This is a genomic window from Chryseobacterium sp. 2VB, assembly GCF_005503635.1.
GTDB lineage: Bacteria > Bacteroidota > Bacteroidia > Flavobacteriales > Weeksellaceae > Chryseobacterium > Chryseobacterium cupriresistens.
Window position 1 is genome coordinate 115,343 of the sequence record NZ_SCNC01000007.1, and the last position, 57,671, is coordinate 173,013.

General features: G+C 36.5%; 49 protein-coding genes and 3 tRNA genes (2 of these 52 running past the window's edge). 37 read left to right on the plus strand and 15 right to left on the minus strand.

From position 1 onward, the window contains the following. A protein-coding gene (locus FFS26_RS09145; RefSeq protein ID WP_137904882.1) for a 5'-nucleotidase C-terminal domain-containing protein crosses the window boundary here: on the minus strand, positions 1-251 show its start. It extends 505 nt beyond the left edge of the window; 251 of the gene's 756 nt are visible here — the first part of the coding sequence; it begins with the start codon at positions 249-251; the stop codon falls past the left edge of the window. A 107-nt stretch (positions 252-358) separates the two neighbouring features. Here FFS26_RS09145 and dapA point away from each other — a divergent pair, with 107 nt between their 5' ends. The 4 genes from dapA (at position 359) to FFS26_RS09165 (ending at position 3,168) form a co-directional block, all read left to right on the plus strand. Further along, the gene (gene dapA / locus FFS26_RS09150; RefSeq protein ID WP_110009548.1) at positions 359-1,231 is read left to right on the plus strand and encodes a 4-hydroxy-tetrahydrodipicolinate synthase; all 873 of its coding nucleotides are present in this window, start codon (positions 359-361) and stop codon (positions 1,229-1,231) included. 119 nt (positions 1,232-1,350) lie between these two features. Then, complete coding sequence (locus tag FFS26_RS09155; RefSeq protein WP_110009547.1) at positions 1,351-1,854, plus strand: GNAT family N-acetyltransferase; 504 nt, start codon at positions 1,351-1,353, stop codon at positions 1,852-1,854. 293 nt (positions 1,855-2,147) lie between these two features. Further along, positions 2,148-2,729, plus strand: coding sequence for a helix-turn-helix domain-containing protein (locus tag FFS26_RS09160; RefSeq protein ID WP_110009546.1), 582 nt, complete (start codon positions 2,148-2,150; stop codon positions 2,727-2,729). After that, complete coding sequence (locus FFS26_RS09165; RefSeq protein ID WP_137904883.1) at positions 2,722-3,168, plus strand: response regulator; 447 nt, start codon at positions 2,722-2,724, stop codon at positions 3,166-3,168. The genes FFS26_RS09160 and FFS26_RS09165 overlap by 8 nt, the downstream gene beginning before the upstream one ends. Before the next feature lie 612 nt (positions 3,169-3,780). Here FFS26_RS09165 and recG read toward each other — a convergent pair. The 7 genes from recG to FFS26_RS09200 all read right to left on the minus strand — a co-directional run bounded on the left by recG (position 3,781) and on the right by FFS26_RS09200 (position 12,722). Next, positions 3,781-5,868 (minus strand): ATP-dependent DNA helicase RecG, encoded by a 2,088-nt coding sequence (recG, locus tag FFS26_RS09170; protein ID WP_137904884.1) that lies wholly within the window; start codon positions 5,866-5,868, stop codon positions 3,781-3,783. A gap of 167 nt (positions 5,869-6,035) precedes the next feature. Further along, positions 6,036-6,569 carry a thioredoxin family protein gene (locus FFS26_RS09175; protein ID WP_137904885.1) on the minus strand — a complete coding sequence of 178 codons (534 nt, stop codon included), beginning with the start codon at positions 6,567-6,569 and terminating at the stop codon, positions 6,036-6,038. 41 nt (positions 6,570-6,610) lie between these two features. Next, positions 6,611-8,122 carry a peptide MFS transporter gene (locus FFS26_RS09180; protein ID WP_137904886.1) on the minus strand — a complete coding sequence of 504 codons (1,512 nt, stop codon included), beginning with the start codon at positions 8,120-8,122 and terminating at the stop codon, positions 6,611-6,613. 144 nt (positions 8,123-8,266) lie between these two features. Beyond that, a complete protein-coding gene (locus FFS26_RS09185) occupies positions 8,267-8,605 on the minus strand; it encodes a DUF1016 N-terminal domain-containing protein (protein ID WP_228449419.1) in 339 nt (112 codons plus the stop codon). 57 nt (positions 8,606-8,662) lie between these two features. Continuing rightward, positions 8,663-10,417, minus strand: coding sequence for a peptide MFS transporter (locus tag FFS26_RS09190; protein WP_110009540.1), 1,755 nt, complete (start codon positions 10,415-10,417; stop codon positions 8,663-8,665). 133 nt (positions 10,418-10,550) lie between these two features. Beyond that, positions 10,551-12,206, minus strand: a complete 1,656-nt coding sequence (locus FFS26_RS09195; RefSeq protein ID WP_137904887.1) for a peptide MFS transporter — start codon at positions 12,204-12,206, stop codon at positions 10,551-10,553. 147 nt (positions 12,207-12,353) lie between these two features. Beyond that, the gene (locus tag FFS26_RS09200; protein WP_317047525.1) at positions 12,354-12,722 is read right to left on the minus strand and encodes a helix-turn-helix domain-containing protein; all 369 of its coding nucleotides are present in this window, start codon (positions 12,720-12,722) and stop codon (positions 12,354-12,356) included. Positions 12,723-12,868: 146 nt separating this feature from the next. Between FFS26_RS09200 and FFS26_RS09205 the strand changes: the two genes are divergently transcribed. From FFS26_RS09205 to FFS26_RS09220, 4 genes are all read left to right on the plus strand, one after another. Beyond that, a complete protein-coding gene (locus FFS26_RS09205; protein WP_137904888.1) occupies positions 12,869-13,072 on the plus strand; it encodes a bacteriocin-like protein in 204 nt (67 codons plus the stop codon). A gap of 172 nt (positions 13,073-13,244) precedes the next feature. Next, positions 13,245-14,069, plus strand: coding sequence for a GLPGLI family protein (locus tag FFS26_RS09210; protein WP_110009538.1), 825 nt, complete (start codon positions 13,245-13,247; stop codon positions 14,067-14,069). Between the two features lie 7 nt (positions 14,070-14,076). Further along, positions 14,077-14,601, plus strand: coding sequence for a thioredoxin domain-containing protein (locus FFS26_RS09215; protein WP_137904889.1), 525 nt, complete (start codon positions 14,077-14,079; stop codon positions 14,599-14,601). Positions 14,602-14,607: 6 nt separating this feature from the next. Beyond that, positions 14,608-15,429 (plus strand): GLPGLI family protein, encoded by an 822-nt coding sequence (locus FFS26_RS09220; protein WP_110009536.1) that lies wholly within the window; start codon positions 14,608-14,610, stop codon positions 15,427-15,429. 56 nt (positions 15,430-15,485) lie between these two features. On the opposite strand, the gene FFS26_RS09225 is transcribed toward FFS26_RS09220, so the two are convergent. Next, on the minus strand, positions 15,486-17,615 hold the full coding sequence (locus FFS26_RS09225; RefSeq protein ID WP_137904890.1) for a S9 family peptidase: 2,130 nt from the start codon (positions 17,613-17,615) through the stop codon (positions 15,486-15,488). A 119-nt stretch (positions 17,616-17,734) separates the two neighbouring features. Here FFS26_RS09225 and FFS26_RS09230 point away from each other — a divergent pair, with 119 nt between their 5' ends. The 5 genes from FFS26_RS09230 (at position 17,735) to FFS26_RS09250 (ending at position 23,183) form a co-directional block, all read left to right on the plus strand. Further along, the gene (locus FFS26_RS09230) at positions 17,735-18,208 is read left to right on the plus strand and encodes a hypothetical protein (protein ID WP_062675487.1); all 474 of its coding nucleotides are present in this window, start codon (positions 17,735-17,737) and stop codon (positions 18,206-18,208) included. Between the two features lie 10 nt (positions 18,209-18,218). Further along, positions 18,219-18,407 (plus strand): DUF6496 domain-containing protein, encoded by a 189-nt coding sequence (locus FFS26_RS09235; RefSeq protein ID WP_110009528.1) that lies wholly within the window; start codon positions 18,219-18,221, stop codon positions 18,405-18,407. Between the two features lie 421 nt (positions 18,408-18,828). Next, positions 18,829-20,424, plus strand: a complete 1,596-nt coding sequence (locus tag FFS26_RS09240) for a sulfatase (protein ID WP_137904891.1) — start codon at positions 18,829-18,831, stop codon at positions 20,422-20,424. 18 nt (positions 20,425-20,442) lie between these two features. Further along, complete coding sequence (locus FFS26_RS09245; RefSeq protein ID WP_137904892.1) at positions 20,443-22,044, plus strand: sulfatase; 1,602 nt, start codon at positions 20,443-20,445, stop codon at positions 22,042-22,044. 41 nt (positions 22,045-22,085) lie between these two features. Beyond that, a complete protein-coding gene (locus FFS26_RS09250; protein ID WP_228406476.1) occupies positions 22,086-23,183 on the plus strand; it encodes a formylglycine-generating enzyme family protein in 1,098 nt (365 codons plus the stop codon). A gap of 2 nt (positions 23,184-23,185) precedes the next feature. On the opposite strand, the gene glgP is transcribed toward FFS26_RS09250, so the two are convergent. Continuing rightward, positions 23,186-24,850 carry an alpha-glucan family phosphorylase gene (glgP, locus tag FFS26_RS09255; RefSeq protein WP_110009523.1) on the minus strand — a complete coding sequence of 555 codons (1,665 nt, stop codon included), beginning with the start codon at positions 24,848-24,850 and terminating at the stop codon, positions 23,186-23,188. A 203-nt stretch (positions 24,851-25,053) separates the two neighbouring features. On the opposite strand from glgP, the gene FFS26_RS09260 reads away from it, so the two are divergent. The 5 genes from FFS26_RS09260 (at position 25,054) to FFS26_RS09280 (ending at position 31,813) form a co-directional block, all read left to right on the plus strand. Further along, positions 25,054-25,851, plus strand: a complete 798-nt coding sequence (locus tag FFS26_RS09260; RefSeq protein WP_110009522.1) for a hypothetical protein — start codon at positions 25,054-25,056, stop codon at positions 25,849-25,851. Between the two features lie 199 nt (positions 25,852-26,050). Further along, positions 26,051-28,153, plus strand: a complete 2,103-nt coding sequence (locus FFS26_RS09265; RefSeq protein WP_110009521.1) for a T9SS type B sorting domain-containing protein — start codon at positions 26,051-26,053, stop codon at positions 28,151-28,153. An 84-nt stretch (positions 28,154-28,237) separates the two neighbouring features. Continuing rightward, a complete protein-coding gene (locus FFS26_RS09270) occupies positions 28,238-28,828 on the plus strand; it encodes a DUF1572 domain-containing protein (RefSeq protein WP_110009520.1) in 591 nt (196 codons plus the stop codon). A gap of 66 nt (positions 28,829-28,894) precedes the next feature. Further along, positions 28,895-30,241, plus strand: a complete 1,347-nt coding sequence (mtaB, locus tag FFS26_RS09275; RefSeq protein ID WP_110009519.1) for a tRNA (N(6)-L-threonylcarbamoyladenosine(37)-C(2))-methylthiotransferase MtaB — start codon at positions 28,895-28,897, stop codon at positions 30,239-30,241. A 54-nt stretch (positions 30,242-30,295) separates the two neighbouring features. Further along, positions 30,296-31,813, plus strand: coding sequence for an FMN-binding glutamate synthase family protein (locus FFS26_RS09280; RefSeq protein WP_110009518.1), 1,518 nt, complete (start codon positions 30,296-30,298; stop codon positions 31,811-31,813). A 63-nt stretch (positions 31,814-31,876) separates the two neighbouring features. Here the strand turns inward: FFS26_RS09280 and FFS26_RS09285 are convergent, their stop codons facing one another. Beyond that, positions 31,877-32,644 (minus strand): hypothetical protein, encoded by a 768-nt coding sequence (locus tag FFS26_RS09285; RefSeq protein WP_110009517.1) that lies wholly within the window; start codon positions 32,642-32,644, stop codon positions 31,877-31,879. 55 nt (positions 32,645-32,699) lie between these two features. On the opposite strand from FFS26_RS09285, the gene FFS26_RS09290 reads away from it, so the two are divergent. Continuing rightward, entirely contained in the window at positions 32,700-33,137 is a 438-nt protein-coding gene (locus FFS26_RS09290; RefSeq protein ID WP_110009516.1) for an RNA-binding S4 domain-containing protein, read from the plus strand. Positions 33,138-33,156: 19 nt separating this feature from the next. Here FFS26_RS09290 and FFS26_RS09295 read toward each other — a convergent pair whose 3' ends face one another. Then, entirely contained in the window at positions 33,157-33,672 is a 516-nt protein-coding gene (locus FFS26_RS09295) for a shikimate kinase (RefSeq protein ID WP_137904893.1), read from the minus strand. Positions 33,673-33,787: 115 nt separating this feature from the next. Between FFS26_RS09295 and FFS26_RS09300 the strand changes: the two genes are divergently transcribed. The 3 genes from FFS26_RS09300 to FFS26_RS09310 all read left to right on the plus strand — a co-directional run bounded on the left by FFS26_RS09300 (position 33,788) and on the right by FFS26_RS09310 (position 34,106). After that, positions 33,788-33,860, plus strand: a tRNA-Lys gene (locus FFS26_RS09300). 35 nt (positions 33,861-33,895) lie between these two features. Further along, positions 33,896-33,978, plus strand: a tRNA-Leu gene (locus FFS26_RS09305). Between the two features lie 55 nt (positions 33,979-34,033). Next, positions 34,034-34,106, plus strand: a tRNA-Lys gene (locus FFS26_RS09310). Between the two features lie 183 nt (positions 34,107-34,289). Here FFS26_RS09310 and panC read toward each other — a convergent pair. Continuing rightward, complete coding sequence (panC, locus tag FFS26_RS09315) at positions 34,290-35,138, minus strand: pantoate--beta-alanine ligase (RefSeq protein WP_110009515.1); 849 nt, start codon at positions 35,136-35,138, stop codon at positions 34,290-34,292. A gap of 170 nt (positions 35,139-35,308) precedes the next feature. Here panC and FFS26_RS09320 point away from each other — a divergent pair, with 170 nt between their 5' ends. The 9 genes from FFS26_RS09320 to FFS26_RS09360 all read left to right on the plus strand — a co-directional run bounded on the left by FFS26_RS09320 (position 35,309) and on the right by FFS26_RS09360 (position 45,986). Next, on the plus strand, positions 35,309-36,079 hold the full coding sequence (locus FFS26_RS09320; RefSeq protein ID WP_110009514.1) for a glycogen/starch synthase: 771 nt from the start codon (positions 35,309-35,311) through the stop codon (positions 36,077-36,079). Positions 36,080-36,093: 14 nt separating this feature from the next. After that, positions 36,094-37,743 (plus strand): DUF4270 family protein, encoded by a 1,650-nt coding sequence (locus FFS26_RS09325; protein WP_110009513.1) that lies wholly within the window; start codon positions 36,094-36,096, stop codon positions 37,741-37,743. A gap of 30 nt (positions 37,744-37,773) precedes the next feature. After that, entirely contained in the window at positions 37,774-39,627 is a 1,854-nt protein-coding gene (gene glmS / locus FFS26_RS09330; RefSeq protein WP_110009512.1) for a glutamine--fructose-6-phosphate transaminase (isomerizing), read from the plus strand. Between the two features lie 108 nt (positions 39,628-39,735). Further along, entirely contained in the window at positions 39,736-41,157 is a 1,422-nt protein-coding gene (gldK, locus tag FFS26_RS09335; protein WP_137904894.1) for a gliding motility lipoprotein GldK, read from the plus strand. A gap of 60 nt (positions 41,158-41,217) precedes the next feature. Beyond that, positions 41,218-41,910: a gliding motility protein GldL gene (gene gldL, locus FFS26_RS09340; protein WP_137904895.1), complete on the plus strand. Its 693-nt coding sequence runs from the start codon at positions 41,218-41,220 to the stop codon at positions 41,908-41,910. A 51-nt stretch (positions 41,911-41,961) separates the two neighbouring features. Then, positions 41,962-43,554 carry a GldM family protein gene (locus FFS26_RS09345; protein WP_110009509.1) on the plus strand — a complete coding sequence of 531 codons (1,593 nt, stop codon included), beginning with the start codon at positions 41,962-41,964 and terminating at the stop codon, positions 43,552-43,554. A 22-nt stretch (positions 43,555-43,576) separates the two neighbouring features. Next, a complete protein-coding gene (gene gldN / locus FFS26_RS09350) occupies positions 43,577-44,515 on the plus strand; it encodes a gliding motility protein GldN (protein ID WP_110009508.1) in 939 nt (312 codons plus the stop codon). Between the two features lie 139 nt (positions 44,516-44,654). Next, entirely contained in the window at positions 44,655-45,689 is a 1,035-nt protein-coding gene (locus FFS26_RS09355) for an NAD(P)/FAD-dependent oxidoreductase (RefSeq protein WP_137904896.1), read from the plus strand. 36 nt (positions 45,690-45,725) lie between these two features. Next, the gene (locus FFS26_RS09360) at positions 45,726-45,986 is read left to right on the plus strand and encodes a SemiSWEET transporter (protein ID WP_110009506.1); all 261 of its coding nucleotides are present in this window, start codon (positions 45,726-45,728) and stop codon (positions 45,984-45,986) included. Between the two features lie 58 nt (positions 45,987-46,044). Here the strand turns inward: FFS26_RS09360 and FFS26_RS09365 are convergent, their stop codons facing one another. Both FFS26_RS09365 and FFS26_RS09370 read right to left on the minus strand, forming a co-directional pair. After that, the gene (locus FFS26_RS09365) at positions 46,045-46,479 is read right to left on the minus strand and encodes an META domain-containing protein (RefSeq protein WP_110009505.1); all 435 of its coding nucleotides are present in this window, start codon (positions 46,477-46,479) and stop codon (positions 46,045-46,047) included. Positions 46,480-46,517: 38 nt separating this feature from the next. Next, positions 46,518-46,910, minus strand: coding sequence for a multicopper oxidase domain-containing protein (locus FFS26_RS09370; RefSeq protein ID WP_110009504.1), 393 nt, complete (start codon positions 46,908-46,910; stop codon positions 46,518-46,520). A 639-nt stretch (positions 46,911-47,549) separates the two neighbouring features. On the opposite strand from FFS26_RS09370, the gene FFS26_RS09375 reads away from it, so the two are divergent. The 6 genes from FFS26_RS09375 to FFS26_RS09400 form a co-directional block, all read left to right on the plus strand. Beyond that, entirely contained in the window at positions 47,550-47,936 is a 387-nt protein-coding gene (locus tag FFS26_RS09375; protein WP_110009503.1) for a hypothetical protein, read from the plus strand. Positions 47,937-48,082: 146 nt separating this feature from the next. After that, the gene (locus FFS26_RS09380) at positions 48,083-49,165 is read left to right on the plus strand and encodes an efflux RND transporter periplasmic adaptor subunit (protein WP_110009650.1); all 1,083 of its coding nucleotides are present in this window, start codon (positions 48,083-48,085) and stop codon (positions 49,163-49,165) included. Positions 49,166-49,186: 21 nt separating this feature from the next. After that, the gene (locus FFS26_RS09385) at positions 49,187-52,378 is read left to right on the plus strand and encodes an efflux RND transporter permease subunit (RefSeq protein ID WP_137904897.1); all 3,192 of its coding nucleotides are present in this window, start codon (positions 49,187-49,189) and stop codon (positions 52,376-52,378) included. After that, entirely contained in the window at positions 52,350-53,807 is a 1,458-nt protein-coding gene (locus FFS26_RS09390; protein ID WP_137904898.1) for a TolC family protein, read from the plus strand. Before FFS26_RS09385 ends, FFS26_RS09390 begins: the two co-directional genes overlap by 29 nt. Positions 53,808-54,065: 258 nt before the next feature. Further along, positions 54,066-55,664, plus strand: coding sequence for a T9SS type A sorting domain-containing protein (locus FFS26_RS09395; RefSeq protein WP_137904899.1), 1,599 nt, complete (start codon positions 54,066-54,068; stop codon positions 55,662-55,664). A gap of 9 nt (positions 55,665-55,673) precedes the next feature. Beyond that, on the plus strand, positions 55,674-57,671 hold the 5' portion of the coding sequence (locus tag FFS26_RS09400) for a hypothetical protein (protein WP_137904900.1). It continues 1,437 nt past the right edge of the window; the window shows 1,998 of its 3,435 coding nt (coding positions 1-1,998); its start codon is at positions 55,674-55,676; the stop codon falls past the right edge of the window.

Consider the following 57,671-nt stretch of genomic DNA (forward strand, 5'->3'; position numbering starts at 1 on the left):
TTACCCAGATTGCTGTTATCGCCCTGTTTGGTAAGATCCACGTTGGTATGTGAAATCTTCTGGTTCATTTCTTGATCCAGTTTCTGCTTATAAGGTTCGATCAATTTTACAAACTCCTCATCATTCTTTAGCTCATTATTAATAGAAATATTTTTCTGGGTCTTTACATTCACAAGCTGCGGCACAGAAGCCGTTTTGCATGCAGTAAGCGACACCAGAGCAATTCCTAATAACAAGAATTTATTTTTCATAATCTCTTTTAGTATATGCAAATATAACTATATGTATAATAAAACATTATTATTTATTACAAATTCTTACCGTAAATGATTAAATTTGGCAAAAATAATTCTAACAGATGAGCATTTTAAAAGGAGTAGGTGTTGCATTGGTAACGCCCTTTAATGAAGATTTATCCGTAGACTTCGACAGTTTAACAAAACTGGTGGAGTACAATATCGAAAACGGAACCAATTATTTGGTAGTATTGGGAACAACGGCAGAAGCCGCAACGCTTTCTGCAGAGGAGAAGAAACAGGTAATTGAGCATATCATTAAGGTGAATAATAAACGTCTTCCATTGGTTTTGGGAATTGGCGGCAACAATACTCTTGAAGTCAAGAAACAGATTGAAGAAGCTGATCTTTCTGCATTTGAAGCAGTACTTTCAGTATCTCCATATTATAATAAACCGAACCAGGAAGGGCTTTATCAGCATTATAAGGCATTAGCTTCCACAGGAAAAAATATTATTATTTATAACGTTCCGTCAAGAACAGGGCAAAATGTAGAAGCAGAGACTACGCTTCGTCTTGCAAAGGAATTCCCGAATTTGTTTTTGATTAAAGAAGCTTCTCCTAACATTCTTCAGTATTTTGATATTCTGAGAAAGAAACCTGAAGGATTTTCTTTAGTTTCAGGAGATGATGAATATACATTACCTGTAACATTAGCCGGTGGAGATGGTGTAATTTCCGTAATCGGACAGGCGTATCCCAAAGAATTCTCTACTATGGTACAGCTTGCTTTCGAAGGTAAAGTAAAAGAAGCTTATGAAATTCATAACAAACTGGTAGATATTACCCGTTTGATTTTTGCTGAAGGTAATCCTTGTGGTATTAAAGTAATCCTGACCGAAAAAGGAATCATCAAAAATTATCTCAGACTTCCTTTGGTAAAAGCTTCTGAAGGTCTTCATGCAAAAATTAAAGCTGAAATGGCTAAGATTTAATAATGATCTGACAAAATGAATTTTAATCATGTTAAAACTCATCAGTATCATTGAACAATATAAAAAGAGTGAAAAGTTTAGGCTTTTCACTTTTTTTAATCATCATAATATAATCAATCATGAAATTACAACAGGCAACAGCTGCAGACATCCCGTTGATTCAGGATCTTGCAAGACGATCATGGGAAAATGCTTATGCAGACATTCTTTCGAAAGAACAAATGGAGTTTATGCTCTCAGAAATGTATTCTGAAAATGAAATTTTACATCATTTCCAAAATCCGAATTATCATTATTATCTTATTCAGGATGAAAATAATAATACTTGTGAAGGCTTTATCGGATATGAGCACAACTATGAAGAGGAAACCACAAAGTTACACAGGATTTATCTGGTTCCTGAGAGTAAAGGAAAAGGATTTGGGAAAGGAGCACTTCAGTTTCTGAATGAGAAAGTTTCTGAAAACGGAAACAACAGAATTATCCTGAATGTCAATAAATACAATTCAGCCAGAAACTTCTACGAATCCCAGGGATATAGAGTGTATGACGAAGGTGTTTTTGATATTGGTAACGGTTTTGTGATGGATGATTTTCTTATGGAATATCTAATTCACAGATAAATGACTTAAAATTTTGTAACTTTATCCTGTAATTCTATAACAAGTGATTTCTTTTTTTGATTCATCTTTGCTTCAGAACCAAATCACTTATACAATACATTCATATGCTTGGTTTTGAGCTGAAAAGCTTTTTATCAGTATATTTTTTTCATCCTTAGTGTTTAAATTCCTGTATTCTAAAATACAGGAGTTTTTTCGTATTTATAGTAAAATATTAAAAATATACACCTATTTCACATTTACTTGAAATAAATTATTATATTTACTCCATAAATTGGCTTATATATACTAGGATGAAAATGTATGTTAAATTTGATTTCAATGCTCTTTGTAAAAAGGTATTGGACGAGAAACTTAAAGAACACGGGCTGAAGTACAGGTTACTGAACTTCGGTGAGGTGGAATTCTATGAGCCCCTTACGCAGGAACAGCACAATCTTTTTAAGAAAAATCTTGAAGATTATGGTATCGAGATCATAGAAAGCCAAAAAAACGCGTTGGTCCAGAAAATCAAAGATGCTATTGTAGAGCTTGTCTTTTCTGATGAAATTATACCTGTAAAAGCATCTATCTATATTTCTGAAAAACTTAATCACAGCTATGGATACCTTTCCAATCTGTTTTCAGAAGTTGCTTTTACCTCTATTGAGAATTTTATTATTCTGCAGAAGATAGAGCATGCGAAGGCTCTTATCATAAGAAACAAACAAAGCCTTACAGAAATTGCCCATAAGCTGAACTATTCCAGTGTGGCGCATTTAAGTACCCAATTTAAAAATACAACAGGAATTACCCCATCCCAGTTTCAAAAAATTATAGGCAGGCGAAGAAGAGTACAAAGCACGGTAATAAACCCTAAAATGCAGTATGAATAAAGAATTTCTAAACGTAATAGTAGCAGATAACGATGAAAACATTTTGATTTTTTTTAAAAAAATTCTGAAAGAGTTGAAAATCTCTATAAAAGTTCAATCTTTCAGTAACGGAAACAGCCTGATGGAATACCTGAATAATGATGATGCCGTAGTTCCGGAACTTGTTTTTATAAATTATAAGATTCCCGGAAAAGAGAGCATGGAATGTCTGGAAGATATCAGTTCGAATTCAAAATTCAACAACATGGTGACAGCCATTTTTTCTGATCCGATTCCGGAAAATGAAGTAGAAGAAATTTTTGTGAAAGGTGCTCACATTTTTATGAAAAAACCGGACTGTTTTGATAAACTCAGAAAGGTTCTTACAGAAGTTATTACCATCAACTGGCAGTATCACACGTCGGGTTTGAATAAAGATAATTTAATCCTGAAAGTATGATGAATAAAGGATTTATTAATTTAATGTTAATAATTTAAAAATCGTATTTATTGCATACTATTCACAAATAGGTGAAAATTTTATAACTAATCATTAAAATAATATAAAAGGCATCTGAATTAATATACGGACATTTGTAAAAGTAAACTCAGACACAAATTTATTATATAGTACAAGATACAGATGAATGAGAAGTAATTGTTTCTAAAGAACAAAATTTATATAAATCACGATGTTAGTTAAACAAAATGGATTATACTAATTTTCCAATTATAAAGCACAGAAGATCTTTAAACAAAACGGTACAATCATGAAAACTCAATAAGTAGTTGGAGATATTTTTATTCGTTTCATTCCCTCATCTCCATCGAAACACAGTTAGTTTTTATAATAAGCAAGTTGGAAAAAATAATTCATTTTGTTTTTTTATAATTTATTTTAATAGTAATGGTTTTAGCTCATTATTATATTGTTATATAAATATTTTCACACCACATCACAAAATATTAAACCTGAACTATTAAAATAAATTTTTTTTGGACACACCAAAAGTAATTTCTTCTAAATAACAGTTTTATAAGGGGGCCGCAGGAAATTTTTTCTGCGGTTTTTTTATGATATTTTACTCCACTTATTTTTTCCTTTGTAGTATCTGATATAATAATTTTTGATGATCAGATTGTCAGGTCTTGAAAGCATAGGATCTGCTTCAAGTATTCTTTCTACCGTATTTTTTGTTGTTTTGATGATCGCCGAGTCATTAATAAGATCCAGTCTTTTAAAATCTACCACACCACTTTGCTGGGTACCCAGTATATCTCCGGGCCCGCGAAGCTGCATATCTACCTCAGAAATTTTAAAACCATCATTGGTTTCAGTCATTGTTTTGATACGTGTTCTGCTTTCTTTTGATAATTTATCGGAAGTCATCAGGATACAGTAACTCTGTTCTGCTCCTCTTCCCACCCGTCCTCTGAGCTGGTGAAGCTGTGATAGCCCGAACCTTTCAGAACTCTCAATCACCATCACAGAAGCATTCGGAACGTTTACCCCAACTTCAATTACTGTGGTTGCAACCATTATTTCAGCCTTTCCTGAAGCAAAATAAGCCATGGCAGCATCTTTTTCATCCGGTTTCATTTTCCCGTGAAGCATAGTGACATTATATTCTGAAAAATAATCCATCACATGCTCCAAACCTTCCATAAGGTTTTTATAATCAAGGGTTTCAGATTCTTCAATCAAAGGATATACAAAATAAATCTGCCTTCCTTTTTTAATTTCATCTTTACAGAAGTTATAGACATACAATCTGTCTTTTTCCCGGCGGTGGGCTGTAATAATAGGCTTTCTTCCCACCGGCATTTCATCAATCACCGAAACATCCAGATCAGAATAAAAACTCATGGCCAGAGTCCTTGGAATTGGTGTGGCTGTCATCACCAGAATATGAGGTGGAATCTTATTTTTAGCCCAGAGTTTAGCCCTTTGAGCAACTCCGAATCTATGCTGCTCGTCAATAATGGCTAATCCCAGATTTTTAAATTTAACTTTATCTTCCAAAACAGCATGGGTTCCCACTAAAATAGAAAGTGTACCATTTTCCAGTTCTTCATGGATAATTCTTCGTTCTGCTGCTTTGGTAGAACCTGTGAGGAGACGGATATTGATCCCTGTTTTTTCCAACAGCTCTTTGATACCATTGTAATGCTGTTGGGCAAGAATCTCCGTTGGAGCCATCAGGCAGCTTTGAAATCCATTGTCCATGGCGATTAGCATGGTAAGAAGAGCAACCATTGTTTTTCCTGATCCTACATCTCCCTGTAAAAGCCTGTTCATTTGGATCGGCCTTTTCATATCCATACGAATTTCCTTTAAAACTCTTTTTTGTGCATTGGTAAGCTCAAAAGGAAGATGGTTTTCATAAAAATCATTGAAATGGTCTCCAATAATCGGGAAAGGATTACCGTGGGATTGTGTTTTATGATGAAGTTTCTTTAAACCATATCCTAACTGAAAGAAAAACGATTCTTCAAATTTCAGTCTGTAATCTGCTTTATCAAAATGTTCCTGATCTTTGGGAAAGTGAACATTCAGAAAGGCATGCTGCCTGGAAATGAATTTAAAGGTTTTCATCAGATATTCCGGAAAGTTTTCTTCAATAAGACTGGGAATCTCTCTGCAGATATTTCTTAAAGCATTCTGGAAAAATCGTTGATTTAATCCTCTTTTGATTAGTTTTTCAGAACTCGGGTAGATGGGTTTAAGGCGGGTGTCGCCTTCTTTTTTCTCTTCCGCTTCAATTTCCGGATGCGGCATAGAAAACTGACGGTTGAAAACATTGATCTTTCCAAAAATATAAACTTCCTTGTTGATGGGAAGCTGTTCTTTCAGCCACTTGGAATACTGAAACCAAACCAGATCCATACTGCCGGTTTCATCATTGAATTTTGCAGATAATCTTTTGGTTTTCCCGGTCTGAATTTCCTGTACCTGAGTAATTTTTCCCTTCAATTGTATTTCCTGGCTGGTCTCTTCTCTAAGCTGAGAAACAGTATAGATTTTACTTTTGTCCAGATAGCGGATAGGGTAGAAATTCAACATATCTTCTACAGTAGATAAGCCCAAGACACTTTTGATGAGTTTGGCTCTTTCCGGACCTATTCCTTTTACATATTCTATGGAGGTTTCGAGATTCATTGTCAGGTTTCAGGATACTGTTTTTCGAACTTTTTGATTCTTATTTCGGATGATAAAAAATAAAGGTCCGAATTTCGGTAAAATAAAAAAGACTTCCAAAAAAATTGGAAGTCTCTATAATGAATTTTTAGCATTGAAACAGAAAATCCATGTTTCAAAGTTCTGAATTAATCTTTGATCTTAGATTTGAATTTTTTCTGATAATCCTCCCATTGTTCTCTGGTCTTAATCTTTTTAAACAGATCTTTGGAAATCAGTTCCAGATAAGGTTCAAGTTCTTTGGCAGACAATTCTCCCTGAAGAATGGTGATGGGATCGCCATGCTCATCCAGAAATACTGTACTTGGAACGGCTCCTACATTCATATATTGGGTAAACTCATGCAGAGAATTTTTTCCCTTTCTATGTTCAGTATTGGGATTGGAAAATATTCTTCCGAAAATTTCAATACTCTTTTTTTCTTCCGCATTAAACTTTACAGGATAATAATTATCATTTAAAACCTGAGCCAGTACAGGGTGGCCGTATGTTTTTTTATCCATGATTTTGCATGGCCCACACCAGTCTGCGTAGAAATCAATCAATATTTTTTTTGGACTTTCTTTTTGAGCTTTTAAAGCTTCCTCTATGGTCATCCACTTTACCTGTGCAAAACTAAAATTTAATAAAAGTAAGAGAACTATGCTTAAAATTTTCTTCATATTGTGATATTTATGTAAAAATAAGCATAATTACTTATTTTTTATTTTACATCCTGCATTAATTTTTTCACGTACGGAGATATCAAAATTAATACCACTCCGGCAATTAATGCATACAATCCCAATTGTTTATATCCATCAGTATAAGTGATCAAAGCATCATAGTTGGTGGAACCTTCTTTTGAAGTAGCAAGACTTGCCCCGATAATCCCGGCTACGTACTGTCCATAGGCTGATGCAAGGAACCACATTCCCATCATCATCCCCTGGAGATTCTTAGTAGAAAGCTTCGTCATAATGGATAATCCGATAGGAGAGAGGCATAATTCTCCAAGTGTAATGATAAGCAGTGCCAAGGTAAAGAAATTCAGTGAAGTGATTCCCTGAAGGTCTGCGAACAGGCGCGTTGCAAATAAAACGTAATATCCTAATCCTAAGAAAATAAATCCTAATCCGAATTTGATAATCGTGTTGGGTTCAATTTTTCTTTTGTTCAGCCAGATCCATAGAAGTCCGATCAATGGGGCAAGGAAAATAATGAAGAAAGCTCCTCCTGAGTTATTCACTCCATTTGGGTCTAATCCAAAAAGATCCTTATTCAGGTTTTTAGCTGCGAAAATGCTCAAAGAACCTCCACTTTGCTCATAGATTCCCCAGAATATGATTGAAAATATGATGAAAACCAAAGCTGCCCAAAGTTTTTTACGCTCTGAAGCTGTCACTTTAGACATTTCATAGAATAAATAGATCAAAGTTAAAGGCCCGATGGTCCACATAAAATAATCTGTATACTCAGTCTTGGCTACCATGGTCATGATGATGGGTACAAAAACCAATGACAAAACATATACTCCGTATTCTTTCCATTTTGGAATTGGAGCTGCTTTTACCTCTGCTAAAGGGTGTCCCGGCTGTAAACCGATAGTTCCTAGTGTTCTCTGTGTAAATACAAAATTAATTAAGCTTACAACCATTACTATTGCGGCAAGACCAAAAGCAATATGCCACCTCATTTCTTCTGCAATAATGTTGCTTAAGAATTCTCCTTTACCAATGGCAATACATAAATAACCCCCTAGCAATGCTCCGAGATTAATTCCTGCATAAAAAAGTGAGAATCCGGCATCTGCTCTTGAATCATTAGGTTTGTAAAGCTGTCCTACCATCGATGAAATATTAGGTTTGAAGAAACCTGTTCCTACTACGGTGAAAGCTATTCCTAAGAAAAAGAATTTATGAGGATCGGTAGCCAGGATTAAACTTCCTACAATCATCAGTAGCCCGCCCCAGAACAAGGATTTTCGGAATCCTAAAATTTTATCAGCAAAAAGACCTCCTACAAAGGTAAAGGCATAGACAAAGGCCTGAGTGGCACCATATTGAAGGTTGGCTTCTTTTTCATGGAAATTAAGCTGTGAGATCATGAAGAAGACCAGCATTCCGCGCATTCCGTAGAAACAGAAACGTTCCCACATTTCAGAGAAAAACAGGCTCCAGATTTGTCTGGGATACTTTCCTTTGAAATTTTGTATTTCATCTAAAGTTAAGCTCATAATGATATATGATTAAGTTCTAATTAAGGGTTTTTATCTTTCTGATCCAGTTCAAAACGGATTCTGTCCTGGTCAATAATTTGCTTTAATTCTTCTTCTTTTGGGAGGTACAGCAGGTATTTGCTGGCAAATAAATTGTTTTTATCATTTTGAGTGGGAAAATGTGTAGTGAGCCCAACTAAATTGTTGACGCAATGCGTAAACAATTGGAAACGCCGTGTAAAACTTCCGCATATTGGATAGATTGGTGTAATCAAACCCTTTTCCAAATTCTAAGGTAAGCTTCTGAGAAAGTTTTTTCAGCATATATTTTCCGTATTCTGTCCGTTCTTTTCCCTGTTGTTCATCTTCAATAATCAATTTTCCAATCTGCCAGTACGTGAGCAGTAGAGTAGAATTCGCTATACGAAACACTTTTTCGCGCGATTGTCTAATGATTTCCTTTACGGATTGGAATAAAGAATCTTCGGAAATTTCCATCATACGAAAATAAAAAAAACCTCTGACTTGGCAGAGGTTTTATGATATTTTGTTGATACATTAGTTTACACCATGCATCATTTTCTTTAAGATAGGTGAAATTAATCCTAAAATTACAGAAGCAATCCCACAAAGTACTACGAATACCATGAAGAATTCAAATAAGTTATGGATTTCGAATCCTACAAAAGTAGGGTTGTGTAATGGTAACTGAGCTTTATCAAAAGCAGCTACCTGATCCGCTGTAAGAGTTACTTTTTTATCCAAAACATCCTGCAGATTTATACCCATTTCTTCAGCTTTCTTGAATTTATCACCTGTTGCAGGGATAAGTGCTCCTAATGAACCTGCCAATGCATAACCAGCAGCGTTAGAAATGAAGAAAACACCATAAAGTAATGAAGCAAATCTTTTCGGAGCCAGTTTACCTACCAATGATAAACCAATCGGAGAAAGACAAAGCTCACCACATGTCTGGATGAAATAGAGTAACATTAACCATTTGATGGCCAATAAACCTGAGTTTCCAAGATCTTTTACATTGTGTGCAATGATGAAATAAGAAAGAGCGATCAATGCTAATCCCATTGCCTGTTTGAACGGAGATACCGGTTCTTTGCCTTTAGCTCTTAATTTATCCCAGATTAAACTGAAAGGAACTGCCAGAATAACAACGAAGATTCCATTAAAGATCTGAACCATTGAAGGAGGCATATTCCATCCGAAAATATTTCTGTCAGTCTGGTTATCTGCAATAAATGTTAATGAAGATCCTGCCTGCTCGAATGCAGCCCAGAAGAAAATAATAAAGAATGATACGATATAAATTACCCAGATTCTCTGTCTTTCAACCTTATTTTCAGCAGAAGACATAATTAAGAAGGCAAGAGAAATACCAGCTGAATAGATGAATGGATAAATGATTCCTTTAATCAATTGCCCCATTTCTACAGAATTGAATCCAAACTCACCTACAAGAAGATATCTGAAAAGGAAGAATAAAACTACAAATATTCCACCAGTGATTCCTAAAGCCTGGCCAGAGAATTTAGCAGTCTGCGTTTCTCCTTCTTCAAAGTCTGCACTTGTGTTATTTTTTGGTAATCCTCCGATAGGTCTTCCTTCCGGAGTTACTACATATTTGTTTTTAAGGATAAAGAATGTTACCGTTCCGATAACCATTGCGATAGAAGCTGCCAGGAATCCCCATTTGAAAGCGAAGATATCTCTTACTCCTGTTGCTGCATCTTTTACGTCTCCTACGTATGGACAGATGAACTGACCAAGGAAAGCCCCGATGTTGATCCCCATGTAGAAAATAGTGAAGGCAGAATCCAGTTTAGACTTTTCCTGTTTTGGATAAAGACTTCCCACCATTGAAGAAATATTCGGTTTGAAGAATCCGTTACCAAAAATGATCACGAATAATGCCAGCCACATGATAAGTTTGGCACTACCAATATCCGCTGAAAAAGTTGAGGCACTGATGAATAATAAGAACTGGCCGATAGCCATTAACGATCCACCAATGATGATCGCATATCTGTTTCCGATATATTTATCAGCAATAAATCCTCCCAAAAGAGGGGTTAAATAACATAAAGCTAGAAATCCACCATAGATGATCGCTGCATCAGCTTCTTTTATCAATAAGGAATTTACCATGAAGAGCGTCAAAAGAGCTCTCATTCCATAAAAGTTGAAACGCTCCCACATTTCTGTTCCGAAAAGAACCCATAATCCTTTAGGATGCCTGGAATTCTTATTCTCTACAAATTCATCCGGTTTCGGACTCAATGCTTCAATATTATCCATTTCTATGTTAATTTTTGTTAAGACTGACAAATATAGTTTATTTTGGGTTTTTGGCAAGGTTTTAATTTTATTTTTAAATAAAAAAGCTGCGGGACTATTCCGCAGCTTAGTTATTTTTATCATATTGAGCATTTTAATGCCCTTTTTCTGTCATAATCTTATTCAGTCTTTTTAACATAGAAAGACCTAAAAGTGTAGCAAATATTAACAAAGCGAAGTTAACAAGGAAATAATTCGTTTTGTTTTCATAATTGTACCATGTACTTGCCAGGATTCCTGAAAGCTTATTTCCCACAGAGTTAGCCAGGAAAAATCCACCCATCATTAATGCTGTAATTCTTGCAGGAGAAAGTTTGGATACAAAAGAAAGCCCCATTGGAGACAGGCACAGCTCACCGATAGTAATGACTCCGTAGCTGGCAACCAGCCATAGAGGAGATACTTTTACAGCGCCATTGTCTCCGGCCATTACGGCTAACACCATGACAAGGCAGGAAAGTCCTGAAATAAATAAACCTAAAACGATCTTGGTAGGCGTTAATGGTTCTTTTCCTTTTCTTCTCAACAATGCCCAGAATCCTACAATAACCGGAGTTAGCGCAATAACCCAGAATGGATTAATAGATTGGAATAATTCTGTATTGTATAAATATACTTTGTTTTCAGGGTTTTTCTCAAGAGCAGCACGCTGCTCTGGGGATATGTTTTTAAAGTATACATCTTTTCCCATTTCCTTTTTAGTCTCCCCATTATCATCTTTCTGAGAACGGAACTGGTTATCATAAACAGGAGTTTCTTTGTCTTCATAACTCTTACCATCCACCATATAGATACCTTCCAGAGGCTTTTCAAGAGAAGCCGGAACACTTCTGTCCGTGTAATAATTAGCCCATCTTGTCAATGCTGTACCGTTTTGTTTGAAAACCGCCCAGAAGAACATACTGATCAGGAATACAGAAAGTAATGCTCCGATAGAGGCTTTTTCATCAGGTTTAGCCTTAAAGTAGAGTGATGCATAGAAATAAATAACAGGTACACATGCAAAAATAAAGGCATCCGTACTGTCACTTCCGAAAATATTACCAGGGATAAACCAACCTATTGCCCCGGCAATGATAGCAGGAACAAATACTTTTATCAGAATCTCTGAAAGTTTTGTATCACCTTCCTGTACAGGTTTCATCTGTGCAGCATGAATGTAATGCTTTCTTCCGATGGTAAAAATAACCATCCCGATAAGCATTCCTACACCTGCAGTGATGAAAGCTTCACCCCAACCGAATTTATTACGCATGAAAGCGGCAATAATATTACAGATAAAAGCCCCGATATTGATTCCCATATAGAAAATATTATACCCGGAGTCTTTATTAGCTTTATAAGGTTCTTCAGAGTAAAGATTTCCTAAGAGAGTTGAAATAGTAGGTTTAAAGAAACCGTTTCCGATAATAATTAATGCCAGAGAGGTGTAAAACAGGGGTAGATCTTTAAAAACTCCCATTCCTATATATCCTGCAGCCATTAAAAAACCTCCAAGATAAATAGATTTAATATATCCTAACACTCTGTCTGCCAAGAATCCTCCAATAAAGGGCGTCAGATAAGTTAAAGCAATATAAGTTCCGAAAATGTCATCAGCAGTTTTATCCGGAAGTCCAAGTCCGCCTTTCATGCCCGTAGGCTCAATAACATAGAGAACAAAGATTCCAAGAATCAGGTAATACCCGAAACGCTCCCACATTTCTGTAAAAAAGAGATAGGGCAGCCCTTTAGGATGTTTAGTCTTCATATAATCAATTTTCAAATTTCCCAAAAATAGCTTTTTAATTTTAATTGATAAAATAAATAATACCCACGTAAATGATTAATGAAATAAATATAAAAGCCTACCAAAATACTTGGAAGGCTTGGAATATTGTTTGAGAACAAAAATTTCTTAAGATTTTAAACTTTTAATTTCCTGTTCTAATTCATAAACTTTTTGTTTTAGGAGAGAAATATAATCTTGAAGATTTTCTATAACAGAGTTAGGAATATTAAAATGTTGATTATAATAATTTCCTGAATTATCATTAAATGTTGAGTTATCATTATGCACAAGTCTTAACTCTTTTTCTTCTTTAATATCTTCAACGGGAACTTCAAGAGCTTCAGCCAACTTTTGCCATTCTTCATCATGAATTCTTACTTCCCCACGCTCTTTGCGGGAATAATTAGATGGATCTGTAGATAGTATTTTAGCCATTTTTTCTTGGGATATACCTTTTTGTTTACGTAAATTTCTAAGTTTTTCCTGAACCATCATTTTAAATGTTTTTTACAAATGTGCAAAATATGTACCTATTCTGCAAGAAAATTACAGGAAAATTGCATGTTTTTTTTCACTGTTGTTTGATTTTTGTTTTTAGGTTTGAAATGTCAATAGTGACACAGAATCATTAAAAAAACATTATGAAAAATTTAAAAAAACTTTCGAGAGAGAATTTGAAAAACTTAAAAGGTGGTGGACCTTTCCAACTAAGTGGAGATACTGGATGTAGCTATAAATGTTGCTCAGACAGAAACCCGCAGGTATGTAGTGCAACTGTGACTGTTTCTGTAGAACAATCTGGATCTGTTTCTTGTTCTGAAGGATCGCATTTAGTTGCTGTTTAAGCTTAATATGAATGTGAATGTGAATGAATGAGGCTGTCCGAAAAGTTTGGACAGCCTCAATTTTTGTTGTTTTTATTCGTACCCCTATACAGGAGACATGTTCAAATATTTGATTCTCAAGAGATGTATCTGACTTTTAGGACACACTCATTTTTTATTTAAATTTACTGCTATGAAAAATATTATTATCCTATTCTTATTTTATTCACAATTGATTGTTAGTCAGAATAAACGATTTATTTATGAGTATTCCTTTATTCCTGACTCAACAAATATGGCTAATGTTGTAAAAGAATTTATGTTTTTAGATATCTCTAATAGCAGATCCTTATTCTACAGTCAGCATAAGTATAATGAAGATTCAATATCTGTGGCTGAAGCTGAAAAGGGTAAGTTTTATATACCTAATGCAGATATACTATATAAAATAGAAAAGAAGAAAAATGATATATTCTTTTTAACAAGTGATTACGGATTAGATAAAATTAGAGTAAAAGATGAAAGAAAAATGAATTGGATGATCCTTCCCGATAGACAAAAAATTTTTGGTTATGATACCCAAAAAGCTTCCTTAGATTTTAGTGGAAGAAAATGGATAGCCTGGTTTACTTCAGATATCCCAGTTCAAGACGGACCATATAAATTTCATGGACTTCCTGGTTTAATCGTAAAAATTGAGGATGTCACAAAAAGTCATATTTATAATTTAGTAGGAATTAAAAGCATTTCTGATGATGTTAAATATCCTGAGCTAAACCCAAAAACTAAAGAGATCATATTAAATGAGAATAAATTTAGAGAACTCTTTCAAAAATACAGGGATGATCCGGCAAGCGACACAAAGCAACTTTATATTCAGGGGAAAATACCTAATCAGAAGGATAGCAATGGAAACTATCGTACGGGAGCCGAAATAGTTCGGGAAGTTGATCAATTATCAAAAGAAAGATTAAAAAAAGATAACAATATCATTGAAATTGACCTGTTGAAAAAATAATCTATCCTTGCAAAAGAAACTTATTGATACCAATTTTTCTGGAGCTTTTGTATTTGGAAATGAAAAAGCAGGTGGAACTTTAACCTTTGTCACCAATCCTTTTTGTAAGCATTGTAAAGAATTTTACCCTGTTTTTCTAAAGCTGGTTAAAAAGTATTCAGATGAGTTAAGAATCAATATTTTCTTTGATATAGACCTTAGCAGGGATGATCTGGATAATAGAACGGTTCATGTCAACCTTACCAATATTTATATCAATAGCGAAAATAAAATAGAATTTCTGGAAGCGTTGAGCGGCTGGTATGATGTTCAGGGATATAGTGAAGACAAAAGTGTCTGGTATCAAAAGTATTCTAAATATTTTGGAAGCTCAGAGAATGCACTTGCAGTATTAAAAGGACATGAAGAATGGGTAAGCAGCAATGGGGTGCATTTTACACCCAATATCTTTATTAATGACACGGAATACCCGGTTCAGTATAAAAGAGCAGATCTGGAGTTCTTTATCCCGGAATTATTATCCGAAAATTAAATTGTTATGAAAAGCTTATTATTTATATTGCTGGGAACTGTAATGTTTTTTTCCCAGAACAACAGGTTCATCTATGAGGTGAAATACAAGAAAGATTCAACCTCAAAAGATATCACCCGGGAAAATTATTATCTGGATATCACAAAAGAGGATATAGCGTATTATAACAGGCTGTATTATATTAGGGATTCGGTATTTACTACTACTGGACGATCTCCAATTAATAAACAGACGTCTTTTCTTATCAAAAAAAAGAATATTATATCCTTTCAAAACTATGAATACATAGGAGATGTAAATTTCTACAAGATTAACGAAGAGGCTGAACAGAATTGGAAAATTTCAGATAGTATCAAAACATTTGAAGGTTATCGGGTTCAAAAAGCAGTAACTGCGTTTGGTGGAAGGAGCTGGGTAGCATGGTTTTCCAAAGATATCCCAATTTCTTACGGACCCTATAAATTTAATGGTTTACCTGGTTTAATCATGGAGCTATATGATTCAAAAAAAGATTATTATTTTAAAGTAATCAAAAGTGAAAAAATTCCGGAGAGTTATCAACGTATTTCATTGGAAGGCTTTATATCCAGAGCAATTCCCGTTACCCAGAAGGATTTAAATAAACTAAGGTTGGACCTCTATTCCAATCCCTTTAAATACGCTTTTAATGGAAATCTTACAATCCCTGAAGGGAAAAAGTTGCTGCTGGATGATGGCACAATTCTCTCCAAAGAACAGCTGAAACCCGCAGAAGCCAACGAAAGAAAAAAGTTAAAAGCCTTTAATAATCCTATAGAACTGGATAAAGCGGTGAAATACCCTAAATAATAAAAATCCCTTTCAGAATTTCTGAAAGGGATTTTTTATGAGTTATAAATTGAATATTATAGATTATTCAGGATGAAATCCGTCATTTTCTGGTATAACTGAGGTCTTGTCTGTCCACCGTAAATTCCGTGGTTTTTATCAGGGTAAGCCATGAAATCAAACTGTTTTTTGTTTTGAATCAAAGCTTCAGAGAACTCCATAGAATTCTGGAAATGAACGTTATCATCAGCCGTTCCGTGAATTAATAAGAATTTTCCTTTCAACAGATTAGCATATTCCGTAGGAGAATTTTTATCATATCCATCCGGGTTTTCCTGAGGTGTTCTCATAAATCTTTCGGTATATACAGAGTCATAATATCTCCAGTTCGTTACCGGTGCTACAGCAATTCCTACTTTGAAGACATCAGCTCCTTTCGTCATGGCTAAACTTGTCATATAACCACCAAAGCTCCATCCGAACATTCCGATTCTGCTTTTGTCAATATAAGATTGGTTTCCGAACCACTTGGCTGCTGTGATCTGATCTTCAATCTCATATTTTCCTAAATTCATATAAGTTACTTTCTTATATTTTGCTCCTTTATAACCCGTTCCACGGCCGTCTACACAAGCAACAATATATCCTTTTTGTACGAGGTGATTGAACCAAATAGCATTTCCGTTATCCCATGAGTTGGCTACCTGCTGAGATCCCGGCCCCGAATACTGGAACATAAACAGAGGATATTTCTTATTTGGATCGAAATTTTTAGGCTTCATAATCCAGGCATTCATCTGGTCACCTACTGCATTTGGAATGGTAATGAATTCTTTTTCAACAAAATTATCAGCTTTTAGTTTCTGTAACTGGTCATTGTTGTTCTGAAGTTCTTTTACTGCTTTTCCATTACCGTCTTTTAAAACATAGGTGTAAGGTTTAGCTGCTGTAGAAGATGTTTCAATGAAATAATTATAGTTTTTACTGAAGTTTGCAGAGTTGTTTCCTTCTGCATTGGAGATCAGCTGGGTTTTTCCGTTTTCAATATTGACTTTGGAAATAACTTTATTGATACTTCCTTTTTCGGTAGTCTGAACATAAATTTCTTTGGACTTTGGATTAAACCCATAATAATCGGTTACCTCCCAGTTTCCTTTTGTGATCTGTTTTTTCAACTTACCATCTTTGTCATACCAGTACAGGTGACGGTTCCCGTCTCTCTCAGAAGCCCAAAGGAAGGAATCATCTTCAAGGAATTCAAGAGTAGGGCTGTCTGTATCTACCCATTTTTCATCTGTTTCTGTAAATAACTTCTGAACTGCTCCGGTTTTTGTGTTCACTTTTAAAATATCAGAAGCATTTTGTATCCTTTCAGAAGTGATCAGAACCATTTCGTCCGGCTTTGCAGTCTGAAATACATTCGGGATGTAATAGTTTTTGAAAGAACCCAGGTTCAGCTGCATTGTTTTCCCGTTATCAAGACGGTATAGCTGTGCTGAAACTACAGAGTTTTTCTCACCTGCTTTTGGATATTTATAACGCATTTCTGTAGGATAAAGCGTTTTTCCATAGATAGGAATATAGATTTCCGGAACCTGGCTTTCATCAGACTTTACAAATACGATGGCATCAGAATTTTTTGTCCATTCATATTGTTTTGCATGCCCGAATTCTTCCTCATATACCCAGTCTGCCAAACCGTTAAGGATTGAATTCTTTTTACCATCCGTTGTAATCTGTGTGATTTTTCCTGAATTAAGATCCTGATAGAAAAGATTATTGTCAGAAATAAAAGCCACTTTCGTAGCGTCCGGTGAAAATGAAGGCTCCTGAACCGGTTTCCCTTCATTCAGGCTGATTACTTTCCCGGATTTTAAATCTTTAACATCAAATTTCCCCAGAAAAGAATGTCTGTAAATAGGCTGGCTTCCTGTCTGTAAAAGAATTTTAGACTCATCATCAGAAAAGATATAACTTTCAAATTTTCCATCTACAAGATTCCCTTCTTTTTGTGAAGTTTTGTAAGAATATTTGGCAATTCCTGACGGTTCAATGACCAGGTAATTTTCTCCGTTTTTCATGGAAGTGATCCCTGCGATCCCCTTTCCACGGTAATATCCTGAATATATTTTATCTAAAGTGATTTCCTGTGCTGACACATTTTGAAATACCGCCGCAACAGTAAGAGTTAAGAGTAATTTTTTCATTTCTAATAGTAATGGATTTCAAAGATAATAATTTTATTAAATGTATAAAAAAGCTTTTCAAATAAGCTTTTTGGCAAAAAAATTGAATATCATACCTTATAATCAAATCAATAATAATTATGGAAACGAATGCATACAACCAGAAACTGAACCGTTATGTATTAAACGATCAGATTGTTTATACAGGTTTTTCCAGTTTTAAAGACGCTGAAGAATGTGCTCATAAAAAAGGAGGAACATTGGTGGAAGTAGTTTTTAGAGACGGAAATGATAATCCCGAAATTACTGATGAGGCGGGGTTGATAGAGAAAAAAATTCATTACTATGTGTATGCAGGCGATGAGTATAAATTTATCCATTCCTCAGATCCGGGATTTAGAAAATATGCAGATGAGCTGCAAAAAATAAAAGCAAAACTGCAACAATCTCCACCGGATGAAAGATATTTAGCCAATTTTGAGATTGAAAATGCGGAAGACCCGATTATTGTGATCAAAAATGATCATTTTGAATCGGTAACATCGAGAGAGCGTTCAAAATATTTGAAACATGCCTGTGTTTATGAATTAGGGGTATCCCTGCCAAAATCTTAAAAATCTGATCATGAGCAAGACTAAATATTCAGAAAAAGCTCAGGACAAAGTAGGAAAAGTAATGCACGAATTCAAGGAGGGAAAATTAAAGTCTTCTTCCGGAAAGAAAGTGACAAGCAGAAAACAAGCCGTAGCCATCGGTATTTCTGAAGCGCGGGAAAAAGGTATGAAAGTACCATCGAAAAAAAAAGGTAAATAACTTATAAATCCAGAAAGTTTTCTTTCTGGATTTTTTTATCTAACCTTCTATATTTCATTTATTGTGAACAATGAGGAGGAAGAGAGGGAAAAGAAGTAGTGGGAAAATTAGCTTATTTTGTTTTTTAGTGCAATTTTTCCTTTGCTGTTTAAGTGTCTGTAAATATGTGTTTTGTGTTATTTGTGTGTATGTGCTATAGTTTACTTTGCATAAGTTATTCTTTTTTTTTAAATTCACATCATTCATAATTCGTTATATCTTTTCAAATAATACACAAATGATGAAAAAGACTCCTAATGTTTTGTGGATGTTTAAGTTTTCTTTATCCACTGTTTAATCAATAAACAACCTTGCGAAGCTTTTGTTTGCTGCTACAATGTAATTCACTTTCTGCAAGGCTGATTATTTAAAACTAATTGATATGTTTGGAGTTTCAACTTTGAAATCAATATGTACATTTCTATTGATTTTACCATTTGGCATCATTGCAGGACAGTCACAAAAAAAATCTAAACCCAATGTAATTTTTATTGTCGTTGATGACCTGAGGCCGGAACTGGGAGTTTACGGTAATTCAGCCATTAAAACACCCAATATTGATAAGCTGGCAAGAAGAGGTACAACTTTTACAAATGCATATTGTCAGGTAGCAGTTTGTGCCCCTTCCAGAGCCAGTGCTTTAACGGGTTTACGGCCGGATTCCACTAAGGTATGGGTGCTGGGAGAAGAATTTCGAAAAATACATCCTGATGTGGTAACGATTCCACAGCAGTTCGAAAAATTCAATTATCATACAGTATCCATCGGAAAGATTTTTCATAATCACATGCCTGATTCTATCTCTTTCCGGGAGCCGGATCTTCGCCCTGAAGGATATGCCGTTAAAAATATGAGAGACAGAGATCCCGAATCTTTTTATTTCAGTGGAGAACTTAAAGCTGAGCTTGCGGCCAAAAGATTGGAAAGATTAGCTAAAGACCCTAAAAGATATGGTAACGGCTGGGCATATGGACGTTCTGTAGAGGCCGCAAACTGCCCTGATGATTCATTGTATGACGGAGCTCAGACATCGCTTGCCATTGAAACTATCAACCGTATTAAAAATAAAAAGAAACCCTTCTTCATGGCACTGGGGTATTTCAGGCCGCATTTACCCTTTGTAGCTCCCAAAAAATACTGGGATCTTTATGATCCTATGGAAATACCAATGGCAGATAACAGCTTTATTCCGTTTAATGCACCAAGCATGGCCATGTATAACCAAAGGGAGATGACTGCTTGTTATGATCTTGAATATGTAAAACATCCTGCCTACTTCAGAATGCCGGAAAAAGAAGCCAGAATTTTGAAACATGGGTATTATGCTTCTGTAAGCTATGTTGATGCCTGTATTGGACGACTCGTAGATGAGCTTGAAAAACAAAAATTAATAGATAATACTATTATTGTTTTATGGGGAGACCACGGCTGGAAATTAGGAGAACATAATGCATGGGGTAAGCAGACTAATTATGTAAATGATACCCGTGTTCCTCTTATTGTATATGCACCTGGAATGAAAAATCCGGGAAGTAAAAGCAATGAACTGGTAGAGTTGGTAGATCTTTATCCTACCCTCTGTGATCTTGCAGGGATAGAAACTCCTTCTTATCTGCAAGGAACGAGCTTTAAAAAACTTCTCAATGAAAACAGCGTGGAATGGAAAGGAGCCGTATTCAGCCAGTTTTTGCGCCCGGCAGGCGAAGGGATAGATCTTAACAAAAAAAATTATATGGGATATTCAATGATGACCAAAAGCTATCATCTGATAGAGTGGTACTATTGGGACAAAGCAACTCAAAAGCCGGGAGAACTTGTGGCGCGGGAACTTTATAATCTTACCTCAGATCCGAAAGAGAATTTCAATATTGCAGTGTATCCCGAAAATAAAGATATCCTTGACAAGCTTTCTGAACAGCGTAAAAAAGGATGGAAGGAAGTGAGAAATAAGCTGATGACAACTAAGTCTTATCAATAAAAAGAAAATGTATATCTCATGAAGAATTTCAATTTTTTAAAAATACTATTCATTATATCGATTTGTAACTGCATAGCGGTAAGAGGTGAAAGTTTTAATAAAGCCAATCCTAAACCAAAAAGGACTACTATCAGACAAACAAGACCCAATATCCTGTTTATTCCTATTGATGATTTAAGACCTGAAATGGGTTGCTATGGAAACACAGTTATAAAAACTCCTAATATGGACAAGCTTGCAGCAAGAGGAGTTGTTTTTAATAGAGCCTATTGCCAGCAGGCTGTATGCAACCCCTCACGGGCAAGCCTCCTTACAGGTTTGAGACCAGATTCTGTTCGTGTATGGGATCTTCAGACAGATTTCAGGAAAAACCTGCCGGATGTGATCACTCTTCCGCAGGTATTCAAAAATAACGGGTATTATACCGTAGGAATCGGAAAAACCTTTCATAACACTTTACCTGATGGTAAATCCTGGAATGAAGAACTTCATGTAAACGGATATCCCTTCGATCCTGACGCTGTGTATCAACTGGAGAAAAACAAGCAGATTCAGAAAGAAAAGGAACTTGCCCTTCAGAAAATAGGAAAAGGAAAACCGGATGCTTATGGATTTATCTATACAAAGGCGAATTCTGTTGAAATGGCCGACGTTGATGATGATGCCTATTATGACGGAGCGCAAACAACCATGGCCATTCAAAAGCTGAAAGAATTAAAAGGAAAAGATAAGCCTTTCTTTTTTTCAGTAGGTTATTACCGTCCGCATTTGCCATTTAACGCTCCTAAAAAATACTGGGATTTGTATAACAGAAACGATATACCGCTTGCGAAAAATCAATTCATACCTGAAAATGCTCCGGAATTTGCCGTACATGGTGACAGCGAACTGAGAGCTTATAAAGACAGATCAGACCTTCCTTTACCATCGGAAAAACCTTATGATGTGGAAAAGCAAAGGGAGCTTCTCCATGCGTATTATGCATCTGTCTCTTATACAGATGCTCAGATAGGAAGGTTGTTAAAAGCTCTTGATGAATTAGGACTGAGTGAAAATACGATTATTGTATTGTGGGGAGACCATGGCTGGAAACTGGGAGAGCATAACAGCTGGTGTAAACAGAGCAACTACGAGATTGATACCAGAGTACCGCTTATTATCAGCGGGGCAGGAGTAAAAGCAAAAGGAAAATCAAGCAATGCTCTTACAGAATTCGTAGATATTTACCCTACTTTATGTGATATGAGCGGAATAAAAATTCCCGATTATCTTCAGGGAACCAGTATGAAACCTTTGCTTTCGGATCCTGAACGTAAGTGGAAAACAGCAGCCTACAGCCAGTTTTTATTAGGAAGATTCGGAGTAAAAACGAGAGGTGTGCAAAATGTAGAAAGAATGGGATATGCCATCCGTACCGACAGGTATCGATATGTAGAATGGTTCGAATGGAATAAAGAGACTGAAAAGCCCGGAGCTTATCTGGCCCGAGAGCTTTATGATCATAAAAATGATCCTGACGAAAATATAAATATTGCTGAAGAAGTTCCTTCAAAAAAAATAGTCAATCAACTTTCCTTACAGTTGAAAAAAGGATGGAGATACAGTAAACCGAAATCATAAAAACTGTAAATATTCAGATAAAGATGATGTTTTCCATAAAAATGATAATTTGTACAGGAGTATTAAGTTTGGTATGTTCCTGTAATAAAAATAAAGCCGTAGAACCTGTGGGAAATAAACCCGGGCATACCTGCATGACTATTCCCAAGAGATTAGGGACAACAGATTCTTCTCATATCAGTTTTAATGGAAAAGCTTCTCTGGAAGCAATGGTGCTAATCCCCGGAGGAGAGTTTGATATGGGAGGTGATAATAGTCAGGCTGATCCGGACGAATACCCTAAACATAGAGTGAAGGTTTCTCCGTTTTATATGGATATAACCGAAGTAACGAATGCCCAGTTCTGTAAATTTGTAAATGCTACAGGCTATATCACAACAGCAGAACGGAAACCAGATTGGAACGAATTAAAAAAAAATCTGCCCAAGGGTACTCCAAAACTTCCGGATAGTTTATTGGTAGCTGCTTCATTGGTGTTTAAACCGACAACCAAGCCTGTGAATCTGAATGATTTCAACCAATGGTGGAAATGGGTAAAAGGGGCGAGCTGGAAACATCCGCAGGGGCCGGCAAGCAATATTGAAGGAAAAGACAATTATCCGGTAGTGCATATAAGCTGGGATGATGCGCAGGCCTATTGTAAATGGTCAGGTAAACGTTTGCCCACAGAAGCAGAATGGGAATTTGCAGCACGGGGCGGATTAAAAAATAATATATATCCATGGGGAAATGAACCCGTCAATGAAGGAACTCCTAAAGCAAACAGCTGGGAAGGAAAGTTTCCGTACTTTAATGAAAAGAAAGACGGCTATGGTACCCTTGCCCCTGTACAATCATTTAAAGCCAATGGATATGGATTGTATGATATGGCTGGAAATGTTTGGGAATGGTGCAGCGATTTATACAATTATGATTACTATCAAAAACTGGAAGGCAGGCTGGTTTTAAACCCTCAGGGTGCTGACAGATCTTATGACCCTCAGGAACCTTATAGTGTTAAACGCAGTCTTCGTGGAGGGAGTTTTTTATGCAATGATAGCTACTGCAGTGGATACAGGGTGGCCCGGCGTATGAAAAGCAGTCCTGATACAAGTCTTGAACATACCGGATTCAGGTGTGTTCAAGACATTGCTCATTAATTCTATTTTTGATTATTATAGAGGATTCTGTAGTATTCATCCGCCATTCTGTCACTGTTGAAATGATCTTTTACATCATCCATTGCATTGTGCTGGATTTTTCTCCATTCATCAGGACGGTCGTAATAGGTGGGAAGAATTTCATTTTCAAGAATTTCATACAACTTATTTAAATCATAATTATCCTGTTCGTAAATACTCATATTCAGATAATCTGCTTTGGGCACTACGAAGGAGTTTTCTCCATGTTTGGCAAATTCCGGGATCCAGCCGTCATCTGTAGATAAATTGACAGATCCGTTCATGGCAGCCGTCATACCGGAAGTTCCTGAAGCTTCCCTTGGAACCCTTGGGTTATTAAGCCATACATCAGAGCCCTGTTTTAAAGACTTGCTTAAAGAAAGTTCATAACCCGTAAGAACAGCCATATTTTTATGATTTTTACTTTCTTCAACCAGGGTATTGAATGTAGAAATTGCAGAGTAGTCCATTGGGTAAGGTTTTCCTGCCCAGATAATCTGTACCGGATATTTTGGATTGTTCAGAAGTCTGTAGAATCTTTCTTTGTCATGGAGAAGAAGTTCTGCCCTCTTGTAGCCGGCAAATCTTCTGGCCCAGACCATGGTAAAGACATTAGGATTAAATAAATTTCCTGTCTGATCTGCAACAATGCTGAACAGTTTTTTCTTCAGATATTTCTTACGGAAATCAAAAACGGTTGCGTCGTTTTCATCTTTTGCATTGTATAAAGGCTTATCAGACCAGTATTTAAATTCCTGAGCATTGGTGATAGACGTGATTTCACAGATTCCCGGATATTTATTCCACATGGCTCTGGAAACAACCCCATGAAGCTGGGAAACCCCATTGGCCATTCTTGCCATTTTCAATGCACATAGAGAATGATTGAAACGGTCATCATCAGATCCTTCAATCTTTTTCACTTCTTCCATGCTGTATCCCGAAAAATAGGACATGTCATAACATAATCTGAAGCTGTGCTTTTCATTACCAGCTTCTTCAGGAGTATGAGTGGTGAAAACCAGTTTTTCTTTAACTTTATTCAGATCTCCGTTATATTTTCTCAGGAGATAAAAAGCTGCCGGAAGCCCATGGGCTTCGTTAAGATGGTAAACTTCTCTCTCAATGTTCATTTCATCCAATAGCTTGGCTCCTCCTTTCCCCAATAAAATATATTGAGCAAGTTTTGTAGATTCATTCGCATCATACAGCTTGTGACAGATTGTTTTTGAAACGTGATCATTTTCCGGAACATCCGTAGAAAGGAAAAACATGGGGGCCGTATTGAAAATTTCAGGATCAAGGTACCAAACTTTTACCCAAACCGGAGCACTGTGGATTTCGATTTGAAATTTTATTCCTGTATCCTCAAGAAAACTGTACATCTTTCTCGTCCATACAGGTTGTAAAGTCTGATCGTGGTTTCTTGCCTGGTCATAATAACCAAATTTCCATAGGATACCGATTCCAATAAGATCCTGCTTAAGGTTATAGGCACTTCTCATATGAGATCCTGCCAGAAAGCCAAGTCCTCCAGAATATATTTTAAGTACCTGCTCAAGAGCAAATTCCATTGAGAAATAAACGGCTTTTTTTGAATAGTGAGGATTAATCGTGTAAGGTATTCTGAAATTCCTGAAATCCATAAATGTGGGTTTGTGTTTAAAAAGGCAAAGGTATTAATTATGAAAATAAACTTTACATTAATTAATCGATAAATTAATTAAAAACTAAGTGTTGAATTGTTTTTTTGCTTATCTTTAAGAGTGTAAATTTTTGATTATCAAAAACTTTTAATGATGAAAGCCAATGGCTGCATGTGTTCTTTAATTAAATAAAAAAATCACACATGAAAAAGACATTTTCTGATGAAGATCTGATCAAGAATCTGAGTTTATATTACCTGAACAGGCATTTGAAAAAAAAGCCCATAGAGAAGTATCACCGTACCATAGACGAATCTCCGCTGCACGATCGTGAAAAATACAGAAAGAAATCCGAGATTCTTCTTCTCAACTCTTTTATGCATCATTTTCCCGAAGTGAAATTTGAAAACCTTACCTGCGAGAGTCCGGACTTTATCGCCAAACTGAACGACAAAAAAATCGGAATAGAACTGACCGAAGTAATCAACCATCTGGAAATGAAAAAAGTGGAAAGCACTTTAAACAAGATGTTCCGTCAGGCAGAAATATTATTAGAACAGGAAGACACTACGAAATATCGTGGTGTTTATTTTTTGGAGTTCCACCCGGCAACCAAATTTGATAATCTGGAAGTACAACAGGAAAACGTTATCAGTATTTATAAAAGCATTAAAAAAAATAAGCCTGTAGGCTGTGTAAAAAGTCTGAGAAAATCTTTTCACCGCAGAAATGTCTTTATCACTCATGAATATAGCATGAATTTATTTGATGAACTGTGCTCCGAAAAGATTCTGGAACTTATTGAAAAGAAGAACGAAAAATTTCCTTATTATGACACCTCAGTAGATGAATGCTGGCTGGTGATTGTTTCCGATATGAATTCTATTGCCTCAAGATATACTTTCATTCAGGATAAGGAACATTTGAAAGAAGTAAAAAGTCCTTTCCATAAAATATTTCACCTGGAAAATCTTTGTGGAAATATTACAAGTATAAAATAAAGTGAATGTTATTTGTGTTTGATTATTTTGTTGTATATTTTGATATAATGTAGGTTATTTTGAATTATTCTATGTTTTAATTTGTAATAGTTTAAAATTGTTTAGATTTTATTGTTTTTAATTAAAATTAAGTTATATTTGATGTGTATTGATTATCAATGCAATGTGTAACTGATATAACCATAAAAACATTAAATCTATGAGGAAACTTTTACTTTTCATACTTCTATGTCTCTCTCATACTTTCTATGCCCAGGCTGACTGTGCTACTGCACTTTCCGTTTGCGGAAACTCAAATATCACATATAGCCCTACCGGATATGGTAATATTAAGGAATTGGTCAACTCCGGAAGCTGTATAGATTTTACGGGAGAACACAACTCAATCTGGTATAAAATTACAATCGCTACAGGAGGTACACTTACCTTCGACCTTGTCCCGAATAATCCTGATGCCGATTATGACTGGGCGATTTTTGGTCCTAATGTAAATTGTGGAAATTTAGGATCACCGATCCGTTGTAATGCTGCAACAGTTATCGGACCCGGGCCTGCTACAGGATTGAATATGACAAGCACGCTTCTAAGCGCTGCAGGAGGTTCCCTGACTCCTTATTGCAGATATCTTGATGTTTTACCGGGACAGACTTATTATTTGTTTATCGACAACTGGGTAAGCAGTACCAGCTCTACAACCGCTCCGTTTTCTTTGACATGGGGAGGAACTGCCACACTGGCTTCACCATTTACAGATCCGGCTATTCAGACCCAGCCATTTATTCCTCCGGGCATTCCTGCAGCGAATCCTGCAGACCCACGAGAAGTGGTAATATGCTCTGCTACAGCTTTATTTGATTTTTCTACATTATCCTCCGGAATTCTCAATGGAAATCAAAACTTTGGGGTAAGTTATCATCTGAGTCAGAATGATGCCTTAACGGGGAATAACCCTATTACAGCTCCTATTACAGTCAATACAACAACGGTCTATTATTACAGTATCAATTATACCGATCCGGCCAATGCATCTAATCCGCTCAACAAATGTAAGCAGGTTGGAACATTTAAATTTAAAAATGGTTCTATCACAGCAACAAACGCAACTTTGACCCAGTGTAACAATAATAATGCAGGGACAGCTTTATTTGATTTAACCACAGCAGATGTTATTGCAAACCCTAATGTTACTAAGAAATATTATCCTACAATGGCGGATCTCAATGCCGGAACCAATGAGATTACCAACCCAATGGCATTTGTGTCTGCAGAAGGAGTTATTTACGTAAAGGTAATATCAGAATTTGGCTGTACTGCAGTGGCACAGATTACGTTGAAATTTTATCCCGTTGTAGTCGTGAATGAAACAACTTTGAGATCATGCTTCATCGAATCCAGTCCAGCCACCGCTTCTTTCAATCTTGTCAATGCTTCAGTAACCGGGCAGACCAATCCGACAAAAAAATATTATCCTTCATTGACAGATGCTGTTAATCAGACCAATGAAATCCTGAATCCCAATAATTACATTGCACCCAATGGTTTTGTGTACATAAGGGTTTCTAATGCTCAGGGTTGTTATAATGTGGCTAAAGTTACTTTGATCGTTATTCCGCCTGTCTATTCTGATAAACTTAAAGATGTGACTATTTGTGCAGAAGACCAGACTACGCTGGATGCAGGGCCCGGATTTAAAAGTTACGAGTGGAGTACAGGAGCTACTACACAAACCATTAAAGCAGGAATAGGAGTATATTGGGTAAAACTTAAAACAGGAGAATGTGTGACAACACAAACGGTAAAAGTGCTTCCTTCCGAGCAGCCGGTTGTTTCCGGGATTGATATTTCGAACAATACAATCACAGTATCCATAATAGGTGGAACTCCGGCTTATAAATATTCAATAGATAATATCATCTGGCAGGATTCCAATGTTTTCAATAACCTTTCCAGAGGAGATCATAAAGTATATGTAAAAGATGCTTATGATTGTGATCCGATAGAAATTGGAATCGTTGTACCTAATTTGATTAATGTGATAACCCCTAATGCAGATGGAATAAATGATGTTATCGACTATTCAGCCCTTGCCAACAAACAAAATCTGATCATGAATGTTTTCGACCGTTATGGAAATAAAATCTTCCAGGCAGACCGATCCAACGGCTACAAATGGGATGGAACCCAGGGTGGAAGAAGAGTCCCTACAGGTACATACTGGTATTCTATCACATGGAATGAAAATGATAAAAAGAATACGGCCATTAAATATACAGGCTGGGTTCTGGTGAAAAACAGAGAATAATAATAAAACAGATAGAAAAAACCACTTCAATTGAGGTGGTTTTTAGTTTTAAAAGTTATTAAATTAGGAAATAAAATAGAAAGAATGAAAGACCTGTTTGTAAAACGCTTTGAGTATTATAAATCGCTTGGTGATAAAACCTTTGAACAGTTAACAGATGAGCAGATGTTCTGGCAGTATAATGAAGAAAGTAATTCTATTGCTGTGATTGTGAAACATCTTGCAGGAAATATGCTTTCACGATGGACTAATTTCCTTACCGAAGATGGTGAGAAACCTTGGCGTAACCGTGATGGAGAATTTGTCAATACTTTTACTACTAAACAACAGGTTCTTGATTTTTGGAAACAGGGTTGGGAATGCTTTTTTGATGCTCTAGATAAAATAAACGAGGAAAATCTCTACTCAACAACATATATCAGGGGAGAAGCACATCCGGTGATTGATGCAGTTCTTCGTCAATTGGCTCATTATCCTTACCACATCGGGCAAATTGTTTATATCGCTAAAATGATAAAGAATGAAAATTGGAATACACTTTCTATTGCCAGAAACCGGTCTCAGGAATTTAATACAGAAATGAAAACCAAATTTTCAGGTCAGGATACAGCTCCCAATTCGTCGCCCGTCTGCTTTCAAAACAGCCCTGAAGTAAGAGATGAATATAAACAATAGATTGAATCAATCTTGAGTTCTTATTAAAATTACTATCTTTGCACCCATAAAATTCAGGAGTAACAAATGTCTACTTTTCACAGAACTGCCGCGTTTCATACACTGGGCTGCAAATTAAACTTTGCAGAAACATCTACTATTGCCCGTCAATTAACAGATGCAGGTTATGAGAAGGTAAGTTTTGATGAAAAAGCCAATGTATATGTTATCAACACCTGTTCAGTAACAGAAAATGCTGACCGTGAATGTAAACTTCACGTGAAAAGAGCAATGAAAGCCAATCCGGAAGGACTGGTCGTTATTGTAGGATGCTATGCACAGCTAAAACCTGAAGAAATTTCACAGATTGAAGGCGTTGATCTTGTTTTAGGAGCAAAAGAAAAATTCAATATTCTGAGCTACCTTGACGATTTGGAGAAATCTGAAAGTGAAGGTGTAGTTCACTCATGTGAAATTGAAGAGACCGATTTCTTTATCGGAAGTTATTCTATAGGAGACAGAACCAGAGCTTTCCTGAAAGTACAGGATGGCTGTGATTACAAATGTACCTACTGTACTATTCCATTAGCCAGAGGAATTTCACGTTCAGATACCATTGAAAATGTTCTCAGAAACGCCACGGAAATCGCTGCAAAAGATATCAAAGAAATTGTTCTTACAGGAGTAAATATCGGTGATTATGGTAAAGGAGAATTTGGAAATAAAAAACACGAACATACCTTTCTTGATCTTATTTCAGAACTGGATAAAGTAGAAGGAATAGAAAGAATCCGTATATCTTCCATCGAACCTAATCTTTTGAAAGATGAAAGTATTGAACTGGTTTCTAAAAGCAAAAGCTTTGTTCCGCATTTTCACATCCCGTTACAATCCGGAAGCGATGATCTCTTGAAAAAGATGAAACGTCGTTACCTGACCAAACTGTATAATGACAGAGTAAACAAGATCCGCGAGGTAATGCCTGATGCGGCTATCGGAGTAGATGTTATTGTAGGATTCCCGGGAGAAACAGAAGAAAGATTTATGGAAACCTATAATTTCCTTAATGAACTTCCTATCACTTACCTTCACGTATTTACCTATTCTGAAAGAGAAAATACGGAAGCTGCAGCTATGGACGGAGTAGTTCCCGTAGCGGAAAGAAAAAAACGTAATAAAATGCTGAGAATTCTTTCTGAAAAGAAGAAAATGGCATTTTATCAGACTCAATTGGGGAAAACGCTGCCTGTTCTTTGGGAACACGAAAATAAAGACGGGAAAATGTTCGGCTTCACAGAAAACTATGTGAGAGTCCAGAAAGACTTTGATCCTGCATCCGTAAATCAAATTGAATTTCTGAATTTAGAAAAAATCCTGTCAGATGGCACGGTTTCTGTGCAATCTTCTTACCAAAATTTTTTAGCAAAAGCGTAGGCTCTTTGCTAAAATTCTACTAAATTTATTTTTAAACTTTTAAATACTACATTCATGAGAGATAAGTTTTTATCTTGGGGAATTGTATTAGTAGCTGCTACATGGATTATAGCAATACTGATCAGAGCGCATTATTGGATACCTACGCTGTTATCCGCAATTTATGCATTGGGTGTTTACAATGCTTACCAATCGAAACATGCTATTTTGAGGAACTTTCCTGTATTGGGATACTTCAGGTATTTTTTCGAAAGTATTTCACCCGAAATGCAGCAATACTTTATTGAAAGGGAAACAGATGGGAAGCCATTTCCAAGAAACCAGCGTTCCGCAGTATACAGACGTGCAAAAAATTTAAGTGATACGGTAGCTTTTGGTACGCAGCTGGAAGTAAATCACAGAAAGTATGAAGGGATCAAGCATTCTATTTATGCAAAATCACCATCAGAAGAACTTCCGAGAGTATGGGTTGGAGGAGAACAGTGTACACAGCCTTATCATGCTTCTTTATTTAACATCTCAGCAATGAGTTTCGGGGCCTTGAGTGACAGAGCACAGATTTCACTGAACAGAGGTGCAAAAAAAGGAAACTTCTATCATAATACAGGGGAAGGAGGAATTTCACCTTATCACCTGGAAGGAGGAGATCTTTGCTGGCAGATCGGAACAGGATATTTCGGATGTCGCGACGGCGAGGGAAAATTCAATCCTGAATTATTTACAAAATATTCCACCCTTCCTAATGTGAAAATGATTGAAATCAAATTATCACAGGGAGCAAAACCAGGACACGGAGGAGTGCTTCCGGGAGTAAAAAATACACCGGAAATTGCAGCGATTCGTCATGTCACACCGGGAATGACTGTTATTTCACCACCCTCACACAGCGCTTTTTCTGATGCTGCCGGATTGCTGAGGTTTGTACAGCAGCTAAGAGAACTTTCAGGAGGAAAGCCGATTGGTTTTAAACTTTGTATCGGTGATACCAAAGAATTTGAAGATATCTGTGTGCAGATGAATGTATTGAAAATTTATCCTGATTTCATTACCATAGATGGTGCAGAAGGAGGAACAGGAGCTGCACCACCGGAGTTTTCAGATGGAGTAGGGATGCCATTGGAACCTGCTTTGATATTTGTGAACAGAACGCTTAATAACTATAACCTGAGAAGTAAATTAAGAGTGATTGCCAGTGGTAAAGTTCTTACCAGTCTTGATATTCTGAGAGCCATTGCCATGGGAGCCGATATGTGTAACAATGCCAGAGGATTTATGTTCTCTTTGGGATGTATCCAGGCCCTGAGATGTAACTCCAACAATTGTCCTACAGGAGTTGCTACACAGGATAAAATGCTTATTAAAGGACTCGATGTAACAGATAAGGCAGAAAGAGTGTATCACTTCCATAAAAATACACTTCACACCTGCAATGAACTCATTGCGGCTGCAGGAAGAAGTTCTTATGAAGAAGTAGACGCCACCATGTTTATGAGAGGAGATGAGTTTGACCACCTTGCAGATCTTTATTTCCCGGATATTTTAGGAAATGTAAAACAGAAAGCAAGATCGTAATTAACATTACATATAACAAAAACACCGCCATTTATGCGGTGTTTTTTATTGTATGAATATTTTTTATTGTTGTTGTTCTGTTGTCTGTTTATCACTATCAGGTCTGTCCTCTCTTCCATAAATCTGAAAGTTGAATACAAAAGTTCTGTTTCTGTAAGACATGTTTGAATATGGATAATGAGGGTTTCTTGCAAAAGCAGCTCTGGAAGGAACAATGATTACTCCCTGTAGGTTGTAAGGTGCCTCACTGGAAAGATTATTGTATGCTTTGAACTTCTGTAAAGCTTCTCTGAACCCAGGGATTTGATAATATTTTGCTTTTTTTGCAGCATCAGTTGTACCAGCTTCCAGTATTGATTTTTTTACATAATAATATGTAGGGTCAATAACAGGAACACCTGTTCCGTCAATAGTATTTAAAAAAGCGGTTTTTGATGTAAATGAAGTGTTTCCGTCAGAATTAACCGCCAGGTAAGAGTATGCTCTTCCCATGATTTTAATAATATCAGTATCTCCAATGGTTTTTGCAGAGGCAGCTGGTGGCTGAGCTCCGTCTCTCATAATGTAGATAGTTCCTGAAGGTAGTGTTATGGGACTCAGTTCAGACAGCTTCTTTTCAGTATCATCCGCAGTATCTGTAGAACTGAAAGCTTTTATATTACCCTGTGCATCCAGATAATTCTCATCCATGAACTTCTTAATGGCCTGATCATCATACGTGTTTTGCGTAGCAACATCTTCCGGCTCTACATAGGTTGATACATCATCATCTTTCTTACAAGCAGAAAAACACAAAGATCCTGCAAGGATATATAAAAATATTTTTTTCATTTCAAAAAACTTTAATTACTTTACAAATAATATAACGGCAAAAGTATAAAAAAATATGAGAATAGATAAATTTTTATGGAGCATTCGTTTTTATAAGACGAGAAGTATTGCAGCAGAGGAGATTAAAAAGAACAGAGTTTCTATAGGAACGTCTGCCGTAAAGTCGTCTAAAGAAGTAAAAGAAGGAGATACGATCAAAATCCGTAAGAATCAGATTGATTATAAAATAAAGGTAATTCAGATCCCCAAAAGCAGAATTGGAGCCAAGCTGGTGCCTCTTCACATTCAGGACGTCACAGACAAAGAACAATACGAATTGCTGAAACTTCGTAAAATGTCACAGGATTATTACAGAAACAAAGGAGAGGGAAGGCCTACCAAAAAAGACAGAAGAGAAATGGATGAATATGTAGGCAACGATATCGACTCCGATTTTACAGACTGGGATGATTTCTTCGGAGAGACCGGCAGTGAAGGTGAGGATGAAGATTAATATAAAAAGTAAAAAAGCTCTAGAGATAGAGCTTTTCTATTATTTCGTTAACGATGTCTTCCGGTTCTCTGGAATCTGTCCTGACAGTGAATTGTGCTTTGCTGTAAAACTGATTTCTTTCAAATAAATGTTTGGCAATAAATTCCGGAAGGTCTTCATCTGATATATTGGCAATCAGCGGCCTTTTTTCTTTCTGCTTTGAAAGTCTTTCCACCAGTGTTCCCACTCCGGTTCTTAAAAAAACGCTCTTGGAGTTGTGATTAATGATCTCCATGTTATTATAATACACCGGGGTTCCTCCGCCAAGACTTAAAACTACATTTTCTTCAGAAGCCAATATCTCTTCAAGTGCCTCCCTTTCCAGTTTTCTAAAGTAAATCTCTCCCTTTTTCTCGAAAATTTCGGGGATGGTTAATTTATTTCTTCTGGAAATCTCTTTATCGAGGTCAATTAATTTAAAATCGATTTTTTCGCTTAATATTTTGGAAATGTGCGATTTGCCACTTCCCATGTATCCGATCAATGAAATTACCATGAATTTTTTTTGAACAAATTTGCGAAAAAGTTTTGAGATAAAGAAAAAAGTCATATCTTTGCACCACTTAAAACAAGGGACATTACTTAAATGAAAACTTGTTGCACAAGTGGCCGACTCGGTAGCTCAGCTGGTAGAGCAATACACTTTTAATGTATGGGTCCTGGGTTCGAATCCCAGCCGGGTCACTAGCAATAATAATTACTTAATTTGTGATTTTATTGCCTGCGTGGTGAAATTGGTAGACACGCCATCTTGAGGGGGTGGTTTCCTAAGGATGTGCTGGTTCGAGTCCAGTCGCAGGCACTGCAAAGAAAATTTTATAATTAATATTGAAATTTATTTCATTTTAATTGTGGCCGACTCGGTAGCTCAGCTGGTAGAGCAATACACTTTTAATGTATGGGTCCTGGGTTCGAATCCCAGCCGGGTCACAAGTTTACTGAAAAGTAAATTTTTTTCATATTAATATTTTGTGATTTGGTGTTTCAAAGGCTTCCTTCAGGAGGCCTTTGATTTTTGTATGCATCAAGGTTGTAAAATAATGTTTGCCTTACTTTATTCAATAAAAAAATCCCCGACCTAAGTCAGGGATCTGATATTTAAATCTGGAAAGATTAATCCAGATGCATATTGTCAATTAATCTTACACCATCTACTACCACTACAATAAATGCTCTGAAGCTTCTGTCTTTATAGAAAAAATCAGTCTCCTGTAATGTTTTTTCATCAGCAATCAGGAAATATTCCAGTTTCATTCCCTGCTGATCATCAAAAATATCAGCTACTCTTTCCTTGATTTCCGGAATCGTAACCGTTCTGAACCAGTCGTTTACTTTTTTTAAAGTCTCATAAATTACTTTAGAGGCTTCTCTCCGGTCTTCATGAAGTCTTTGATTTCTTGAGCTTAGCGCCAGTCCGTTTTCTGCCCTGTAAATAGGAACTCCGGTTATTTTAACAGGAAGATGCTTTTTCTCTACCATTTTTTTAATAATAGCAAGCTGCTGAAAATCTTTTTCACCAAAATAAGCATTATCAGGCTGTACCTGTCTGAAAAGTTCTTCCACAACAGTTCCTACGCCGTCAAAATGGCCCGGTCTTGATTTACCTTCCATCTCATTTTCCAGTCCGTCAAAATCATATCGCTGGCTTTCGGCTTTCTCAGGATAAATATCTGCTACTTCCGGAATATAAACTGCATCTACAAGGCCAGAATTCTGAAGAATCAATATATCTCTGTTGACGTCTCTTGGATATTTTTCAAGATCTTCAGGATTGTTAAATTGAGTTGGATTTACAAAAATCGAAGAAATAACAAGATCATTTTCCTTTCTTGCCTCTTCATACAGAGAAAGATGGCCTTTGTGAAGGGCACCCATGGTAGGGGCAAAGCCAATTCTTTTTCCCATTTCTTTCTGTCTTTCAATGAAATCCTGAAGGACTTTTCTGTTTTTTAGAACTTCCATAGTTTATTTTAATACTATTTCAAAAATACTAAAAATATCGCATAATAATATGTGGTTTTAATAATTTGAAAAGGGAATTTTCGTAAAAAAATGTTAATTAAAATAATGTTGGATGTTTTTTTGTAATTTTGCACATTAAAGCATTTTTACAAAAATTAGATAGAAAGTTTATGCCGAATCAAAAAATACTGTACATTACTACAGAGATGTATCCATATCAGGAAGATACAAATATGGCTGCAGTGGTAAACAAAATGGCACTTAAGATGCACCAAGAAGGCAATGATGTAAGAGTTTTTATGCCAAGATTTGGACAAATAAGTGAGAGAAAATTCCAGCTTCATGAAGTAATCCGTCTTTCAGGGATGAATATTATTATCAATGATCTGGATCAGCCTCTGATCATTAAAGTAGCGTCTCTTCCGGGGGAAAGACTTCAGGTTTACTTTATTGACAATGAAGAATACTTCAAAAGAAAACAATATTATTTCGACGATGAAGGAAACCCTTTTGAAGACAATGACGAAAGAGCTATTTTCTTTGCCAGAGGTGTTATTGAAACCATTAAGAAACTAAACTGGGTACCAGATGTTATCCATTTAAATGGATGGATGTCTTCTTTTGTTCCAATTTATCTTAAAACGTACTACGAATCAGATACTTATTTCAAAGACGCAAAAATTATACTTTCTCTTTACAATGAGAAAGATGCCGACCTGGATAAAAAGATTGACGAAAAACTGCAGTTTGATAATATTTCAGGATTAAAAGCGTTAGATAACCCAACGATTAAAAGTTTTGTTATCGAAAGTATGAACTATGTAGATGCCGTTGTGAAAGGTGATGAGTTTCTGGATGAAGATCTGGATAAGGCTTTCAACGAAACTGCTACCCAAAAATCAGAGTATCTGGACATAGATTCAATAAATCAACTTTATTAAAAAACACATTTTTAATGACTCATAATCTTAAAAGGACCTTCGCCATACTTTTGATGGCGTTTTTCGGAAGTACATTCCTTCATAACTGTGAACCGGATCCGGATTCTCTTGGTGAGCAGTTGTTTAATGATGATGCAGCACAAGGTAATGAAATTGCATATCCCGTTATCGCATACAATTATAGTAACAACGATTCAATCAGAAGTGATGCTGCCAGACTGATCAGTGCGGTAAGCGAATCTGGTGCGGCTTCCTATGTAGGTGTTCTTGGAGCATTTACTGAAAACCAGTTTGGAATGCAGAAAGCTTCTTATGTTACTCAACTGAGAATGCCGGTAGATAATTATGATTTTAACGGAGCGAATCCAAAAGTAGATTCTGTAGTTCTTGTAGTGAGACCACCTGCAAATACTGCTGCGAATACCTACTTCTTTGAAGGCGATTCATTAAAAACAAAAACATTTGAGAAAACTGATTTCCCGGTAGATGGAGTTGCTACAGCAGTTTCCATTGAAAAGAAAATGTACCCTGTTCGTAAATACGGTAAAACAGCAGGTTCAAAATCAATGAAAATCAACGTACATGAAGTAACCACGTTCATCGATGCAAATGATGACAGTTTCAAACGTTCCAATAAAACAATAAGTACTGGTGAACTGCTGGGATCAGGAGTATTTGACGGTACTATCAATTCTACATCTATCACTAAAAAATCTGACAACTCAGTTGTATTTACCGGAAACTTAGGATTCAGAATGAAGTTGAGTAATACGGACTTTTTCCAGACTCATATTCTTGATAAAAAAGGAAAACCTGAGCTTCAGGATGCTTCCAACTTCATCAGATATTTTAAAGGAATAAAAATTTCAGTAGATGAAACGGATAAATATCTTTACCAGTTCTCTCCTAATGATTTACAGCTTATCATGTATTATAAATATGATAAAACAGAGAACGGAACAACAACAAGACCACAGACAACCCTTAATTTCAACTTAGGAGGTTCTAATGCGCATCTCGGTCTGTATGAATACAGCAGATCCGGATCATCTGTTGCGGCTGCATTGGCTGCAAGTAATCCTAGTGAAGGTGATGAAAGACTTTTTGTTCAGGGAATGGGAGGACCTTCAGTGGTAGTTAAGATAAAAGATGAGACGATTGCAAAGCTTAAGGATATTTTTGTTAAAGATAAAGCAGGTATTGTAAGTGCTAAAATCAGAATCTATCTTGATGCTGCGACGTGGAAAAATACAGGTTCTACCGAAGACCGCAGATTTTCACTTTTAACCAATACATTAGATGCTGGTGGTAAAATTGATTACAAAAAACTGGCGTTCACTTCAGATCTTACCAACGGACTTGGATTGTATTATTTTAAAGATAAACCTGAGCCAGGTTATTATGATTTTGTCGTAACAAAAACAGTTAAGGATCTTGTAGAAGGGAAGAAAGAAACAGTAGATGGAACTGAACAGCTGGTTGTTAATAAACCTTTAATAATCAGCGCAGGAACATTTGCTGCCAATGCTACAGGAACCCTTTTAGGAGTTCGTAATACAACAAGAGCATTTGATATGAACAGAATTATTCTTACAGGAGTAGATAAAACCAATACGAATCCGAAGAGAATCCAGTTATTGGTGACTTATGGAACGAAAAAATAGAACAACAAACAACACTATACAAAATAAAATATGTGCGGAATAGTAGGATATACAGGATTTCAAGACGCTTATGAAATTGTAATTAATGGTCTTAGAAGATTGGAATATAGAGGGTATGACAGTGCCGGAATTGTTTTAGAAGGTTCAGATAACAAGCTGGAAGTAGAAAAAACAAAAGGTAAAGTGGAGGATTTGGTGAATATTTCCAAAGAGCTAAAAGGAAAGTCTAAAATTGGAATGGGACACACCCGTTGGGCAACCCATGGAGTTCCAAGTGACAGAAACTCCCATCCGCACTTGTCAAACAACGGGAAAATTGCAATTGTACACAATGGTATTATTGAAAACTATGATACCATTAAGACAATGCTTACTGAAAAAGGATTCACTTTCAAATCAGAGACAGATACTGAAGTATTGGTAAACCTTATCCAGTATTTTATGGATCTTAATCCTGAAATTGATTTCCCTACAGCAGTGAGATATGCATTGAATGAAGTATATGGAGCATATGCCATCACTGTACTTCATGAAGATTATCCAGGTGTATTGGTCGTAGGAAGATTAGGATCTCCTTTAGCAATCGGAATCGGAGATAAAGAATATTTTATCGCTTCTGATGCTTCTCCTTTCGTAGAATTTACAAAAGAAGCTATATATCTTGAAGAAGGACATATGGCAACGATCTCTCTTGAAAACGGAGTAGATATCAGAACCATCAATGAAAACTCTAAAATTGAGCCTGAAATTCAGGAGCTTAAATTAAGCCTTGAACAGATAGAAAAAGGGGGATACGAGCATTTCATGCTTAAAGAAATCTTCGAGCAGCCTAAATCTGTACACGATACAATGAGAGGTAGACTTCTTGTAGATGAAGGAGTTATTAAAATGGCAGGAATCTGGGATCATGTTGAGAAATTCAAAAACGCCAACAGGATTATTATCATTGCCTGTGGTACTTCATGGCATGCAGGTCTTATCGGAGAATATCTGATTGAAGAATATGCAAGAATCCCTGTTGAAGTAGAATATGCATCAGAGTTCAGATACAGAAACCCGATCATTACAGATAAAGATGTGGTAATTGCTATTTCTCAGTCCGGAGAAACCGCTGATACAATGGCTGCTTTAAAATTAGCAAAAGAAAAAGGTGCATTTATATATGGTATATGTAATGTTGTAGATTCTTCTATAGCAAGAATTACAGATGCAGGTTCGTATACCCATGCTGGCCCGGAAATCGGGGTTGCTTCTACCAAAGCATTTACAGCACAGCTTACCATTCTTACTTTAATTGCCTTTAAATTAGGAAAACACAACGGAAACTTAGGAAACGCTGAATTTATGAGCTTAATTGCTGAGCTTGATGCTATTCCTAAGAAAATTGAAGATGTGTTAAATACCACTCATGAGCTTACGCAGAATATTGCAAAAGATTTTGTGAAAGCTACCAATTTCCTTTATCTGGGAAGAGGATACAATTATCCTGCAGCCCTGGAAGGAGCATTAAAATTAAAAGAAATTTCTTATATCCATGCAGAAGGATACCCGGCTGCAGAAATGAAGCACGGTCCGATTGCCCTGATCGACGAAAACATGCCGATTGTAATTATAGCGCCTAGAAAAGGCCACTATGATAAAATTGTGAGTAACGTTCAGGAAATTAAAGCGAGAAAAGGTAAAATTATCGCTGTAGTAAATAAAGGAGACCGTCAGGTGAGCGAAATGGCAGATTATGTTATCGAAATCCCTGAAACTTCAGAATGTTTCTCTCCAATCGTTGCTTCCGTACCTCTTCAACTGCTTGCTTATTATATTGCAGTATATAGAGGAGCCAACGTAGATCAACCGAGAAACCTTGCAAAATCTGTTACCGTGGAATAAAAAGTTGTTGTAAATAAAATAAATTTAGATTTCTTCCGTTATTTCAAAAAAAATCTTAAAAGTTTCTTAAAAAAATTATATATTTACGGCTTAATTATAAAAATTAACATGAAAAGGATATTTCTTTTATTATTGTCTGCGTCGGTAGCATCGGTATCTTGTTCAGGTGGTGGCAGCTCTTCTGTAGGGAAGCCAGGAACAAAAGGAGAATTGATACCAAGAGAAAAAACTAAATCATTTGTTGCGGAAAGACCATACGGAATGGTCGCAATTCCTGCAGGTTCGTTTGTTGCTGGTTTAGCAGACCAGGATCCGACAAATACGCCTGAAAAAGCATCATTGAAGACAGTTACTGTTTCTTCTTTCTTCATGGATGAAGCAGAAACTACCAATGCGGAGTACAGAGTATTTATCAATTATGTAAGAGACTCTATCGCAAGAACTTTACTAGCTGAAGCTGCCGGAGAAGGTGGTGACGGAGGTGGACGTAAAGGAGCAAGCATAGGAGATTACGCATACCTTGCTAAAAAAGAAGAAAATTTAACACCTTATCAAGAATATATGGAAGGCCAGGGCGGCCGTGAAGACGGAAGCTATGATGCCAGCAAAAGATTAGATTGGAAAATCCCTTTACACTGGAGCACATCAAAATATCCGGATGTAGAATACGCAGAAGTTTTAGAATCTATGTATCTGCCTTCTTCTTCAAGAATTGGAAACGAAAGAATTTTAGATGTAAGTAAGCTGAAATATACTTACCGTTGGGGAGATATGGACGCTGCTGTTGCAGATAACGAAAGAGGAGCTAACTACCTGAAAAGTGAAAGTATCGCGATCTATCCTGATACTACAGTTTGGGTAAAAGATTTCCACTTTGCTTACAATGAGCCATTGTTTGAACAGTATTTCTGGCACAAGGCTTATAAAGACTATCCTGTTGTCGGGGTTACCTGGGATCAGGCAAGGGCTTATTGTAACTTCAGATCTAAATTGAAATCAGATTACAACGAAAGTTTAAAAAGAAAAAAACAAAAACCATTAGTATTCCGTCTTCCAACAGAAACTGAATGGGAATATGCTGCCAGAGGTGGTATGCAAAATGCTACTTACCCTTGGGGTGGTCCATATTTAATGGATGACAGAGGTTGCTACCTTGCCAACTTCAAGCCTAAGAGAGGTAACTACATGGAAGACGAGAAAAAAGGTACTTATACATATACAGCTCCAGTTAAGAAATTTAAGAAAAATGGGTTTGGGTTATTTGATATGGCTGGAAACGTTTCTGAATGGACATTATCTTCTTTTAACAACTCTTCAGCTGGATTCACTTCTACATTAAATCCTTCTACTAAGGATAAAAAGGATACGAAGAAATCCGTAAGAGGTGGATCTTGGAAAGATATAGGATATGCACTGATGACAGGTGCGAGAGATTGGGAAAGAAAAGATTCCGCAAGAAGCTATATCGGATTCAGAACTGTACAGGATATTCCTGAAGCAGCCGTTAAACCAAGAAGAGTTAACAGATAACTAATCAGACAATTATTTTTCAATAACAATTTTATTTAACATTAAAAAAACTAACTCAATATGTTTAAGACTAAAGATGCTTGGATGAATTTCTTTTATTCATTCGGTGCTGCAATTGTAATTCTTGGAGCTTGGCTTAAAATTACTCACATTACCTTAGGACCTATTAACGGTAACATGGCTCTTACTGTAGGACTTATTACTGAGGCTATTATCTTTATCATCTTTGCATTTGACCCTCCAAAAACTGAAGAGTCTTATGCCTGGGAAAATGTTTATCCTGAGTTATTAGATAAACATGCGAATCCAAATCCTTTACATTCTAATGTAACAACTAAAAATACAAGCGCTCAATTTGCTGAATTGGAAAACTCTCTTTCCAGCAAATTGGATAAAATGCTAGAAGATGCCAGATTAGACGTTCAATTATTTGAAAGATTAAGAACAGGAATTGATAAATTCTCAAACTCTGTTGATCAGATCAATCAGACTGTTGACGTATCTGCTTCTACTCATAAATATAACGACCAGTTGAATAAAGCAGCTCAGCATATGGAAAGTATGAATGCACTGTATGCAATGCAGCTTGAAAGTGGTAAGAGACAATCTGAATTTGCTAACAAGTATGTTGCTGATATGCAGAAATCTGCAGAGCAATCTGAAAAATTCAACCAAGAGCTACAAGGTTTAACATCTAATCTTAATAACTTAAATAGAGTTTATGGTGGTATGCTAACTGCTATGAAGTCTTAATTCCTAACCATTTCTAAATTAACTACTTAATCAAAAAACAAAGAAAAGAGAATGGCACAAGGAAAACAGACCCCTCGTCAGAAGATGATCAACCTGATGTATTTGGTGTTCATCGCGATGATGGCCCTAAATATTGATGCAGAAATCATCAGATCATACTATGACTCTACCAGAGCATTGAATGAAACCAGAACTTTAACAGAAAGAAAGAACGAGAAGATCTTTGAGAGAACGTTGGAAGCTAAAGCTCAGCAAGTTCCTGATACTTACGCACAGCCTTGGGCTCAGTACAAAGTACTGAAAACCAAAATTGATGCATTGGTGAAATCTGCTCAGGATGTTAAAGATTTGTTGAAAAAACAATCTGAGTTTCACGATAAGGATCCTCAAACAGGAAAGGATATTGATGTAAGTGAAAACTTTGCTGCATTGAACAACAACGAAGCGACTACTGAATATTTCTTTAAGGAAGGAGATGAAAATACTCCATCAAAGAATGCACTGGATCTGAAAGCTAAAATTGATGATGTAAGAAACTACATCAATGCTACTTTCGGAAGCAATGCCCAGTTACAGGATTTAGTAGCGAGAGCCAATAAGTCTCTTATTGCGGAGTATCCTAAAGGAACATCTCCCAATGAAAAGACCTGGTTTCAGAATAAATTTTACCATCAGCCGCTAATCGCTGCGATATCTAATTTGGAAATTATCCAAAATGATGCCAGAAACGTTCAGTCTGATGCATTGGCACTATTACTTCAGGAAAAAGTAGATGCGAATATTAAATTCTCAAGCTATGAGCCTATTGTTTCAGGTCCGGTAGATATCCAGGCAGGAAAACAGGCTGAAGTAAAAGTAATGCTGGGAACTTATTCTAACAGTAACAAGATCAGCATCTCTGGAGTAAGCAGAGTAGAAAACGGTAAAGGTGTTATGCAAATTTCAGGTTCTGGAATTGGTGAACATAAATTAGGAGGTACGATTACATTAACAGATGCTTCAGGGAAACCTCAGTCTTTCCCTTGGACACATACTTATAATGTAATTGCAGGACCAAGAGAAGTAAAACTTGAAAAAGGATTATTACTTTCTGCCGATAAGATGAATGTAATGTATAGAGGACTTGAGAACCCTGTTTCAGGATCAATCTTAGGTGCTGACAATTCTAAACTTTCATTATCTGCAGCAGGAGCTACTGTGAAGAGTACAGGTCAGGGTAAATGGAATGTTACTCCTACAACAGGAAATGTAGTGAAGTTAACATTATCAGGAACAGATCCATATGGTAAAACAGTTTCTCAGGTATTTGAATATAGAATTAAGAATATCCCTAGACCACAAGGTCAGATCAGAGGTAAAGCGGTAAACTTTATGCCGGTAGGTTCTATTCCTAACCAGATTGTTTCTGCTACTTTACCAGACTTTGACTTCCCTGTTTCATTCACTGTTAATAGCTTTATTATTAAGCTTCCAGGAAAAGCAGGTACTCTGATTCAAGGTAGCTCACTATCAGGAGCAGAAGGTATGCTTAGAAACCTTAGACCTGGTGATGTAGTTCAGATTTATGATATTCAGGCTACGGCTACAGGATTGGGTAACCAGAGACTTAAGGAAATTTCACCTGTAATTATTAATGTTCAATAAGGTTAATTTGTAAAATCATATTATGAAAAAATATATTAGCACCCTTTTAGTTTTAGTTTCGGGATTCGCTTTTTCCCAGACTATTCTGAATGCTGCTTCTCCTGAGGAATTCAGACAAATGAGAGCTGAATCAATGAGAAAAGCAGGGGATACTGTTATCAGCAATAAAGTAAAGCCTCTTGAATATGGTTTCGTTGATGACAAGGATATTTACAAAAGTATGTTTGTTTGGGAAATCATTGATATGAATGATAAGATCAACCAGCCGTTTTATTATGACAATCCGGATGGTCTTCTTTCCAGCTCTACAAGATCATTATATCAATTATTACTTGATGGAGCCCTTAAAGGTGACATCAAAGAAGTTTATGATGACGAAAACTTCGTTACCAGACTTTCACCGGAAGCCATTCAGAAAAGATTGGAAAGTGTAAGACTTGACGAAGAAGCTATCGATATCCTTAACTCTGGAAGAACACTTACAGAAGACGAGAAGAAAAGATTAACAGATATCATCAGAACAACTACTGATAAAGTAAAAGTTCTTAAAGTGATGGGTATGTGGTTTATCGATAAAAGAGATGGTCAGATGAAATACAGACCGCTTGGTATCGCAGCTATGGGTCCGGATCCGACATCTGTTGGAAGAATTGGTCCTGATGGTCAACCTTTAGCTGGTGCTGATGAACTGATCGACTTGTTCTGGATTTATTATCCAAGTGCTCGTGATATTTTAGCAAACAACTATGTTTTCAATAGAAAAAATTCTTCTGCTGACTTATCTTTCGATGATGTTATCAATGCAAGAAGATTCTCTTCTATTATCTACAAATCTTCAAGCGGTTTAGGAGATGGTACTATTAAAGACTATATTCCTAGAAATGCTGAGGAGCAGCTGGAAGAAAGCGACAGAATCAAAGCACAGATTCTTGACATGGAAAATGATATGTGGAATTACTAAATTTCACTTGATATTTATAGAAAACCTGAGTATTTTTACTCAGGTTTTTTTATGATAAAATCGCCCTTTGCTTATTACCGAACAATAACCAATGACACAGGCGATCACATATGACCTTTAAACAAATGAAATTTCTCATATGAAGCATGTAGATTATATTATTGTAGGAGACGGATATGCAGGGCTTTTTCTGGCCCATCAGCTAATTAAAAATGATAAATCTTTCGTCATTTTTACTGAAGGAAGAAAAAGTGCTTCCCAGGTTTCAGCAGGAATTATCAATCCTGTGGTCCTGAAGAAGTTTACCACATTCTGGAAAGCGCAGGAACAAATAGATTTTCTTAAAGACAGTCTTAAAGAAATAGAATCATATACAGGGGAAAACTATCTGATCAATGCTCCTATTCACAGAATTTTTCATGATGAGAATGAACAGAATTTATGGCTGAAAAAATCAGCAAATGAAGAATTGTCGAATTTTCTTGATCAGAATTTTGATCGTTTAGAGGTGGTAAAAAACGACTTTCTTACCGGAAAGGTGAATCAATCTGCTAGATTGAATGTTAATGGATTTTTTAATGGTTTATTCAATTATTTTGAAAAAAGTGATCAATTGATAAAGGAAAAATTTGATTATTCAAAATTAAATCCATCTGAATCCACTTATAAAGATTATACCTTCAAAAATATTATTTTCTGTGAAGGAATGGGTGTGAAAGACAATCCCTATTTTTCGGAGATCACCGTGAATCCTAACAAAGGCCACCACATCAGGGTGAAACTTTCCCAGCCAATTCCTGAAAACATAACCATTAAGAAAAAACACTTTTTATTTCCAACCGGAAACGGACTGTATTTTTACGGAGGCACTTATGACAGAGAGCAGCTTCACCATCACATTGATGAATCAGCAGTTGACCAATTGGTGAAGGGACTTTCAGAATTTTATCCTTATGATTTTGAAGTGGAAGAAGTATATTTTGGATTCCGCCCCACAGTAAAAGACAGAAGACCCATCATTGGAAGACATGAAACATTCGGTAATCTTTACGTTTTTAACGGGCTTGGTGCCCGTGGTATCCTCAACGGTTGCTATTTTGCAAGAGATTTATTCCGTTTTATTGAAGAAGATGTTCCATTACATGAAGAAGTTTCATTGAAAAGATTTCAATAGTGTATCTTAGTATCAATTTCCAAACTGAAAAAATCTATGGATGAAAATATATTAGGTATCGTTGCCGGAGTTCTCACTTCCATTTCAATGATTCCACAGCTTGTCAAAGTAATCAGAGAAAAAAATGTGGAAGATATTTCCTTACTCATGCTGCTGGTTCTAATTTCAGGGCTTTCTTTGTGGGTATGGTATGGCTTTGCAAAAGATGAACTTCCCATTATTTTGTCAAACGCATTTGCTGTTCTGGTCAATGTCAGCCTTCTGATATGCTATATGATCTACAATAAAAGAAGATAAATAAGAAAGACGCCGTATAAATAGGGCGTCTTTATTTTTTTATTTAAGTGAGATTCAATTACTGAAGAACAAATTTAGCTAAAGGAGCCATTCTTGCTTTGTTTAATGTAAGAGTATTTCCGTTTACAGAATAATTATCTGCTGCCAGGATTGCTTTCGTAAATTGATTTTCAATATCAAGATCTTCACAAGCCATCATGGTAGACATTCCCTGATTGAACTTAATTCTCATTACCTCAGGTTTGATCTCAAATGTCCCTCCTAAACCGTTACATCCTGCATGTCCCTGATATCTCATTCCATCCATTTCAAGTTTGAAATAAGGATTGTTTTTAGGATTCTTCAGTTCAATCGGTTTCCCGTTAAGTTCCGTAAGTTTCCACGTTTTTCCTGTTATATCAGTCGTCGCTTTTTGAGCATTTTGTGTTGTACACGAAACAACTAAAAATGTTGCGATAACAAGTGCTGAAAAATAATAATATAAACTTTTCATAATGTTTATTTTTTTAATATGAATTGCTAATCCCTATGCTAATACGATGCCATTTTTGCGGGACCAGACTCTTTTTTTGCCTGTTTAAGATGAAACAGAACCATATCTACATTCTTTTTCAGGAAAGTGATATTGCCTTTAATATCAGAATATTGATACTCTTCATTGGAGGCTGTATATTCAGGTAAAGCATCACTTTTTTTGAGGTCAAAAGTTTTACCGTTTAAATGTATTGTTGCTGTATTTTTGGTATTGTTGATGGTCACTTCTATTTTTTCTCCATAACTGTCAACATACACATTTTTTGAAATGTCATCTGTATTTTCTGGGGCAGCAGCGGTAATGGTTTCAGCTTCTTTTCCGGGATGCTTACACGCTGTTAGGGAAATAATGGTCAATCCAAAAAGGATTGGTAATAATAAATTTTTCATAGTGATAAGTGATTTTAAAGTGTTTCATGAATTATGATATTAATGCTATATAAATTTACAAATATTTTTAATAAATATGTGTTAATTTTTCATAAACTAACAGATAATTAAAATATTAGCTCATTTAACTCACAGTTTTTTGAAACAGAATTCACGAAACAGAAAGTAATAATTATTGTGGAAAATTTAGGATAAACCTTGTTAATTCAGGATTTTTAAAAGGATTTTTTTCCAGAAGGATAAAGTAGTTTTTCTTCATTTTTCATTTGTTGTGTAAATTTTTGGCAAAAATAACTCAAAAAGAAGAGAACAACAATAAGTTAATGTTAATAATCTGAAATTATGATGAAGTTTAGGTTTGGATAAGGGAGGGGGCAGAATAGAATACCGGGATACTCGGAAATGTTCAAAAAAGCAACAGCATTAAAATTAAAATTTCCTTAAATCCGAAAAAGTGGCTTAATATTTGAAATTTTAAATGAGCACAGATGAAAGATTAGAATTGCTTGAATTATGCTTAAATAAAGGAAATATTAAATACTTTTCATCCTTTTATTTTCAGGTATTTTAAAGGAGAGTTAAATTTTGTTAATCTGCTATGATAGTATCATAATCTGGGTGTACATTTGCAACTTCAAAATGAGAAACTTTATAGTATACTTTTTAACCGGTCTTTTTCTGCTCTTTGTAGTGGAAAGCAGACTCAACGTTAAAACGCTTCGAAATGACTATTCCGGTCATGTTTCTCATCATATGCCCAAAAGAGCCAACCGCCTGAATCAGACTTTTGAAAAGCTCTCTATTCAGCAAATGGCAGATAATGTAGACAATTCCACTTTAGAACTTACCGAAAACGATTTCCAGCTGTCTGATGTATGGCAGGCTATTGTTGTTTTTGCCGGAGTTTTCAGTCTTGTTTATATTTTTGGATTGAAAAGTTGTAAGCGGTCAAAACCGGATATTCATGGTTTTGTTCTTGGCCTATCTACCAAAAGATTCATTCTTATCCGTTCCATTAGAATTTAAGAATTCCCCGTTTTTATTGATTTTCTGCCTGATTCCGGGTAGAAATACTTTACGCTGTGTATGCCGGTAATCATCACATCGTACCGCTTTTATTACCGTTTTATTCTATCAAAACATTAACGATTTATATAAACTCTAGAATTATGATAAAGAGAGTTGTTTCGGGAATTGCGCTGAGTGTCCTTCTGTTGGCAGTTGGCTGCAATAAGAAAAAAGAAGAAAAAGAAGAAGTTACCGTATATCCGGTGACATCTCCTGTGGTAATGGATACCGTAATCAATAAAGAATATGTAGCCCAGATTCAATCTGTAAAAAACATTGAAGTGAGAGCTCAGGAAAAAGGTTTCCTGGAAAAAATCTTTGTAGATGAAGGCCAGTACGTACAGGCCGGACAAACATTGTTCCGGATCATGCCTAAATTGTATCAGGCAGAATTATTAAAAGCAAAAGCAGAAGTGGAACAGGCTTCCATTGAGCTGAAAAACGCAAGTACATTAGCAGGAAACAATATAGTTTCTAAAAATGAAAGAGCAATGGCAAAAGCCAAGCTGGATGCTGCCAATGCAGAAATGAAACTGGCTCAGATCCATCTTTCCTTTACTGACATCAAAGCACCGTTTTCCGGTATTATCAACAGAATTCCTTTGAAGCTGGGAAGCCTTGTAGATGAAGGCGATTTGCTGACCTCATTGTCAGACAATACAAGTATCTATACCTATTTCAATGTTTCTGAACCGGAATATCTGAGCTATCAGACTCATGCTTCAGACCGTGGCAGCAGCCAGGTTTCTCTGATTACAGCCAATGGAGAAATGTATACACAAAAAGGAGAAATTCAGACGATTGAAGGAGAATTTGATAATGAAACAGGAAATATTGCTTTCCGTGCCAAATTCCCTAATCCTGATAAACTTCTGAGAAACGGAGAAACCGGAAAAGTACAGATGTCAATGCCGGTTCATAATGCATTGATCATTCCGCAGAAAGCAACCTATGAGATTCAGGATCAGAAATATGTATTTGTGATTGATAAAAATGGAGTAGCTAAATCCAGAAATATCAAAGTAGCCTATGAACTTCCGGACTTGTATGTAGTGGCATCAGGAATTTCAAAAGGCGATCAGATTCTTTTGGAAGGCGTTCAGAAAGTAAAGGATGATCAGAAAGTGAAAACAAAATTCCAGGATCCTAAGAAAGTTCTTCAATCATTGAAACTAAAAGCAGAGTAGTGGTCTCTAAAACGAAACAGTATGTTTAAGAAATTCATTCGCAGACCAGTTCTGTCCATAGTAATCTCATTGATTATTGTATTTATGGGAATATTGTCATTGGTAAAACTTCCGGTGACACAGTTTCCCTCCATTTCTCCGCCTAAAGTAAATATCACCGCAGAATATCCCGGAGCCAACAACGAACTGTTGATTAAATCCGTAGTAATCCCCTTAGAAAGAGGATTAAATGGAGTTCCCGGTATGAAATACATGACTTCAGATGCCGGAAATGACGGGGAAGCTTCCATTCAGATTGTATTTGATCTGGGTACGGATCCCAATGTAGCTGCAGTAAACGTGCAGAACCGTGTATCTTCAGTAGTTAATAAACTTCCGCCTCTGGTAGTACGTGAAGGAGTAAAAATCACGCGTGAAGAACCCAACATGTTGATGTATATTAACCTGTACAGTGATGATCCTAAAGCTGACCAGAAATTCCTTTTCAACTATGCAGATATCAATGTAATGTCTGAATTGAGAAGGGTAAGTGGTGTCGGTTTTGCAGATATCCTGGGAACCCGTGAATATGCCATGCGTATCTGGCTTAAGCCGGACAGGTTAACAGCTTATAATATTTCAGCAGATGAAGTAATGGAATCTCTGAATGAGCAGAGTTTGGAAGCTTCTCCTGGGAAAACAGGTGAAAGTTCAGGAAAACGCTCTCAGTCTTTCGAGTACGTATTAAAATATCCTGGTCGTTTCAATAATGAAAAAGATTACGGAAACATTATTTTAAAAGCAAAACCGAACGGAGAATCTGTAAGACTGAAAGATGTTGCCGATATTGAGTTTGGAAGTTCCATGTATGATATTTATTCCACATTGAACGGAAAACCTTCAGCTGCGATCACCGTAAAACAATCCTATGGATCCAATGCAAGTGACGTTATCAAAAATGTGAAAGCATTGATGAAAGATCTTGAAAAAAATAACTTCCCTAAGGGAATGCATTATGACATCAGTTATGACGTTTCAAGATTCCTGGATGCCTCCATGGAAAAAGTTATCCACACATTGTTTGAGGCCTTTATTCTGGTTGCTATCGTAGTATTCCTGTTCCTTGGAGACTGGCGCTCAACAATGATTCCGGCATTAGCTGTTCCGGTTTCATTGGTGGGAACATTTGCTGTCATGTCCGCTTTTGGAATTACTCTGAATATGATTTCCCTATTTGCCCTGGTAATGGCCATCGGGGTTGTGGTAGATGACGCGATTGTAGTTATTGAAGCTGTTCACGCCAAGATGGAAGAAAAACATCTTTCTCCGTTAAAGGCAACAGAAGAGGCCATGCATGAGATCAGTGGAGCAATTATCGCAATTACACTTGTAATGGCATCGGTATTTATCCCGATTGCATTTATGTCCGGACCGGTTGGGGTATTCTACCGCCAATTCTCTATTACAATGGCTTCATCCATCATTTTATCAGGGGTAGTGGCACTTACTTTGACACCGGCTTTATGTGCTTTGATTTTAAGAAATAATCATGGAAAAGCTAAAAAGAAAACTCCAATTACTATTTTTCTTGATAAATTCAATAACCTGTTTACAAAAGGAGCCGGAAGATATGAGAAGCTACTGAATAAAACAGTGACAAAAAAGACAATAACATTACCATTGTTATTGGCATTTTGTGCCTGCACATTCTTCCTGAGCAATTCTTTACCTTCAGGATTTATTCCGGCCGAGGATCAGGGGATGATCTATGCTATTATTCAGACGCCTCCGGGTTCTACATTGGAAAGAACAAATCAGATTGCCAGAGAGCTTTTGAGGGAATCTGAAGATATTGACGGAGTACAATCCGTTTCTTCTCTTGCAGGATATGAGATTTTGACTGAAGGTACCGGATCCAATTCAGGAACCTGTCTGATCAACCTTAAAAGCTGGGAAGAACGTAAAGAATCAGCTGCAGAAATTATTGAAAAGCTTGAGGAAAAAGCCAAAAATATTCCTGGAGCTAATATAGAATTCTTCCAGCCGCCTTCCGTTCCGGGATATGGAGCTGCAGGAGGTTTCGAGCTTCGTCTGCTGGATAAAGCAGGAAGTGGAGATTATCATAAAATGGAGCAGGTAAGTAATGACTTTGTGAAGGAGCTTAAAAAGCGTCCGGAGCTTGGTTCGGCATTTACATTCTATTCTGCGAGTTTCCCGCAATATATGCTTAGGATAGACAATGATCTTGCGGAGCAAAAAGGAGTAACCATTGAAAAAGCAATGGATAACCTGTCTACATTGATCGGTTCCAACTATGAAACGAGTTTCATCCGCTTTGACAGACCGTATAAGGTCATTGTTCAGGCTGGCCCTCAATATCGTGCACTTCCAACTGACCTGTTGAAGCTGTATGTTAAAAATGATAAAGACCAGATGGTTCCCTACTCAGATTTTATGAGGCTTGAAAAAGTATACGGACTATCGGAGATTACAAGACACAATATGTATAACTCTGCAGAGGTGAGCGGAACTCCTGCCCCTGGATATAGTAGTGGACAGGCGATCCAGGCGATTCAGGAAGTTGCAGATAAAACGCTTCCAAGAGGCTTTGGTATCGACTGGGCGGGTATCTCTAAAGACGAAGTAAGCCGTGGTAATGAAGCTATATTTATCTTCTTGGTTTGTTTAGGATTTGTCTACCTGATTCTTTCCGCACAGTATGAAAGTTTCATCCTTCCGCTTCCGGTTATTTTATCTCTGCCTATAGGTATTTTTGGAGCCTTTTTATGCTTAAAACTCTTAGGATTGGAGAATAACATTTACGCACAGGTAGCGATGGTCATGCTGATCGGACTTTTGGGTAAAAATGCGGTGTTGATTGTTGAATTTGCCGTACAGAAGAAAGCCGAAGAAGGCATCCCAGTGGCAAAAGCTGCTATTGAAGGAGCTGCCATCCGTTTCCGTCCGATTTTGATGACCTCATTTGCCTTCATTGCCGGATTAATTCCATTGGTAATTGCAACGGGGCCGGGAGCGATTGGTAACAGAACCATTGGTACAGCAGCAGCAGGAGGGATGTTAATCGGAACTATTTTCGGATTGATGATTATCCCCGGATTGTATTATATCTTCGGAACCATTGCTGATAAGTCACGATTGGCGAGATATGAAGAAGAGAATCCTTTAACAGAACAAACTGAACCTTATGAACATGATGGAAAATTCGAAGACTAAAAATATAATCACAGCCATTGCCTTATCGCTTGTACTTGCAAGCTGTAAGGCGCCGATGGCGACTGTCATAAAAGACGAGGTAAAAGAAAATATCCCCCAAAATTTTAATCAGGAAGAGCAGCAGGATGCTAACAATAATAGCGGAACAACTCCCTGGAGACAGTTCTTTACGGATCCCAACCTTGTAACCCTGATTGAAACTGCTTTAAAAAATAATCAGGAGCTGCTGATCACTCTTCAGGAGATTGAAATTGCAAAAAGTGGTGTTTTAGCTAAAAAAGGAAGATTGAGTCCAACTGTTTCTGCAGGAGTAGGAGCAGGATTGAAAAAAGCAGGGCGCTATACCAGTGAAGGGGCAGGTGATGCTACCACAGAAATTGAACCGGGAAAAGAAATGCCGGATCCGCTTGGAAATTTTGAAGCAGGATTAAATGCCAGCTGGGAGATTGACATCTGGAAAAAGCTCAGAACGGAAAAAGAATCTGCAGTAGCTCATTATCTTTCTACAGTAGAAGGAAAAAACTTTGTTTTATCTAATCTTATTGAAGAAGTTGCTGATAATTATTATGAATTGCTGGCACTTGATAACCAGTTGGATATTATACAGCAGTATATCAAGCTTCAGCAAAAAGCACTGGAAATTTCTAAAATTCAGAAAGAAGCCGCTGCTGCAACAGAATTGGCGGTTAAGAAATTTGAAGCAGAACTGGCAAAATCCAAAGCGGCAGAATATACCATCCGCCAGCAGATTACTGAGAAAGAAAATGAAATCAATGCTTTGCTGGGAAGATATCCACAACCGATTGTGAGAACAAAGGAAAACTTTATGTCTACCATTCCTCCGACAGTCTATACCGGAATTCCATCTCAGTTATTATCCAACCGTCCTGATATCAAACAGGCCGAGCTGGAATTGAAGGCTTCAAAATTAGATGTGGAAGCTGCAAGAAAAGAATTCTATCCTTCTTTGGAAATTTCTGCAACATTAGGGCTGGAAGCTTTCAAACCATCCTATCTTGTTAAATTGCCGGAATCAATTGCCTATAATCTGGCAGGTGAACTGGCAGGTCCGCTGATTAACAAAAGTGCAATAAAAGCCAATTTCCAGACAGCAGATGCAAAACAGATTCAGGCGTTGTACGAATATGACAAAACTATTCTGAATGCTTATCTGGATGTTGCCAATCTGATGTCAAAAGTTAAAAACATAGACCAGTATTATCAGTTAAAGTCTCAGGAAACAAAAGCCCTGGATCAGTCTATTGATATTGCCAATCAGTTGTTCCGTAATTCAAGAGCAGATTATCTTGAAGTTCTTCTGAACCAGAGAGATGCATTGGATGCTAAAATGGAGCTTATAGAAGCAAAACAAAAACAGCTCAGCACTGTAGTCGACATCTATAAAAGTTTAGGTGGAGGCTGGAAATAAAACATCATAATTCTATCAATAAACAGTTAATGTTTTTTGGAAGGGTCAATTCTTTTGAGTTGGCCCTTTTTTATTTTAACACGACAAGTTTTGTCGCTTCGGGTAGATATTTTTGCATTAACAGAATGAAAAATATACAGAGAATTTAATGATAAATAGCATGATTTACAGGGTACCACATTAAAGTGATTTTCATGTCTTAAAAAGTATTAAATTCGCTGCGTTTTAATAACTAATTACTAACTCAGAAAACATAGAATGAAAAAAATCTATCTCGGTGCATTCACTTTATGCACAGCCCTGGGCCTATCTGCTCAGGAAGTGGTATGGCAGAAGGACATCAAATCCTCTACCCAGGATTTTCTAAGCCAGATTACTACAACCATTGACGGACAGTATCTTGTCTCAGGAAGTTCCATTCAAAGCGATAAACTTCAACAGAACAGCAAACAAAACAACGGTTATGATTTTCGCCTGATAAAATTAAATCAGAAGGGAGAACAGGTTTTTGAAAAATACTTTTCAGGAAACAATCATGACTATCTGTCTTCAACTGTCACTACTCAGGACGGTGGTTTTCTTATTTCTGGAACGTCTTATTCAGGAAAAGGATTAGACAAAAAAGACGATTCTAAAGGAGGCTCAGACATCTGGTTGATCAGAATCAATGAATTTGGAGACCAATTGTGGCAGAAAACGATAGGAACATCTTCAGATGAAGAAGCAAGAGCCGTGATTCAGACTACAGATCAAGGGTTTATTGTAGCTGGCAATGTACAAAACTCCTCTAAAGGTTACGGTTCAAAAGATGTTTTGATCATTAGATTAGACAAAGACGGAAAAGAATTATCACAATTAGTTTTAGGCGGAAAAGGGTTAGATGAGGTAGAGAAGATGATTCCAACGAAAGATGGAGGAGCTTTATTGGGAATTTATTCCAGAAGTTCCGAGGTTAGTGTTTCGGGATCATCAGAAAGTACACGTGAAACCACCCCGAACCCCGTATCCCGCACCTCGAAACAAACTGAAAATTTCGGTGAAGGTGACTACTGGATCGTAAAGCTCGACAAAACCGGAAAAGTAGAATGGGAAAAGAATTTTGGAGGAAAAGGAGATGATCACTTGAGAACATTGGCTTTAACTTCTGCCGGATACATCATTGGTGGAGAATCAAGATCGGAAAGATCAGGCAATAAAACGGTAGGAATAGAAGAGGGAACGGATTTATGGTTGATTGTATTAGACCCAAACGGGAATGAACAATTTCAAAAATCCTACAGCTTTGGAAACAGAGATATTCTGATGGGAATGAACGTCCTGAATTCAGCAGATGACAAATCCTCCAAAGGTATTCTTTTAGGAGGTTATACTCAGGCTGAGGGGAGAATACAAACTGATGATGAAACTTTCTGGATGCTGTACCTGGATCAGAATGGTACCGAGCAGTGGAGAAAGCACGTCAAAGGTGAATCAAGAAAAAAGGAAGAAAGGCTTTCGGATTTAAAACTTAATAGAGATGGTTCTATTGTTCTGGCAGGAACCAGCGCAGAAGAATTGGGGAAAGAGAACTGGAAGATTGTAAAACTGGGAGACAAACAGGTAGATCAGTTAATCGAAAAATATGATATTAAGATCTATCCGAATCCCGTATCTGATTATGCATATGTAGAAATCGGCTTTGATTTTAAGGAGACTGATATTTTGTTGTATGATATGAGTGGAAGGCAGCTTCAGAATTTAAAGACTAAGAATAAAGTTACTAAGATCAATACCCAGGCTTTGATTCAGGGAGCTTATCTGGTGACGATAAAAACAGATACAGGTAAAACTGCCAGCTCTAAGCTGATCAAAAAATAAACATATTTTATGAGAAAAAATATTCCAGCTATTATTTTGTTAATAGCTTTTTGGAGCCATACACTTTATGCTCAAACCTCACCAGGAAGTGGAAGTAAAAGTTATGTAGGTGATATTAATAAGATGTTTGCTGCAGCACCTACTGCGAACAATCTAATGAAGTTCGAAGAAGTTCCGGTAAGTTATTATACAGGGATTCCTGACATAAGTATTCCATTGGTAGGTATGTCAACCAGTGGGACAGAAATCGGAATTGGAGTACAGCTTAAATACCATCCTTTAAGTGCCAAACCAGAGGACAGATCAGGAGAAACTGGTTTAGGGTGGAGTTTAATAGCAGGTGGGACAATATCCAGAACTATCAGAGGAGGAGGTGTTGATGAAAAAAACGTAACTATTGGATTCTCAACTCCACCAAAAGTGAAATTTGGTATTTATAACGAAGTCTATAACCCTACGGGTAAATTGATGAGGGATGAACCCTATGATCAAAATGAATATAAATATGCTTCAGGATTGGGGAAATTTGATACAGAATATGATTTGTATCAGTATAATTTTATGGGTCAGTCAGGTCGGTTTTATATTGCGAAAGATGCCGGAGGAAACTATAAAATAGAAAAACTGGATAAAAATAATCTTCAGATCATCTGTACACCAGATTCTCAAGGAGTGGTTAATTCTTTTACGATAGTTGATGACAAAGGAATACGATATATTTTCAGTCCAATGGAAAAATCGCATCAGTCGATTACAACAGTTAAAACAGGATTAGTCAATTTGCAATCGAATATTGATTCAAGTTATGAAATGGATAATTATTGGTCTTCTTTTCATTTGACAAAGATTGAAGATCAAAACAATATTACGTTAGCTGTTTTCAAATATGAACTTTCCTCAGTAATAAAGTTTGAAGAGACACCTACTATAACCCGTAGACTTGCGAAAGATGTTTATTACTATAATACTGCCAATAATACTAGTGGAGGGTTAGATAATCCTGATGATAGTATGCCTGGTGCTATCGAATCTCAAACGGTGAATAATGAGATGTTAACAATGCTTCTTACAAGCGTTGAGGTGATAGGAAAAGGAACGATTTATCTCAACTATGAAAAAGGAAGATTAGATACAAATTACAAGGAATCTTCAGAAATGTATAAACTGAAGTCTATTCAATCTAACTATGCTGGTCAAAGTATTTCTCAGTATACTGATAAGTATGTGTTTGATTATAAATATACTAACACCACTTACCAGCAAACTAGCGGTCAACAGAAAACAGAAAACAAAATGCTGTTGAACAAAGTAACAAAAATAACTCCTAACGGTCAAAATCAGGAATATAAGATGGAATATACTCTTCCAACTGGTAATCTTGTGAAAGATCAATGGGGATATTACAAAGGTGAAGGTAGCGGTGTTAAAACAGATGTTCTCCAATCTTTAACTTACCCTACGAAAGGAAAGACTGTTTTTGATTTTGATTCGAATGATTACAGCCATTATTATAATGGTGCAGTAATGGAAGAGGTTACAGGTCATACAGAAACACAACAGTTTGGGGCATATATCAATTTTGGGCAATTTAGTACTACTTACAAACAACCATTTTTCACAGTAAATACGGCACAATATGTTAAGCTTCATTATATATTGGGGAATCTGATTTATTATAACTGGATCTTTAAAATATATAAAAAGACAGGAGATAATACTTTTGTAAAAGTCTATGAAGTAGGTAATGGAAGTCAAGCCTGTAACCGACCTCCTCCTACCTGTATGACAGGAGGAGTGGATGGAGGAAGTGAAATCCATTCAGAATATAATTACGATGTTTATTTTGAACCTGGTGTTTATTACGCTTCTTTGGAAGGTAATTTTTCTGTATCAATTCCGGGTGATACGGCAGATGGGTTTGAGGCAACAACCGTAGAAGATGTTTTTATTGAAGAAAAAGTACGTAAGGGGGGAGGTTTAAGGATTAATAGCATTGCATATTTTGCC

Bases quoted from the DNA above. Each gene is read 5' to 3' on its own strand.
- dapA (WP_110009548.1), top strand. From the start codon at position 359: ATGAGCATTTTAAAAGGAGTAGGTGTTGCATTGGTAACGCCCTTTAAT.
- FFS26_RS09155 (WP_110009547.1), top strand. From the start codon at position 1,351: ATGAAATTACAACAGGCAACAGCTGCAGACATCCCGTTGATTCAGGAT.
- FFS26_RS09160 (WP_110009546.1), top strand. From the start codon at position 2,148: ATGAAAATGTATGTTAAATTTGATTTCAATGCTCTTTGTAAAAAGGTA.
- FFS26_RS09165 (WP_137904883.1), top strand. From the start codon at position 2,722: ATGAATAAAGAATTTCTAAACGTAATAGTAGCAGATAACGATGAAAAC.
- recG (WP_137904884.1), bottom strand. From the start codon at position 5,868: ATGAATCTCGAAACCTCCATAGAATATGTAAAAGGAATAGGTCCGGAA.
- FFS26_RS09175 (WP_137904885.1), bottom strand. From the start codon at position 6,569: ATGAAGAAAATTTTAAGCATAGTTCTCTTACTTTTATTAAATTTTAGT.
- FFS26_RS09180 (WP_137904886.1), bottom strand. From the start codon at position 8,122: ATGAGCTTAACTTTAGATGAAATACAAAATTTCAAAGGAAAGTATCCC.
- FFS26_RS09185 (WP_228449419.1), bottom strand. From the start codon at position 8,605: ATGATGGAAATTTCCGAAGATTCTTTATTCCAATCCGTAAAGGAAATC.
- FFS26_RS09190 (WP_110009540.1), bottom strand. From the start codon at position 10,417: ATGGATAATATTGAAGCATTGAGTCCGAAACCGGATGAATTTGTAGAG.
- FFS26_RS09195 (WP_137904887.1), bottom strand. From the start codon at position 12,206: ATGAAGACTAAACATCCTAAAGGGCTGCCCTATCTCTTTTTTACAGAA.
- FFS26_RS09200 (WP_317047525.1), bottom strand. From the start codon at position 12,722: ATGATGGTTCAGGAAAAACTTAGAAATTTACGTAAACAAAAAGGTATA.
- FFS26_RS09205 (WP_137904888.1), top strand. From the start codon at position 12,869: ATGAAAAATTTAAAAAAACTTTCGAGAGAGAATTTGAAAAACTTAAAA.
- FFS26_RS09210 (WP_110009538.1), top strand. From the start codon at position 13,245: ATGAAAAATATTATTATCCTATTCTTATTTTATTCACAATTGATTGTT.
- FFS26_RS09220 (WP_110009536.1), top strand. From the start codon at position 14,608: ATGAAAAGCTTATTATTTATATTGCTGGGAACTGTAATGTTTTTTTCC.
- FFS26_RS09225 (WP_137904890.1), bottom strand. From the start codon at position 17,615: ATGAAAAAATTACTCTTAACTCTTACTGTTGCGGCGGTATTTCAAAAT.
- FFS26_RS09230 (WP_062675487.1), top strand. From the start codon at position 17,735: ATGGAAACGAATGCATACAACCAGAAACTGAACCGTTATGTATTAAAC.
- FFS26_RS09235 (WP_110009528.1), top strand. From the start codon at position 18,219: ATGAGCAAGACTAAATATTCAGAAAAAGCTCAGGACAAAGTAGGAAAA.
- FFS26_RS09240 (WP_137904891.1), top strand. From the start codon at position 18,829: ATGTTTGGAGTTTCAACTTTGAAATCAATATGTACATTTCTATTGATT.
- FFS26_RS09245 (WP_137904892.1), top strand. From the start codon at position 20,443: ATGAAGAATTTCAATTTTTTAAAAATACTATTCATTATATCGATTTGT.
- FFS26_RS09250 (WP_228406476.1), top strand. From the start codon at position 22,086: ATGATAATTTGTACAGGAGTATTAAGTTTGGTATGTTCCTGTAATAAA.
- glgP (WP_110009523.1), bottom strand. From the start codon at position 24,850: ATGGATTTCAGGAATTTCAGAATACCTTACACGATTAATCCTCACTAT.
- FFS26_RS09260 (WP_110009522.1), top strand. From the start codon at position 25,054: ATGAAAAAGACATTTTCTGATGAAGATCTGATCAAGAATCTGAGTTTA.
- FFS26_RS09265 (WP_110009521.1), top strand. From the start codon at position 26,051: ATGAGGAAACTTTTACTTTTCATACTTCTATGTCTCTCTCATACTTTC.
- FFS26_RS09270 (WP_110009520.1), top strand. From the start codon at position 28,238: ATGAAAGACCTGTTTGTAAAACGCTTTGAGTATTATAAATCGCTTGGT.
- mtaB (WP_110009519.1), top strand. From the start codon at position 28,895: ATGTCTACTTTTCACAGAACTGCCGCGTTTCATACACTGGGCTGCAAA.
- FFS26_RS09280 (WP_110009518.1), top strand. From the start codon at position 30,296: ATGAGAGATAAGTTTTTATCTTGGGGAATTGTATTAGTAGCTGCTACA.
- FFS26_RS09285 (WP_110009517.1), bottom strand. From the start codon at position 32,644: ATGAAAAAAATATTTTTATATATCCTTGCAGGATCTTTGTGTTTTTCT.
- FFS26_RS09290 (WP_110009516.1), top strand. From the start codon at position 32,700: ATGAGAATAGATAAATTTTTATGGAGCATTCGTTTTTATAAGACGAGA.
- FFS26_RS09295 (WP_137904893.1), bottom strand. From the start codon at position 33,672: ATGGTAATTTCATTGATCGGATACATGGGAAGTGGCAAATCGCACATT.
- panC (WP_110009515.1), bottom strand. From the start codon at position 35,138: ATGGAAGTTCTAAAAAACAGAAAAGTCCTTCAGGATTTCATTGAAAGA.
- FFS26_RS09320 (WP_110009514.1), top strand. From the start codon at position 35,309: ATGCCGAATCAAAAAATACTGTACATTACTACAGAGATGTATCCATAT.
- FFS26_RS09325 (WP_110009513.1), top strand. From the start codon at position 36,094: ATGACTCATAATCTTAAAAGGACCTTCGCCATACTTTTGATGGCGTTT.
- glmS (WP_110009512.1), top strand. From the start codon at position 37,774: ATGTGCGGAATAGTAGGATATACAGGATTTCAAGACGCTTATGAAATT.
- gldK (WP_137904894.1), top strand. From the start codon at position 39,736: ATGAAAAGGATATTTCTTTTATTATTGTCTGCGTCGGTAGCATCGGTA.
- gldL (WP_137904895.1), top strand. From the start codon at position 41,218: ATGTTTAAGACTAAAGATGCTTGGATGAATTTCTTTTATTCATTCGGT.
- FFS26_RS09345 (WP_110009509.1), top strand. From the start codon at position 41,962: ATGGCACAAGGAAAACAGACCCCTCGTCAGAAGATGATCAACCTGATG.
- gldN (WP_110009508.1), top strand. From the start codon at position 43,577: ATGAAAAAATATATTAGCACCCTTTTAGTTTTAGTTTCGGGATTCGCT.
- FFS26_RS09355 (WP_137904896.1), top strand. From the start codon at position 44,655: ATGAAGCATGTAGATTATATTATTGTAGGAGACGGATATGCAGGGCTT.
- FFS26_RS09360 (WP_110009506.1), top strand. From the start codon at position 45,726: ATGGATGAAAATATATTAGGTATCGTTGCCGGAGTTCTCACTTCCATT.
- FFS26_RS09365 (WP_110009505.1), bottom strand. From the start codon at position 46,479: ATGAAAAGTTTATATTATTATTTTTCAGCACTTGTTATCGCAACATTT.
- FFS26_RS09370 (WP_110009504.1), bottom strand. From the start codon at position 46,910: ATGAAAAATTTATTATTACCAATCCTTTTTGGATTGACCATTATTTCC.
- FFS26_RS09375 (WP_110009503.1), top strand. From the start codon at position 47,550: ATGAGAAACTTTATAGTATACTTTTTAACCGGTCTTTTTCTGCTCTTT.
- FFS26_RS09385 (WP_137904897.1), top strand. From the start codon at position 49,187: ATGTTTAAGAAATTCATTCGCAGACCAGTTCTGTCCATAGTAATCTCA.
- FFS26_RS09390 (WP_137904898.1), top strand. From the start codon at position 52,350: ATGAACATGATGGAAAATTCGAAGACTAAAAATATAATCACAGCCATT.
- FFS26_RS09395 (WP_137904899.1), top strand. From the start codon at position 54,066: ATGAAAAAAATCTATCTCGGTGCATTCACTTTATGCACAGCCCTGGGC.